The sequence below is a fragment of the Nocardiopsis sp. LOL_012 genome, from assembly GCF_048060475.1.
Taxonomy (GTDB): domain Bacteria; phylum Actinomycetota; class Actinomycetes; order Streptosporangiales; family Streptosporangiaceae; genus Nocardiopsis.
Window position 1 is genome coordinate 1 of the sequence record NZ_JBHMIV010000039.1, and the last position, 53,062, is coordinate 53,062.

Sequence of the window (53,062 nt, forward strand, 5' to 3'; positions counted from 1 at the left end):
CATCACCTACGACCCCGACACCGGCCAAGTCCTCCCCATCGACCCCACCACCGGAGAACCCCTCACCCCGGAGGAGTGGGCGCAGTTCGAGGACCTCGGCGAGGGGGTGGACGTCCCAGGCCTGCCCACCGACTTCGACCTGGGCGGCGGGGTGGACGTCCCGGGCCTGCCCACCGACTTCGCTACCGGCGGTGGGACGGAACCCCCCCTCAACCCCGTCACCGGGGAGCCCTACGTGGTCGACCCCGTCACCGGCCTGCCCTACCCGGTCGACCCCGTCACCGGCGAGCCCCTCACCGACGGGTTCACGGCCACCGCAGGCAGCGACCAGATCTCACAGCCGGGGGGATCCGACCCCTTCGGCCTCAACTACGGCGGCACGAACGTGCTCGGCACCGACGGATCGGTGCAGGGCGAGGGCCAGACGCCTGGGAGCACCGGAGGCCTTGGAACGGCGGGCGCCAACTCCGCCTTCGGCGGCGCCCCCGGTATGGGGATGATGCCGCCCATGATGCCCCCCATGGGCGGCATGGGCGGCCAGGGCGGCCAGGACCGGGAGCGCCAGCGCTCCACCTGGCTCTCCGAGGACGAACGTGTCTGGGGAACGGCCGCCGAGCAGCGAACAGTACTGGGACGGCCCTCCCCCGGAGGGCCCAAGAAGGGAGCGACACATGGACCCCTGGAACATGGAGTCGACGGAACACGAACTGGCACGACTTCACAAGACGCTGGCGGAGGTCGATCGCGCAAACGCAAACCTGGAATCGGCAACAGAGGAGGTCGTGGCAAAGAACAGGCTGGTGGGGGCGAAGGTCAACGGGAGGGGTGAACTCGTCGAGCTGAAGTTCCACAACCAGAACTACCGCGACATGGCCCCGGCCGAACTGGCCGACGCCATCGTGGACGTGATCAACCGGGCCCGAGACAAGATGTCCGACCGGGTCGCCGAACTGTACAAGCCCCTCATGCCCGAAGGGCTGGACGCGCACGAGGCGATGAAGGGCAACTTCGATACCCGGGCCATGTTCGAACGCATGGGCCTCCCCCTGCCCCCGCAGTAGCACCCAGCCCCACCACGAGTGAAGGGACATCCGCCAGTGAGTAGCGAACACCTCTCCGCCCTGCCCGAGGGCGTGGGCCGCGACAGCGTCGAGATCTACGAGGCCGCCCAGTTCGCCGCCGGACTCCATAAGGATTACAGGCAGGCCCGACAGGCCTGGGAGGGCCCGAACACGCCCTGGGGCGACGTGAACCTCGAAGGCGACAGCTTCGCCAAGGACTACGACAAGGTCTTCCCCGAACTGGAGAAGGCGTTCGACACATATCTGTCCTACCTGGTCGAGGCCACCGCGCAGACCGCGGACCAACTCCTGGGGACGGCGTGGAACCTGGACGCCGCCGAGGACGAGAACGTGAAGGTCGCCGACAGCGGTTCCCCGGACCTCAACGGCGGAGCGGACGGTTCGGGCGGCCGCCGGTGACCCCCGACCTTCCCGTGTCCCGTGCACCGCGTCCCCGAAAGGAGCCGTGATGAGCCCCGATCCCCGGTCCCCGGAGGGGCCGCCGCACCGGCAGGCCTCAGCCGCCGAGTTCGCGTCCGCCCTCTCCGGCGCACCGGCCCCTGGAGAGACCGCCCCGCCGTCCGCCGTGCCGGGCGCCGCGGAGGCGGTCCCAGGCGCGGATGCCCTCCCCGAGACGCCCCCCGGGGAGGGCCGGTCGGCCCCTCCCCGCACCGACCTGGGCTCCGTCGTCACTCCGGTGGGGGAGGCCGCCCCGGCCGAACCCGCGCTGGACCGGCCGGGCAAGCCGCTGCTGGCCGGGGCCGCCATCGGCGGACTGCTACTGGTCGTCGCCCCGTTCGCCTTCACCGCGGGGACGCAGGAGCTGTCCCTGCAGTCGGTGCCCCTGTCGCAAGGGGGCCTCATGGGTGGGGGCACGGCCCAGGGCTCGGCCCCGGACGGGACCGCGGACGCCCCCGCCGAGGTCGCCGCGGACGGCCGGGCACCGGAGGAGGCGGGTGAGGGCGCCGGAACCGCCGACGGGCAAACCGGAGGCGACACCTCGTCGGGGGGCGCCGCGGGCGAGGGCGAAGGGGGCTCCGGCACGGAGGCCGCCGAACTTCCGGGTGCCGACGATCCCGGCTACGTCCCCGAGCCCCTGCCCCGGGACACCGACTTCGTCGGGCCCGAGCTTCCGGAGGGCTTCGGCGCCGCGGGTGAGGACGGCGGGGGCGCCGCCGTCGAGGAGCCGCAGGAAGGGGACGCCGACACACCGGCCGCAGACCCCGAGCCCGAGGGCGCGGGTGGGGACGCCGACCCCGACGGTGACCCGGTGCCCGCCGCTGCGGAGGACGGCGCGGAGGAACCGGCCGCGGAGGAGGGCCCAGTCCAGGAGACCGACGGGGAGGGGGCGGACCCGGCCGCCGCCGAGGGAGGCGGCACCGCCGGGCCGCAGGAGGATGGCACCGACACCGAGGGGGCCGCCGAGGACACGGCCTCCGGTGAGGAGCCCGCAGCCGCCTCGGCTCCAGAGGAGGACACGGCCGGATCGGACACGGCCGACCAGGACGCGGAGCAGGAACCGGCCGACGCCGCGCCCCAGCAGGAGGGGTCGGCGGCCGACGCGTCCCAGGCCGCGCCCGGCGCCGACGGGGGCGGCGGGTCCATCCTGGAGGACGCCGTGGAGTCGAACGGAGAGGCCGCCACCGCTACCGCCGCGGCTCCGGAGCCGTTCTCCGCCATCACCGGCCCCGGCTGCCTGCCCGCCGAAGGGGCCGCCTACGGCCGGTCGGGCCGCTGGGACAGCGCCGAGGGCACCGCGAGCTGGGCCACCCGCCCCGGCGGGTACGCGCTGGAGGGCTGCGACGGCTCCTATGAGGCGATCCCGGTGTCGGGAAGCACTGACCAGCACGACCAGTGGCAGTACGCGTACTGGTCCTTCTCCCCCGGTCGCCCGGACGCGACCTGTGAGATCTACGTGCACGTCCCCGAGGACGAGAGCCCGCTGTGGCTCGCCGAGTCCGAGGCGTTCTACGAGATCTACTCCGGCCCGCTGCCCGAGGGCGACCCGATCGCCTACTTCGGTTTGACGCAATCGGAACTGCGCGGCATGTGGGTGCAGGTCACCGGGTTCACCTCACCGACGGAGGAGTTCACCGTCCAGCTCACCAACACCGGCGCGGACGCCTTCGCCGACCAGGAGCACACGCGGTCGCACGTGGCCGCCTCCGTGGTGCGCACCACCTGCTCCTGACACGCGCCAGCACGGGGCGGGGCCGTTTCGCGGCCCCGCCCGACGCCCCCCGCCGGTCCGTCCCTGCGGACCGGCAGTCGAGAACGGAAAGTCACCGATGGCCAGGCAACTGCTCACCGTCGCCCCCGGGGAACCGGACGCCCACAGGACGATCGCCGACGCGGTGGAGGAGGCCTCCAGCGGCGCGCTCATCACCATCGCCCCCGGCCGATACACCGAGAGCCTCATCCTGCTCAAGGTGGTCACGCTGGTGGCGCGCGACGGACGGGGCAGTGTGGAGATCCTCTCCGGCTCCAAGAGCGTGGTGGCCTCCGCCGCCGAGGCGGTCAAGCTCTCCGGCATCATCCTGCGCGGCCGCGACAAGGACGCACCGGTCGTGGACATCCCGGCCGGCCAGGTGGAGATGGCCGACTGCGAGGTGGACGGTGCCGCGTGGACAGCCGTGTCAGTACGGGGCACCGGCGCGCTGGCCATGCGCGAGAGCCGGGTGACCTGCACGGAGGGTGCGGGGGTGGTCGTCACCTCCGAGGGAACGAGCGTCATCGAGGACTGCGTGATCGAGGAGGTCGGCACCAGCGCGCTCGTCATCGGCGAGCAGGGCCACCCCACGGTCCGCTCGTGCACCCTGCGCGGCGCGGGCGGCAACGGCGTCTTCGCGAGCGGGCAGGCCGCCGGAGTCATCGAGGACTGCGACGTCTCCGACACCAAGAAGCCCGCGATCGCCCTGGAGGGTGACGCGGCCACGAGCCTGCGCGGTACCCGCGTGCACCACACCGACGGCGACGGCCTGACGGTCTCCAGCCGGGCCCGTCCGGTGGTCGAGGACTGCGTGTTCGAGGACGTGGGGGGCCGCGGTGTGGCCGTGCACAGCGGATCCGACCCGCAGATGTACCGCGTCACCGTGGCCCGCCCGGAGGGGACCGGGATCGACCTGTACGGCAAGGCTCGGGGCCAGTTCACCGAGTGCGATGTGGTCGACGCCAAGAGCGCCTCGGTGCTCGGTGGGGACGGGGCGGCCACCGCGTTCATCGGCCTCACCGTACGCGGCGGCACCGGGGTACGGCTGAGCGGCGGGAGCACGGCCGAGTTCGACCGGGGTCTGTTCACCGGGAGCGCGGGGCCGGGCGTGGTCGTGGAGGACTGCGCGCCCTTCCTGCGCGGTGTGGCCGTCACCGACACCAGGGGGCAGGGGGTGGAGTTCGTCGGCGAGGGCCACGGGCGCCTGGAGGACGTGACTCTGGAGCGGACCGGCAAGGCCGCCGTGTCCGTGACCGGCACCTCGCGTCCGACGCTCAGCGGGCTGCAGATCCGGGAGAGCCGGGACGCCGGCGTCACCGTGGGTCCGGGGGCCAAAGCCGAACTGCGCGACTGCGACATCTCGGCGTGCGCCGGCGACGGGGTGTCCGTCCAGAACGGCGGTGAGGCATCAGTGCTGCGCGCCCGGATCTACGACGGGCGGCGCAACGGTGTGCTGGTGGCCGCCGGAGCGACCGCCTCGCTGCGCCGGTGCGAGGTCTTCGGCAACCGCGGGGACGGTGTCCTGGTCCACTCCCGGGAGGACGTGCTGCTGGAGGACTGCTCAGTACGCGACAACGCGCGTTCGGGGCTGCGCCAGACCGTGCAAAGCGAGCGGGTGCGCGCCGAGGAGCTGCTGAGCCACGGCAACGGCGCCCCGGACGCCTACGGGGACGAGGCGGGCACCCCGCTTCCCGAGTCGGTGAACGGCCCCGCCGAGGACGCCGGCGACGGCGGGGCCTCCGACTCGACGGGGCCGATGGCGGACCTGGAGGCGCTGGTCGGGCTCGGCAACGTCAAGCACGAGGTCAAGACGCTCGTCAAGCGCAACCAGATGGCCAAGCGGCGGGCCGAGATGGGTCTGCCCACTCCGCCCATGAGCCGCCACCTGGTGTTCGGCGGCGCCCCCGGTACCGGCAAGACCACGGTGGCGCGGCTGTACGGGCAGATCCTCGCCGAACTGGACGTGCTGCGCTACGGACACGTGGTGGAGGTGGCGCGCGCCGACCTGGTGTCGCAGTACGTGGGCGGGACGGCCATCAAGACCACCGAGGTGTTCGAGCAGGCCAAGGGCGGCGTGCTGTTCGTCGACGAGGCCTACACGCTCTCCACCGGCAAGGGCGGCGGCGGAGGCCCCGACTTCGGCAAGGAGGCCATCGACACGCTGGTCAAGCTCATGGAGGACCACCGCGACGAGGTCGTCGTCATCGTGGCCGGCTACACCGCCGACATGGCGGATTTCCTGTCCGCCAACCCCGGTCTGGCCTCACGGTTCAGCAAGACCATCGAGTTCGAGAACTACACCGTGGACGAACTCGTGGAGATCGTCCGCCGCCTGTGCGACTCCAACAGCTACACGATGGACGAGGCCACCGTGGAGGTGCTGCGCTCCCACTTCGACCAGGTGCCCAAGGGCCCGGCGTTCGGCAACGGCCGCGAGGCGCGCAAGATCTTCGAGTCGATGATCGACCGGCAGGCCTTCCGGCTGGGTGGCGACGGCCTCGACGACCCCGCCGCGATGGCCCGCCTGATGCCTGCCGACCTGGGTCCGGAGATCGAGAGGGCGGCCGAGCCCTCCTCCCCCGCCGACGACGTCGCCGAGCTCCGGGAGGAGCTGAACGCGATGATCGGTCTGCGCGAGGTCAAGGAGACGGTGAACGACCTGGCCAACCTGCTGGTGATGTCGGAGCGGCGCCGGGCCATGGGCCTTCCGGTGGCGCCGATGAGCCACCACCTGGTGTTCGCCGGCCCCCCCGGTACCGGTAAGACGACGGTGGCGCGGCTGTACGGGCGGCTCCTGCACGCGCTGGGCGTCCTTCCCGGCGGCCAGGTCGTGGAGGCGGCCCGCGGCGACCTCGTGGGCCGCTACGTGGGGCACACGGCCCAGTTGACCATGGAGGTGTTCGAGCGGGCCAGGGGCGGTGTGCTGTTCGTCGACGAGGCCTACGCTCTGGCGCCCAAGAACTCCAGCGGGTCGGACTTCGGCCAGGAGGCGATCGACACGCTGGTCAAGCTCATGGAGGACCACCGCGACGAGGTCGTCGTCATCGTCGCCGGCTACACCCGGGAGATGCAGCGCTTCCTGGACTCCAACCCGGGCCTGGCCTCGCGGTTCAACCACCGGGTGGAGTTCCCCGACTACTCCGATGCCGAGCTGGTCACGATCGTGGAGCGCATGGCGGACGGCTCGGGCTACACGTGCGGACCCGACACCTCGGCGGCGCTCGCCGCACACTTCGCCTCGGTGCCGCGCGACGCCAACTTCGGCAACGCCCGCTACGCGCGCCAGGTGCTGGAGCGGATGATCACCCGGCAGGCGGGGCGGCTCGTGGACTTCGGGGCGGCGGAGATGGAGGACTTCACGACGCTGCTGCCCGAGGACCTGGAACCCGTGCGCTAGAAGCGGCCGGGGCGGGCCTGTGGACAACCCGGCCCGGCCGCCTCGGCGGGCGCATACTCGAAGCATGCTCTCTCCGCGCTCACACGCCCTGCCGCCGAGGTTCGCCCCAGGGAGAACCCGGGGTCCGAGGTTCGCCTTGAGGCGAACCTCGGACCCCGGCCGGTCGCCATGGTGGGACCGGCGCTCGCGTTCGTGCCCGCCGACCCGGCCTTGCGCGCCGCGCGGGGGCGTGCGCTTCCTACCGGGCCTTCCCCAGTACGCGCCTTGCGGCGGTGTGCCCCCTCGCCCGCCGGAGAAGGAACCGGGAACGTCCTCGGGCCGGCGTCACCGACGACGACGGGCCCGGCCGCACACGTGGCCGGGCCCGCGCTCTCAGCGCTCGGGGAGCGGTCAGGCCTTGCGGCGCCGACCCAGCACGAACGCGGCCGCACCGGCGCCCACCAGCACCACCGCGACGACCACCAGCGCCGCCAGGTTGGAGCCGGTGACGGGCAGGCCGCCCTCATCGGGCTCGGTGGGTTCGGGAGAGGCCGGGTCGGAGGGGCTCTCCGACGGGCTCTGCGGGTCGCTGGGCTCCTCCGAGGGGTTCTCGGACGGCTCCTCCGACGGGTCCTCGCTGGGGGCGTCGGACGGCCCGTCGGTGGGCTCGTCGCCACCGCCGCAGACGGGCAGCTCACCGGCGAAGTCGCCGTTGTGCAGCTCGCCGTTGTTGGTGATGCCCGCCGTCAGGGAGCCGTGCCCGAAGGAGGCCGCCACGACGGCGCCCTGGATGTTGCTGGCCGACAGCCAGTTCACCTCGGCGCCAGGGGCGAACACCGTGCCTTCGAGGGTGCGGCTGTCGGAGGTGAAGGTGACCAGCTCGGCGTCGCCGAAGTTGAAGAGGATGTACCGGGCGTCCTCCAGCCCGATCCCCGCCATGTTGGGGGTGGACCACTCGAACTCCCCGTCCACGCCGGAGGTGTCGACGTTGACCAGCAGCGGGGAGTCGGCGGAGGGCTTGTCGTCGAAGGTGATGACCTCAAGGTCCGCCAGGTCCTCGGCATCGACGTTCCAGACGTTGGCGCCCGCCTCCAGCGGCAGGGTCACGTTGGCGCCCGAGCCGAAGGGCGGCGAGGCCGGCTCGCCGTCGCCGGTGCCCAGCGGCACGACGGTGTTCTCGCACGAGGACAGGGCCTCGGCGCGGTCCCGGTAGGCGGGGAAGAGCGCGGCCACGTCGAAGGCCTCGGACGTGACCGACTCCTCGCTCTGCCTGGTGGTCAGGGTGATCCGGGGGTTGGACTCACGGGCGCCGGGGGCGGAGACCACGGTGTTCACCTGAGCGTCGTTGCTGTCGGTGGTGCTGATCTCGGTGCCGGCGGTCTCGCCCACCTTCACGTAACCGTTCTGGAGCACCTTGAGTTCGCCCTCGCTGCCACCGAGGTCCACCGACCCGTTGACCACGAGCGCGGAGGGCCGGTCGTCGCCGTCGGCCGTGTAGGTGCCAGTGGTGTGGGCCGCGATGTTGTAGGGGCCGAAGGTGAGGTCGCCGCCGACGGCGATCGGGCCCTCGGACTCGTTTCCGGCCAGCTCGGCGTCGCCCTCGACGACCACCAGGAAGCCGCGGTTGCCCTCCAGCGGGTTGGCCGTCTCGGAGGTGTCCGCGGCGGCGGTGCCGGGCGCGGCCAGGGCGAAGGCCAGCAGCGCGGCCGTACCCGCGCTCGCTCCCTTAAGAGCGGGTGAGGGGTGGCGTGGGGATCTCGGCATCGGGTGGTTCCTCTTCCGGGTGTGCGGTGTTGTGGGGAACGCGGCGGCGCACGTCAGGCGTGCTCAGAGCCTTGCGCCGCGGGCGTCGGGGGGTGTCCGCCGCCGCGGTCTCGTCCGCCCTGCCGCGGTTCGGCTGGGCCGGGCACGCGGGGGCGGGGCCGGTGGGGAGCACCGGCTCCCTGATGGGACGCGCTCCGCCCCCGTCCGGTTCACAGGGACGGGGCACAGCGCGCGGGCGGTCAGCACCGGGCGATCTCCCACCAGGGACCCCAGCGGTGGGAGTCCTCGGGGGACTGGCCCTGGTTCCACCACACGGACTCGTAGGCCCTGCCCTCGTGGACCACCCGCGCTCCGTGGGGGTAGGTGGTGTGCGGAGACCAGGGTTGCGCGTCGCAGGGGTCGGGCCGCGGCTCGGGCTCCTCGGACTCCTCCTCGTCCGGCCTGCCGCCGCCGTTGCCGTTGCCCGGGCCGTCGTCGTCCTGGTCCCCGGGGCCGGGCTCCGTCTCCTGGTCGCTCTCCCCGCCGTCCTCGTCCCCGGTTCCGGGCGAGACCGCCAGGACCACGCTGGACCCGGCCTCCACGACGGAGCCCGCGGTCGGGGTCTGGACGGCGACCTCCCCTTCGGGGCGCTCGGACCCCTCCTCCGTGACCACCTCCACGGTGAACCCCAGACCGGAGAGGGTCGCGCGGGCGTCCTCCTCGGTCAGGCCCACCACGTCGGGGAGGCTGATGCCCTGACTGACGGTGACGGTGGCGGTGTCGTCGTAGGGCACCGTCAGACCGGCCTCGGGGTCGGTCGCCAGGACCGTGCCGGCGGGCTCGCCGCCGGAGGGCCGCTGGACGACCTCGACATCGGCGAACCCGAGTTCCGCCAGCTCCGCCAGGGCGGCCTCCTCGTCCTGGCCGATCAGGTCGGGCATCTCCACGGTGGCGGGTCCGGCGGAGACCGAGAGCGTCACCTGGTCGCCCTCCTCCAGGGCCGCCCCCACACCGGGGTCGGAGGCCGCGACCAGGCCCGCTTCGACCGCGTCGTCGCGGACCTCGGCGTAGAGGACCTCCAGGTCCACCGGCAGGCCGTTCAGCAGCGCGGTGGCCTCGCCGGGGGGCAGGCCGACCAGTTCGGGCATCTCCGCCCCGCCGGAGGCGGCCACCGCCGCCACTTCGGTGTCGGACCGGGGGATGAGCACCCAGACCAGGAGGGCGGCCATGACGAGGACCGCCGCACCGGCGGCCGACCAGAGCAGGATCGGGCGCCGCCGGTCACGCACCGGAGCAGGCACAGCGGCCCGGATGGGTACGGTGATCGGGCTCGTGTCGGCGGCGTGCCGTGCGGGGGCCGAGGGCAGGCGGTCGCGCATCCGCGTGACCAGCCCGCGGTAGTGCGCGGCGTCGACCGGGCGGTGTTCGGGGTCGTCGATGGTCGCCTTGGCCACGAGCAGGGCGTACTCCCCGCCGGCCTCGGCGAGTTCCTTCTTCCCCTCCTCGACCCCCAGTCCGGTGATCATGACGCACAGCAGCTCCCCCACCGCCCGCACGTCCTCTCGGGGATCGGCGGTGGCCTGGGCCGCGACGGGCAGCAGGCGCACCACGCCGTCGTCGGAGAGGTAGACCGTCTCGGGGCCGACCGCGCCGTGGGCCAGGCCCCGCTCGTGGAACTCCTCCAGCGCCGACAGCAGGGCGTCGACCAGGTCGAGGGCGTCCCTGCGGGAGACCCGCTCCTGGAAGCGCTCGCCGACGATGTGGGAGAGCGGGTGGCCCTCCACGGGGCCGGTGACCGTCAGCGTGCGGTCGTCGTCGGCCCAGTGGTCGACGACCTCCACCACCATGGGGTGGCGCAGGCCCCGCAGCGCGGACACGCGCGCGGCGAGGGCGTCCCGGTCATGCCGGTCCGCCTCGTCGGCCTCGACACGGACCCGCGTGCCCGTGTCGAAGTCGTAGGCCTCGTACAGCACGGTTCCCTCGTCCAGCCGCACGCCCTCGTCGCAACGGTAACGGCCTTCGAGCACGAAGGGAGGGGGTGAGAGGGGAGTGGGGGTCTCCATGCCCGAATTGTAAGGTTCGATCAGGACCGCGCGCACCACCACCGGCAGGGGACCTGACCGGCGTCCTCGCGGCGTACCGTCTCGCCGGCCCTCCGGAGCACCCGGTCCGGCCGTGGTCCTGCGCCACCGTGGTCCGCTCCGTCCCGACCCCGCCCTCAGCGTGTGGCGTCCGTGTCCGGGCCCGGCCGTAGCCGGTACCGGGTTCCGCGGCGTGGCGGTTCCGGCGCCGGTGCGTCGGCCGACACGCGCGGGGCCCGACACGCGTAACCGCCTCCCCGAGGGGCAGGTAGTCGGAGAACGCGAGGGGGGACCGATGCGGCCCGTGATCGGGATATCCGCCTACACCGAGCGGGCGCGGTGGGGCGATTGGGACCTGCCCGCCGTCCTGCTGCCGCAGGCCTACACCGACCGGGTGGCCGAAGCCGGCGGCCTGCCGGTGCTCCTTCCCCCCGTGGCGGGTGCGGCCGGGGCGGTGGAGCGACTCGACGGCCTCCTCCTGGCCGGCGGCGGCGACATCGACCCCGGCCGCTACGGCGCCCCGACCGACCCGCGCACCGCCGGCGTGCGCGGCGCGCGTGACACCGCCGAGATCGAACTGCTGGAGGCGGCGCTGGAGCGCGGGCTGCCGGTGCTGGGCGTGTGCAGGGGGATGCAACTGCTCAACGTGGTGCGCGGCGGCACGCTCAACCAGCACCTGCCCGACCTGGTGGGCCACCACGGGCACCGCGAGGAGCCAGGGGTGTTCGGTACGCACGCGGTGACCGTGGCCGAGTTCTCCCGGACCGCCGACCTCCTGGGCGGGACCGCTGTGGAGGTGGCGACCTACCACCACCAGTCCCTGGCCGAGCCGGGCGAGGAAGTGCGGGCCACGGCCTGGGCCGACGACGGGACGGTGGAGGCGATCGAGTACACCGACCGGTTCAACGTGCTCGGCGTGCAGTGGCACCCGGAGATGGGCGAGGACCTCTCGCTGTTCCGCTGGCTGGTCCGCCGCGCCCGCGACGCCGCCGCGCGGAGGTGAAACGCAGGCGCGTGCGACCTGTGTGAAGGGAAGGTGGGCGCCTTCGGGCACCCCCACCTTCCACCACATATGGCTCAGATCACTTTGAATGCTCTGACCTTCGCATTCAATTCCCTTCCACAAGAAATCCCTGCTCACCACCGCAAAAACCATGAACCCCCGAAGCAATCCCTTTGATGAATGGCCCTTCGGTGAGGGCCCCGGCACCACACCGGCTCACCCGGCCGTGTCACGCCCCGGAACACCCGTCATCCCAGGTGGGGCTCGCCCTTCCCCAGGGCGTGCTCCACGCGCAGCCGCTGCGTGCGGTGCATCGGCAGGTCCGCCACCTCCTCCGGGGCGAACCAGGCCACCTCGTAGGACTCCTCGCTCACCGCCAGCGCGCCCCCGACCACCCGCGCCCGGAAGCACACGTTGAACTGGCGGCGCACCTCGCCGTCGCCGTAGGCGGCGACGTACCGGGGGTCGGTGTAGGTGCCCACCAGCCCCGTCACCTCCACCTCGTACCCCGTCTCCTCCCGCGTCTCGCGCACCGCCGCCTCGGGCAGGCTCTCGTCCATCTCCATCGCCCCGCCGGGCATCGCCCACAGCCCGTTGTCCGCCCGCCGCTGCAACAGCAGCCGACCCTGATCGTCGAGAACGGCCGCGCTCGCCCCGACCCCCCAGGTGTTGGGGACCGGGGCGGACGGGTCGTCGTAGTACTCGGTCCGGGACATCGCACCTCCCCGGGTTCGTCGGACTCCCACGCACCGATCAGGGTACGCCGGGCCCCGCCGCTCACGCGTTCCGTTCCATCGCCGGGACCCGCTCGGCGGACGGCTCCGAGGGGGTCAGGGCCGACCCGCTCCCGCGGGTGCGCGCCCACACCACGGCGGTGGCCGCGATGAGGAGCACGCAGGGCACGAGCATGATCGGTGATCCGGTACCCACCGACCGGTCGAACCCGGCAGCCAGGTCGGAGTGCGTGACGATGACCAGGAGGAACGCGAGGGTGTTGTTGACGGCGTGGATGACGATGGCCGTCTCCAGTCCGCCGGTGCGCCAGGTGATGAGGGCCAGGGTGGCGCCGAAGGTGAAGTAGTAGACGTTGAGCCACGGGTCGAGCGCGAAGTGGACCACCATGAACAGCAGACTCGACACGGCCACGCCGAGGACGAGCGCGGTGCGCGGCCCCCTTCCCCAGCTCGCGGCGACCCGGAAGGCGAGCCCGCGCAGACCGTACTCCTCACCGGCGGACTGGAGCGGCACCAGCAGGACGGTGATGGCGAACATCCAGAACAGGTCGGCGAGCGGCCACTCCGACTCCTCCACCGGGGAGAGGAAGGTGAAGGCGGTCAGGTACACCGTCCAGAGGGGGAGGATGACCATGAAGGACCGCACGAGCACCTCGGGCCGCAGGAGCGAACGAACCGAGTGCAGCGAGGCACCCCTCACCCCGTAGAGCCAGCGCTGGACGAGCATGCTCCAGGGGATGAGCAGGGCGAGCGAGGCCATGCTGGCCGCCTGGAGCGCGGGGGTGAACCCGGTTCCGCCCAGCATCATGCTGTCCTGCCTGCCGAGCAGCAGGTCGATGAGGAGAGCGACGACGCTGAGCCCGATGCTGAAGAGGAGCATCCCGCCCAGCAGGAGCGCGAGCGCGGCGATGCCCCGCCAGATCCGGCGCTCCTCCCCGGCCAGGACGCGGTGGTAGGGCACGCCCGCCGGGATCGGGAGCGGTCCGCGTCTGGGCGGCGGCGGGTACGGGGGCGGCGGCCAGGACGCGGCGGCGGGGGCCGGCTGGCCGGTCGGCGGCGGCTCGGAGGGAAAGCCGTGTTCGTCGTGGTTCATGCCCTCACGCTAATCAAGGCGGCGGTATCGCAGAAGTGCCGGTTCACACCGGTTCGCCCCGCGATCCTCACTGCTTGGAGATGACAGACGTCATGGCCGCGCCACGGTCGGGTACGGACGGGAGGAGACGACGGACCTCGGTGCTCCCGAAGCCGGTCAGGGACACACCACCGGCCGTCCGCCGCCTCCGGTGCCGTCCTGGCGTCCCTCGAAGGCCCGGGGCATCGGGGATCGGGCCTGTGGACAACCCGCTCGGGTCGCCCCGGCGGCCCCATAATCGGAGCATGCTCTCCGCTCACGCCCACGCCCTGCTGTCCGCCCTCGTGAACGACCTGCCCGGCAGCCGCCACATCCTCACCGTGCACACCCGCTACGCGATGTCCACCGCGGTCGAAGCGCACAAGGACCGCATCGACGTGGAACACCCCCGGGTGGTGGAACGGCTGTGCGACGCCCTCACCGAGGGCACACTCGCCGCCGTGGTCCTGCGCAGCTTCACCGACGAGGTCTCACGCGTCCTGGACAACGGGGCGGAGGTCCCCGTCAAGCTCGTCCGCGGCTGGAGCGCGGCCGAACACCGGCTGGAACCGCTCAGCGAGGCCGAGATGTTCGACGCCCACTGCACGGACGCCGCCTCGGGTGAGCCCATCCCGCCGGAACGGGGCGTGGTGTACACGGACGCCCCCGAAGTGGACCTCACCGCTTTCCGCGACACTTGAGGTCCGGAACCGGAGCGCGATCGTGGTGCCGCCACCGGCCCCGCGCCCCGGAGAAGCTCCCCTCGGACCCCCGTGGCCGCACTGGACAAGGAGGCCGGCGGTATCCGACCTCCCGTCCCTCACCGGCCATGACAACCGGGTGCGCTCGGTGTGCTTCGGCCCCGGCGGCACCGCCCCCGCCACCGTCTGCGGCGACAGGACCGCACGCCTGTGGGCCGTCCCGACGCGGGTGGGGTTGGAGGGCGGATCGTCCCGACGGGACCGCACGCCTGTGGACCGTCCGCTGACGAAGGAACCCGCCGAACGGCCCGACCCACCGGGACACCGTGCCCTGCCTCCGCCGCCGTACGGGAGCATGGGGCCATCCGGACCCCACCGGTGCGTTCCCGTCCCGAGAGAGCCAGCCATGACCACCGCACCCACCGTCCACCTGAACACCAGCGGCACCACCGCCACGCTGCGCATCGACCACCCACGGCGCAAGAACGCCATGACCGCACACATGTGGGGCCTGCTGCCCCGGCTGCTGGAGGGCCTGGCGAAGGACCCGGACGTGCGCGTGGTGGTCCTGACCGGGGAAGGGACGGACTTCTGCGCGGGCGCCGACATCACCGAGCTCACGGCCGATGCCGCCGACACCGAAGCCGCCGGGCAGCGGGTGCTCGACGACCGGCTGGCCGAGGCCGCCGGGGAGGCGCTGACGGCCTTCCCCAAGCCCACCATCGCCATGGTCGACGGCCTGTGCGTGGGCGGCGGCTGCCTGCTCGCCACCGCCTGCGACCTGCGTGTGGGCACCCCGCGCACCCGCATCGGCATCCCGGCCGCCAAGCTCGGCGTGGTCTACCCCGCCTCGTCGCTGCGGCGGGTCGTGGCCCTGGCCGGGCCGTCCACCGCGAAACGCCTGCTGTTCACGGCCGAACTGCTCGGCTCCGATGAGGCACTGCGCGTCGGCCTGCTCGACGAGGTGGTGCCGGAGGCCGACCTCGCCCACCGCGTCACGGCGCTCGCCGACACCGTAGGCTCGCGGTCCCAGGTGAGCGTGCACGCGGCCAAGAGCCTGGTCGACGCGATCGGCGCGGGCGCGCTCACCCCCGATCTGGTCCGGCACTGGGACGGGGAGGCGGCCCGCCGCGGGGACCTGCGCGAAGGGATCGCGGCCTTCCGCGAGCGGCGTCCGGCACGGTTCGCCGCCCCGCCGTCCTGACCCCCGGGGTATCGGTGCTATCACCTGCCTGGTGGGCGGGTGTCAGTCCGCTTCGAGGGGCTTTGTACTGTATTTGGACAACGAATAATATTCGGTGGCTCTTCAGGGGGCCTTCCGTGCCATGTGAGAGGAACGGACTTGCGCCGCACAGTCTTCGACAAAGACCACGAGGCCTACCGCGACACACTGCGGTCCTTCATCGAATCCGAGGTCACGCCGTACTACCAGGACTGGTTCGAGGAGGGCCTGGTCCCGCGCGAGCTGTACTCCAAGCTCGGTGAGCTGGGCGTGTTCGGGATCAACGTCCCCGAGGAGTACGGCGGCGCCGGCCTGGAGACGCACAAGTTCGAGGCGATCCAGTACGAGGAGACCACCCGCGCCGGGGTGAGCTTCGGCGGCTCGGGCGTCCACGTGCTGCTCGCCCTGCCCTACATCAAGATGCTGGCCACCGAGGAGCAGAAGCAGCGCTACCTGCCCAAGTTCGTGACCGGCGAGGAGATGTGGGCGCTGGCCATGACCGAGCCGGGCACCGGCTCCGACCTGGCCGGGATGAAGACCACCGCCAAGCGCGACGGCGACCACTACATCCTCAACGGCGCGAAGACCTTCATCACCGGCGGCTTCCACGCCGACCGCGTGATCGTCTGCGCCCGCACCAGCCCGCCCAAGGAGGACGACCGCCGCTTCGGTATCTCCCTGTTCGCGGTCGACGCCTCGTCGGAGGGCTACTCGGTGGGCCGCAAGCTGGACAAGCTCGGCCTGCGCACCTCCGACACCGCCGAGCTGGCCTTCAGCGACATCCGCGTCCCGGCCGAGGACCTGCTCGGCGAGGAGAACAAGGGCTTCTCCTACCTGGGCCAGAACCTGCCCTCGGAGCGCTGGGGCATCGCCTACGGCTCCTACGCGCAGGCCAAGGCCGCGATCGGCTTCACCAAGGAGTACGTGCAGGAGCGGACCGTCTTCGGCAAGACGGTGGCCTCGTTCCAGAACACGAAGTTCGAGCTGGCCGCCTGCCAGTCCGAGGTGGACGCTGCCGAGGCGGTCGTCGACCGCGCCCTGGAGGCGCTCGACGCCGGCGAGCTGACCCCCGCCGAGGCCGCGTCGGCCAAGCTCTTCTGCACCGAGGTCGCCCACCGGGTGATCGACCGCTGCCTCCAGTTGCACGGCGGCTACGGGTACATGAACGAGTACCCGATCGCGCGCCTGTACGCCGACAACCGCGTGAACCGGATCTACGGCGGCACGTCCGAGGTCATGAAGATGATCGTCGCCAAGTCGGTCCTGTCCTCGTAGGCGCTTCGGGGCCGGACGGCCACCCGGTCCGCTTCGCCGCCGAGGGTCCCGTGGCCCCGAGGCATACCGACCAGTCGGTGCGTGACGGGTGCGGCACGGAGCGCATCAGGCCGGAAGGGGGCGGGTCCCGCGGGACCCGCCCCCTCGGTGCGTGCCGGGAACGGCGGCGCAGCGGCGGTTCTTCGAGGTTCGCCCCAGGGCGAGATTGCGCGCCGAGCTTCGCCCCAGGACGAACCTCGATGCCGGTCAGGCGGCAGCAGCGCTGGATTCGTGGCTGTGGGCCGCAGAAGGGAGGTGCGCGCCCCTCTCAGCCAGGAGCGGGAGGTCCTCCGCCCTGGAACGCGCCTTCGTGCTTCTACCGCCGCAGCCGGACGCCCCCTCGCCACCTTCCTTATGTCGGACCACATCCGTCTCCCGCGCTGGCGGGGCCACTGCCTGGCGCGGCTCGGACACGGTGAGGCGATCGAGGATCTCACCCGGGCACTCGACGACATCGCACCGTTGGGACTCGGGCGCGCCGAGGCCGGACTGCGCACCGACACCGCGGCCGAGGGCAGGGTGACGGTGTGGTGCGCGAACCTGTTCCCCGAAGGCGTGGTGATGTCGGCCTTGGAGAAGGAGTAAGCCATGCAGCCGCAGACCCCGCACTGGTTCAAGTCCAGCTACAGCGGGACATCCTCTGACTGCGTCGAGGTGGCCGAAGGGCCGGTCACCGGGGTCCGGGACACCAGGCACCGCGAGCTGGGCGCGCTCTTCTTCGGTGCAGGTGAATGGCGGTCCTTCATCGACACCGCCAAGGACGCCTGACCGCTCCTCCCCCGGCCCATGAACACGTGATCTTGCTACCAGCGCAGCTCAGGTAGGCGACGCCTGCACTGGTAGCAAGATCACGCACATTCGGGCTCCACGATCGGGTCCATGGCGGACGCGATCGGCAACGTTTTCTTCCTGACCGGGGACGGCGGTGCTGGAGCTGGACCCCGAGGAGGCGGACCTGCCGCGGTTGCAGGAGCTGGGGTACGAGGTGTTCACGTCGGTGGGCTCGGTGGAGCGGACCGAGCAGGACCTGTCGGGGTCTACACCGCTGTGTCCTTCGCCGAGGACGAGTCGGCCGAACCGTCGGCCCAGCCGGGCCCCGAGACCACCGACTTCGGCAGGGCGATGCTGTCGCTGTACGAGCGGGCCAAGTCCGAGGCGGGCTACACGGCCTCCTCGTTCCTGGGGATGCTCTCCGACCTGGGTCCGATGGAGACCGCACGCAAGCTGCTCGACGCCCCGGCGGTCTCCGACGGGTTCGCGAACCTGTGGGAGCGGGGGCGGATGGACCTGACGGTGGAGGCGCTGGTGCTGCGGTCGGAGTACGCGCCGCTGTTCTCCGCCGAGCAGATGGAGCGGGCGCACGCGCGCCTGGCCCAGTTCGGGTACCGCTTCCTGGACGACTGAGCGGTCCGTCCGGCCGCCTCCCGGGCGGCGGCCGGACGGGCGGTGTCACAGGGCCGGGACCGTCGCCGCCTCGGCCAGTTCGGAGCACAGGCCCTCCACGGACGGCGCCCCGGCCAGCTCCCGTACCCGGGCCACGACGCGGTCGGGTTCGGCCACGCGCCGGAGCGCGTTGAGGCGGAACTTGGTCTCCAGCTCCTCGGCGGAGAGGGGGTTGCCGGGGCCGCCCCGGTTGGCCGTGACGCGGGCCTGCCGCGTGGTCCCGTCGTGCAGGACGGCGGTGAGGACGGCGGGGAACTGGCGGGGGAAGATCCGGTCGCACTCGGCGTCGGGCACGCACCGGACCCGGGCGGCCAGGGCCAGGCGGCCGGGGTCGGCGGCGGCCCGGTCGGTGAAGTCCTCGTGGAAGAGCCCCAGTCCGCCGCCGCCGGAGAGCGCGGCGGCGACGGTGTAGGGGCCGCTGAAGGCGGCATGGTAGCCGGAGCGGGGGTTGGCCTTCTCCGCGGCGGGCTCGCCGATGGTGCGCAGTACCGCCGTGGGCACGCCCAGTTCGAGTCCGGCGACCTGGTCGGCGCGCAGGCCCTGCGCGCGCAGCCGCAGGGCGGCGTCCACCCCGGCGTGCGTGAAGTGGTTGCAGGGGTAGGGCTTGAAGAAGATGCCGGGCAGCTCCCACTGCTCGGTGAACCCGTCGGTGACACGGTGGGCGCGGCCGGCGTCGCCGCAGAACGCCTCCAGGAACCCGAAGCGTCCCTCCACGACGGTGGGCGGCCCGGTCAGGCCGTGCCGGGCCAGGTCGGCGGCGGACACCCCGGCGTGCGCGGCCCAGCCGCAATGCACCCGTTTGATGGTGCCGCCGGTGCGGTTGGCCTCGATGAGGCCCGAGCCCATGCTGGCCGCGATCCCGGCGGCGTGGGCGACGCCCACCGCGTCCAGCCCCTGGAGGAGGGCGGAGGCCACGGCCGCCCCCACGGCTCCGCAGATGGCGGTGGCGTGCAGGCCGCGTTCGAAGAAGACCGAGTTGCCCAGGTCCTCGTCGTATCCGGCCATGCCCAGGCGGACGGCGAGTTCGATGCCCAGGCCGGCGGCGTCCAGCAGCCCGGCGCCGGAGCGCCCGTGGGCCTGCGCGCTGGCCAGCGCGGCGGGGATGATGGGGGCGGAGGGGTGCAGGACCGAGGGCAGGTGGGTGTCGTCGAAGTCCAGGGCGTGGGCGAGGGTGCCGTTGACCAGGGCGGCGGCGGGGGCGGGGTAGCGCGCGCCGGTGGCCAGGGACGTGGCCGCCGGGGGGCCTCCCCACTCGGTGGCCACCGCCTCGGCGATGCGGGCGGGCTCCTGGTCGGCGGCGGCCAGGCTGTTGCCGAGCAGGTCCAGCACCCGGCGGGAGACGTCGGTGCGCAGATGGGCGGGCAGCCCGGCGGTGTAGGCGGCGTGGGCGCGCTGGGCCGCGGTGACGATGACGGGGCTCATGCGCTCACCACCGCCAGGGGACGCACGGGCGAGCCGGTGCCGCCGACGATCTTCAGGGGGCTCAGCACGAACACGAACTCGCCGGCCCCCTCGCGGGCCAGGTCCTCCAGCCTCATGTGCTCGATGATGTGGATGCCGTGCTCCACCAGAAGGAGCCGGTGCACGGGCAGGACGCTGTGGCCCTTTCCGGCCGGGATTTGCTCGAAGGCGGTGGTGTCGGCTCCGGCGGCGGCGATGCCGCGCTCGGCCAGCCAGCGCCCGGCCTCCTCGGTGGGGCCGGGGACGCCGTCCTCCTGGCCGAGGTAGGCGGGGGCGTCATGGAAGCGGGTGGCCCAGCCGGTGCGGACGAGGGCGACGTCGCCGGGGCCGGGCTCGGCTCCACCGTGGGCGGCGGCCCTGTCCAGGTCTGCGGCGCTCACCCCGTAGCCGGGGTCCAGGCACTCGACGCCGTGGGCGGCGGCCACGTCGAGCAGGACGCCGCGGCGGACGAGCGGTTCCATGCGGTCGATGCCGTGGTGGGCGAACCTGCCGTTGACGGTGGCCTCGGCGGCGTCGATGCCGCCGTGCAGGCAGCCCTCGTGCGACACGTGGGAGAGGGCGTCGACGTGGGTGCCCACGTGCCCCCCGGTGATGATGAGTTCGTTGGCGGCCGAGCCGCCGTCGGGGCGCACCATGTCGCCGTGGCGGCGGATGAGGGTCATCCGGAACCCGGGGTGGTTGGGTGAGGAGGGCATGCCGGTGAACAGCGGCTGGGCGAGGTCGATGGTGCGGACTCCGCCGCGGACCGCCGCAAGGAGCGGGTCTGTCATGGGGTCTTCTCCTCGGTGTCGGAGGGGGTGTCGGGTGCGAAGGCGAGGACGGCCCGGGCCGCGTGGACCACGGCCGGGTCGACGAAGCGCCCGTCGCGGGTGAGGAAGGCGCTGGAGCCGTGGGACCGGGCGTCCTCCAGGGCGGCCAGGAGTTCGGCGGCCTCGCGGTGTTCGCGGGGGCCGGGCGTGTAGGCGGCATGGACCGCGGGCACCTGCCGGGGGTGGATGACCGAGCGGCCGAAGAAGCCCATGGCGCGGCCCCGTTCGCTGGAGGCGCGCAGCCCGCTTTCGTCGGCGATGTCGGTGTGGACGCTCTGGACGGGGCTGGGCAGGCCCGCGGCGCGCGCGGCGTTGACCACGCGTGAGCGCGCCCAGTCCAGTGCGGTGTCGGCGGTGGCGCGCAGGCTGGCGCGCAGGTCGGCCTCGCCCAGGGAGATTCCGGCGACGGCCGGGTGGGCGGTGGCGACGGCGAAGGCGTTCTCCACGCCCAGGGCGCTCTCCAGCAGGACGTACAGCGGGAGGGGCCGACCGGCGGCGAGCGCGTCGGCGGCGCGGCGCACCTGGTCGGCGGTCTCCGCCTTGGGCAGGCGCAGGCCCGCCAGCGGCGCGCGGGCCAGGGCCTCCAGGTCACGCGCCCCCCAGGGGCCGTCGAGGTCGTTGACGCGCACGTGGAAGGGGCGCGGGGCGTGTTCGGCCAGGTCGAGGACGGTGGTGCGGGCGCGCTCCTTGGCGTGGGCGGGGACCGCGTCCTCCAGGTCGACGACGACGGCCTCGGCCGGTCCGGCGAGCGCCTTGGCGACCCGGTCGGGGCGGGTGGCGGGCACGTAGAGCCAACTGCGCGGCGGGCGGTCCGCGGGTGCGCGGTTCACCTGTGCTCCTTGGTGAGGCGGGCGATGTGTTCGGGGTCGACGCCGAAGCGGCTGAGCACGTCGGCGGTGTCGGCGCCCCGGTCGGGGCCGGTGGTGCGAATGGCGCCGGGGGTCTCGGAGAGGCGGAAGAGGACGTTCTGCATGCGGATCGGCCCCAGTTCGGGGTCCTCGACGGTGGTGATGGTGTCCAGGGCCTGGAACTGGGGGTCCTGGAGGACGTCGCGGACGTCGTAGACGGGGGCGACGGCGGCCTGGGCCTCCTCGAAGACGGCGACCACCTCGTCGCGGTCGCGCAGGGCGATCCATCCGCCGACCGCCTCGTCGAGTTCGTCGGCGTGCCGGGCGCGTTCGGCACCGGAGGCGAACCAGGGCTCGTCGATGAGTTCGGGGCGCCCGACCAGGCGCATCACCCGTTCGGCGATGCTCTGCGCGCTGGTGGAGACGGCCACCCACTTTCCGTCGGCGGTGCGGTAGGTGTTGCGGGGGGCGTTGTTGGAGGAGCGGTTGCCCAGGCGTTCCTGGACGGTGCCGAGCTGGTCGTAGACGGTGGGCTGGGGGCCCAGGACGGTGAGGATGGGTTCGGTGATGGCCAGGTCGATCACCTGGCCGCGCCCGGTGCGGGTGCGGGCGTGCACGGCGGTCATGACGGCGTAGGCGGTGGTGAGCGCGGCGATGCCGTCGGCGAGGCCGAAGGGGGGCAGGACGGGCGGGCCGTCGGGCTCCCCGGTGATGGCGGCGAAGCCGCTCATGGCCTCGGCGAGGGTGCCAAAGCCCGGCCGGTGGGCGTACGGGCCGAACTGCCCGAATCCGGTGACGCGGGCGAGGATGAGGCGCGGGTTGATCCGCGAGAGCACGTCGTAGCCCAGGCCCCAGCGTTCCAGGGTGCCGGGGCGGAAGTTCTCGATGACGACGTCGGCCCCGGCGACCATCTGCTTGAAGGCCTCGCGGCCGTCCTCGGAGCCGAGGTAGAGGCCGACCGACTTCTTGTTGCGGCCGAGCATCTTCCACCACAGGCCGGTGCCGTTCTTGGCCGCGCCGTGGGTGCGCACCGGGTCGCCCCGGTCGGGGTGCTCGACCTTGATCACGTCGGCGCCGAAGTCGCCGAGCATGGTGGCCGCCATGGGCCCGGCGAACAGGGTGGCGATGTCCAGCACGACGAGGTCGTTGAGCGCTCCGGGGGCGGCGGGGGGCGGTCCGGCGTGGCCGGTGTCGGGGCCGTTCACCATGGCGGTCCTCATTCGTTGATCAGCGGTGCCGAAGCGGGGGTGGCGGGCGGTGGGCGGCATGATGGCACATCCCACAGCTCGTTCCATCTAAAGGAACATAGTTCCACTGAAGAGGCTGAATCGCAATGACACGACACGGAAAAATCACCCAAAACAGGTGATAAACCGGCGCAACACAAGACTCTTGACACCCCATCCCCCGGATGGCACTGTCAACGAAAGTACTGTGTTCCTTTGAATGGAACACTGATCCGATCAAGCACCGGAAGGTGAGGCATGCGAGAACCCATCGGCGGACCGGCCGCCGCGTCGGCACAGGTCCCGCACCGGCACCCGGGCGGGCGGCCGTGAGCCGGGACGAACCGCCGCGGGAGGACGCCGTCGACCTGGTCGTGGCCGGGGCCGGAGGGGGGCTGGCGGGCGCGCTGCGCGCCGCCGAGGCCGGACTGGACGTCCTGGTGGTCGAGTCCAGCGAGACGTTCCGCCGCGGCAACAACACCTCCATGTCCACCGCGATGATCCCCGGCGCCGGGAGCCGCTGGCAGCGGCAGGCCGGGGTGGCGGACTCCCCCGAGCTCTTCCTCGCCGACGTCATGGCCAAGACGCGCGGCGAGGCCGACCCGGTGGTGGCACGCGCCCTGACCTCCTTCAGCGCAGAACTCGTCACCTGGCTCGCCGACGGCCTCGGCCTGCCCCTGGAGCTGGCCACCGATATCTCCTACCCCGGCCACGCGGTGACGCGCTGCCACACCGTCCCCTCCAGGACCGGGGCGGAGCTGCTAGACCACCTGGTGTCCCGGGCGCGGCGCCACCCGCGGATCGACTTCCTCGCCCCGGCCCGCCTGGTGGACGCGCGCACCAACGGGGAGCGGGTGCGCGCCGCCGTCGTCCGCTACCCCGACGGGAGCGAGGAGGAGATCCCCGCCCGCGCCCTGCTGCTGGCCTGCAACGGCTACGGCGCCGACGGCGACGCCGTACGCGAGCTGATGCCCGAGATCGCCGGCGCCGTCTACCACGGCGGCGAGCACTCCCGGGGCGACGCCCTGGACATCGGCGGGAGGCTGGGCGCGGCCACCGGCTACCTGGACGCCTACCAGGGGCACGCGGCCCTGGCCTGCGGCGCGAACACCCTGGTCGGGTGGGCGACGGTCATGCACGGAGGCGTGCTGGTCGACACCGGCGGACGGCGCTTCGGCGACGAGACCGTGGGCTACTCGGAGTACGCCGCCCTCCTCGCCGCGCGGCCCGGTGCCACCGGCTGGATCGTCTTCGACGAGCGGGTGCACGAGCTGTGCCTGGCCTTCGGCGACTACCGCGACACCGTGGAGCAGGGCGTGGTGGTCTCGGCCGCAGACGCCGACGGGCTCGCCGACGCCTGCGGCCTGGCCGCCGACGAGCTCGCGCGCACCCTGGAGCTGGCCGAGCGCAGCGCGGCCGGTGCCGCCCCCGACGCGTTCGGGCGCTCCTCCTGGGAGGCGCCGCTGCGCGCCCCCTACCGCGCGGTGCGCGTGCGGCCCGCCCTCTTCCACACCCAGGGCGGGCTGTCGGTGGACGGCCACGCGCGGGTGCTGCGCGAGGACGGCTCCCCGGTCGAGGGGCTGTACGCCTCCGGCGGCGCGGCCGTCGGCATCTCCGGCCACGGCGCGGGCGGCTACCTGGCGGGCAACGGACTGCTGCCCGCCCTGGGCCTGGCCGTCCTCGCCGCCGACCACTGCCGGGGCGGCGCCCCGGCACCCCAGAGTTCCTGAGAGGTGACCAGCATGTCCGAGTTCGAGTTCGACTCGATCATCAAGAACGTCCGGGTAGTACGCCCCGACACCGACACGGTGGAGGAGGGCGACATCGCCGTCGCCGGGGGCCGGGTGGCGCGGGTCGCCCCGGGCATCGACGCCTCGCTCGCCCCCGAGACCGTCGAGGGGCGGGGCCGGCTCGCCTTCCCCGGCGCGGTCGACGCCCACCAGCACTGGGGCATCTACAACCCCCTGGACGTGGACGCCCGCACCGAGAGCCGCGCCGCCGCCCAGGGCGGGGTGACCACGGGGCTGACCTACATCCGCACCGGCCAGTACTACCTGAACAGGGGCGGCGACTACGCCGACTTCTTCCCCGAGGTGCTCGCCCTCGCCCGGGGGCGCGCCCACATCGACTACGCGTTCCACGTCGCGCCCATGCAGAGCAGCCACCTGGAGGAGCTCGACGCCCTGGTCGACGACTTCGGCGTGACCTCCTTCAAGATCTTCATGTTCTACGGCGGCCACGGCCTGCACGGGCGCTCGGACGACCAGTCGTCGTTCCTGATGACCCCGCCCGGAGAGCGCTACGACATCGCCCACTTCGAGTTCGTCATGCGCGCCCTGCAAGGGGTGCGCGAGCGCCACCCCGGGATCGCCGACCGGCTGTCGCTGTCACTGCACTGCGAGACGGCCGAGATCATGTCCGCCTACACCCGGATGGTGCAGGAGGAGGGCGAACTGAGCGGCCTGGCCGCCTACAGCGCCTCCCGACCGCCGCACTCGGAGGGGCTGGCGGTCACGATCGCCTCCTACCTGGCGCACGCCACCGGCCTGCCCACGATCAACCTGCTGCACCTGTCCTCGGCCCGGGCCATGGAGGCGGCGATGACCATGGCCGGGGCCTTCCCCCACATCGACTTCCGGCGCGAGGTGACCCTGGGCCACCTGCTGACCGACATCGACACCGGGCACCCGGTGGGCGGCAAGGTCAACCCGCCGCTGCGCCCGCGCGCCGACGTCGAGGCATTGTGGGAGCACCTGCTGGCCGGGCACGTCGACTGGGTGGTCAGCGACCACGCCTGCTGCAAGGAGGAGATGAAGTTCGGTGCCGACCGCGACGACGTCTTCCTGTCCAAGTCCGGTTTCGGCGGGGCCGAGTACCTGCTGCCCGGCCTGTTCTCCGAGGGCCGCCGCCGCGGCCTGCCCGAGGCGGCGGTGGCGCGGCTGGTGTCGTGGAACCCGGCGCGGCGCTACGGCCTGCGCGACAAGGGCACCATCGCGCCCGGCTACGACGCCGACATCGCTCTGCTGGACCCGGACGCGCCCTGGACGGTGCGGGCGGAGGACTCCGAGTCCACCCAGGAGTACTCCCCCTTCGAGGGCGTCGAGATCGGCGCGTCGGTCACCGACGTGTTCCTGCGCGGCTCGCGGATCGTGGCGGACGGCAAGGTCGTGGGCGACCCGCAGGGGTCCTACGTGAAGCGGTCCTGAGCTCACACGCTTCCGGCCCCGGCCCTCTGGAGAGGGCCGGGGCCGGTGCTCGGCGGGGGTCAGGCCCGGGAGGCGAGCATGGAGCTGACCCGCAGGTAGGCGCGGGAGCTCTCGGGGTCGGCGGCGGTGCGGACCAGCTTCTCGTGGTTCCTGCGGCGCTGGTCGGCCGACTTGTGCTGGAGGTTCTCCCAGTTGCGGTGGGTGGCCGCTCGCACCAGGTCGAGGGCGACGCCGCGGCGCCGGCCAGAGTAGCCCTCCACCCGCTCCGGGTCGCCGTCGAGGGCGGCCAGGACCGAGTGCGCCGCGTCCACGGCGTCATGGATGCCGCTGTTCATCCCCATGCCGCCGAGCGGGTTGTTCAGGTGCGCGGCGTCGCCGGCCAGGAGGAAGGGGCCGTGGCGGAAGTCGTCGGCCACGCGCTGGTGCACGTGGTAGAGCGAGGTGTGGACCACGGTGTACCCGTCGGGGTGGGCGGCCAGCGCCTGCAACCGCTTCTGGACGGTGGCGGGCGCGGTCGCGTCGGCGGCGTCGGCGCCGTCGGGGACCGGGAAGAGCACGCGCCAGTGCCGCGGGGTGCGCAGCATGACCAGCCACTCCTCGGGGTCGGAGACGTAGTTGACCTCGCAGATGCCCGGGACGAGCTCGGACAGGTCGTCGTCGACGGAGACGATGAGGAAGCGCTCGGGGTAGGTCATGCCGGGGAAGTCCGCGCCCAGGCACTTGCGGACGGCGCTGCCCGCGCCGTCGGCCGCGATGACCCAGGGCGCGCGCCACTCGCGCGGCCGCTCCCCTCCGGTGCGCACCACGGCGAGGCCGTCCTCGACGCGGGCCGACTCCACGCGGGCGCCCAGGACGATCTCGACGCCCGGCATGGCGGCCAGCCTGCGGTGGGCGATGTCGACGAGGTTCTGCTGCTCGCTCTGGAGCCGGTAGGGGAAGGCGGTCTCCCCTTCCAGGGCGGAGAGGTCGAACTCGGCCACCAGTCCCTCGTAGCGGTCGCGGTACTGGTAGGAGCGCGAGACGAGGCCCCGGCGGTGCAGCTCCCCGGCGACGCCGAGGTCGTCCAGCATCTGGAGCGTGGGCGGGTGGAAGGTGGAGGCCCGGGACTCGTCGGGGTCGCGGTCCAGGGAGGCGTCGGCCTCCAGGACGACGACCTCGGTCCCGGCCTGGGCCAGGGCCAGCGCGGCGGTCGCGCCCACCGGGCCGAGGCCGACGACCACGACGGGGCCGGCACGGTGGGTGGAGGTGTCGGTACTCACTCGATCCCCTTCTCTGTGTGCTCTCACAATGAAGGAATCGAACTTTCGTATAATGGGAAAGTATCGTGCGCGGGTGCCGGAGTCAACGCAGCCGGTCGAGCCCGGCACTCACCTCGGCGGCACCCTCCCGCACCAGGGAGGAGACGCGTTCGCGCTGCCCCTGCTCCAGGCGGAACAGCGGTCCGGCCACACCGATGGCGGCGACGAGGCGGCCCTGCTCGCTCACCGCGGCGGCCACGCCCCAGATGCCCTGGTCCACCTCCTCGAAGCTCTGCGTCCAGCCCTGCTCGGCGACCAGCGCCAGCTCGCCCTCGGTCGGGGGGCGCAGCCCGGTGCCTGAGGGGAGGGCGGCCTCCTCTGACAGGCGCGCGAGGTAGTCGGCGCGCTCGCGCGCGGGCATCCCCGACAGCAGTACGCGCGCGGCCGAACCGCGGTGCAGCGCCATGGGCTGGCCGGGGTCGAACTGGAGGCGGACCGGGTGCGGGGACTCGGCCCGGTCCACGCACACGGCGGCCGTCCCGGTCCTCTTGACCAGCAGAGCGGTCTCGCCGGTCCGCTCGGCGAGCCGGTCAAGGACCGGGCGCGCGAGGTGCTCCACGCTCCCCCACGCGGCGCGGGCGGCACGGGCCATGCCGATGACCCGGAAGGTCAGCCGATAGCTCCCGGCGGCCTCGGCCTCCTCCACCAGGCCACTGGCGCGCAGGACCGACAGGTACCGGTACACCGAGCTCAGGGGCGCGTCGATCTCCCGGGCCAGCTCGACCGCGGTGAGGGTGTGCCGCCTCTCATCGAAGGCCAGCAGCAGGCCCAGCACCTTGCGCGAACTCTCCGCCCCGCTCCGGCGCTCCGCCGACACCATGGCCACTCCCTTGACGGCGACTTCGCGCGCCGATTAGCATCTATCAAATTACGAAAATCATGCTCTCACAATGTGGTAATCGCTGCAACCCGCCTGGAAGCGGCCCCGCTTCCCGAACGGAGGAACGCACAGTGATCCGACACGTCCTGCTCCTGAAGTGGACGGAGGAGGCCACCGGCGACCAGCGCGAGGCCGCGCTCCGGGGCTTTGACGAACTCGGTGGGAGCGTCCCGCAGATCCGGTCGCTGACCGCGCGGCCCGACACCGGCCTGGCCGGGGGCAACGCCGACCTGCTCGTCACCATGGACTTCGACGACGCCGACGGCTGGCGCGCCTACCAGGCGCACCCGGCCCACCAAGCACTGATCGACACCGTGCTGCGCCCGATCCTGGCCGGGCGCGAGGCGATCCAGGTGGCCCTGCCGTGAGCGCCTCCCCCGGAAACGCCCCGGCGGACCGCGCCCGTGCGGGGTTCTCCGGCCGCCTGGAGCCGCCGCGCCGCCCGGCCCTGCTCGTGGTCGACCTGGTCAACGCCTACCTCGACCCCGAGTCCCCCCTCTACGCCGGGGACGGGGGCATCGTCGACCGGGTCGCCGACCTGGCCGAGGCCGCCCGCTCCGCCGGGCTCCCCGTGGTCTTCACCTACGTCGGCTACCGCCGCGACGGACGCGACGGTGGGCTGTTCCACCGCAGGGTCCCCGCGCTCGCCCTCTTCACCGAGGGCGCCGACCCCCGGCACGGCGCGCCGCCCGAACCGCTGCGGCCCCGCCCCGGCGACATCACCCTCACCAAGCAGTACCCCAGCGCCTTCTTCGGCACGGCGCTGGCCTCCACCCTGCGCACCCTGGGGGCCGACGGCACGGTCGTCACCGGGACCAGCACCAGCGGATGCGTGCGCGCCACCGCCGTGGACGCGCTGTGCCACGGGTTCGCCCCGGTCGTGGTGACCGACGCGGTGGCCGACCGGGACCGGCACGCCCACCGGGCCAACCTGCGGGACCTGGAGACCAAGTACGCCGAGACACTCACCGCCGACCGGGCCCGCGCCTGGCTGGAGGGGCTGCGGTGACCGCCGCCGAGAGCTCGTCCGCCGCACGCCTGCGCGCGCTGCTGCGCGCCGAGCACACCGCCCCCCTGCTGGCCCCCGGCTGCTTCGACGCACTGTCGGCCCGCCTGGTGGAGGAGGCGGGTTTCCCCGTAGCGCACGTGTCCGGCGCCGCGGTCTCGGCCGTGGCACTGGGCCAGCCCGACCTCGGGTTCGTCGGCGCCACCGACATGGTCCAGGCCCTGTCCCGGATCAGTGCCGCCGCCTCCGTCCCGCTCATCGCCGACGCCGACACCGGCTACGGCGGGCCGGTCCAGACCGCGCGCACCGTCCGGCGCTACGAGCTGGCCGGGGCCGCGGCCCTGCACATCGAGGACCAGGTCCTGCCCAAGCGCTGCGGGCACATGGCCGGCAAGGAGATCGTCCCGCTGCCCGAGGCGGTGGCGCGCGTGCGGGCCGCCGTGGAGGCGCGGCGCGAACTCGTGGTCATCGCCCGCACCGACGCGCTGTCGGTCGCCGGAGCCGACGAGGCGGTCCGCCGCGCCGGGGCCTTCGCCGAGTGCGGCGCCGACGCGGTGTTCGTCGAGGGCGGTCTGGACCGCGCGACCGCCGAGCGGGTGCGTGCCGCCGCGCCCGGCCTCCCGCTGGTGCTCAACGCCTCCGAGAGCGCCGCCGCCGACCCCGCCCCGGCCGACGCCCTCGCCGCGCTGGGTGCCCGGGTGGTCCTCTCCCCCGTCGCGCCCCTGCTGGCGGCGGCCCAGGGCATACGCGCCGCACTGGCCGCCCTGCACGCGACGGGTACCGCGGCCCCGGTCCCCCGCATGCCCTGGGCGGAGTTCAACGACCTGCTGGGACTGCCCGGGCACACCTCCGTGGAGGAGCGCCTGGGCGCCCGGCCCGATCGACACGACCAGGAGCCGACATGACCACCGTTCTGGCCCACCGCGCCGCGTTCGGCGTGATCGTCCCCTCGACCAACACCGTCGTCGAGGACGAGTACAACCGCATCCGCCCCGCCGGGGTCTCCTACCACGCCGGCCGCATCCTCATCCGGAACGGCCGCCTGGACGACGACGACGTGTTCGAGAGTTTCCTCCGGGACCTGCGCGGGCAAGTGGAGAGCGCCATCGAGTCCGTGATGACCTGCGAGCCGGACCACCTCATCATGGGCATGTCCGCGGAGACCTTCTGGGGCGGGGCCGAGGGCAACGCCCGCTTCGAGCAGTGGGTCCGCGACGCCTCCGGGACCGGGGTGACCTCCGGGGCCAGGGCCTGCGACGCGGCGCTCAAGGCCGTGGGGGCCCGGCGCATCGGGGTCATCACGCCCTATCAGAGCGTCGCGGACGAGGAGGTCCGCCGGTTCTTCACCGAGATCGGCTACGACGTGGCGGACGTGCGCGGGCTCAAGTGCCCCTCCGCCACGGCCATCGCCGGGGTGGCAGAGCACGAGGTGGAGGCGGCCTTCCGCGCGGTCGACGGGGAAGGGGTGGACGCCCTGGTCCAGGCGGGCACGAACCTGCCGGCGGTCGCGGTCGCCGACCGCCTGGAGCGTGAGCTGGACAAGCCCGTGATCCCCATCAACGCCGCCACGGCGTGGCACGCCCTGCGCACCCGCGGGATCACCGACCCCGTCGACGGCGCCGGACGGCTGCTGCGCGAGTTCTGACCGCGGGAAAGGCCTTCCCGACCCCTTCTCACCGAAAGTGACACCATGGCTCTTCACCGTGTGGCTGCGGCACAGTTCTTCTCCGGTACGGACGCGGCCGCCAACCTCGAACTGTGCGACGACTACGTACGGCGCGCCGCCGAGGCCGGCGCCCGGCTCGTGGTCCTTCCCGAGAACAGCAACCGGCTGCGCGACTACGCCGACCGCCGCGAGTGCTGGGAGTGGTCCGAGACCCTGGACGGCGCCTTCGTCTCCGGTCTGCGCGCGAGCGCCCGCGCCTGGGGGGTGTACATCGCGGCGGGGGTGGACCTGCGCGGTGAGAGCGCCCCCGACGTCCACATCTGCTCGGTCCTCATCGGCCCGGACGGCGACGTCCTGGGCGTGCACCGCAAACACGTGCTGTGGGACTACGAGTACACCCTCTTCGTCCCCGGCGACGAGCCCTACCGGGTCCACGAGACCGAGATCGGCCGGATCGGCCTGCTGCTGTGCGCCGACGGCATCGTACCCGACACCCCGCGCGCCCTGGCGCTGTCGGGCGCGCAGATCCTGTGCAACTCGCTGAACTCCCGGGGACCGGACGAGTACCGGGTGCACGTCCCGCTGCGCGCGATGGAGAACCGCGTCTTCCACGTCGCGGCCAACACCGTCGGCGGGCCCGCGGACGGCTGGCCGTGGATGGGCGGCAGCCAGATCGTCGCGCCGGACGGCACCCGCCTGGCCGACGCCGGGGAACTGGAGCCGGGCCTGGCGGTGGCCGACATCGACCCCGGCGAGGCCGACGACAAGACGATGCCCGGGGTGGGGGACGTGTTCGCCTGGCGGCGCACCGACCTGTACTCGCCCCTGGCCGCGCCGCTGGAGGCGCTGCCGGTCGCGGCGATGTGCGGTCCCGCACCCGAGGACATGGCGCCGAGGCCGCTGAGGGCCGCCGCGCTCCAGGTCAGCCACTTCCCCAACACGGAGTGGACGGTTACCCGCGCACTGGAGCAGATCGCCTACGCGGGGCGCCGCGGCGCCGACCTGGGCGTGCTGCCCGCCCTCTTCTGCTTCCGTCCGGGCGAGGCCGCCGCCGACCCGGCCGCCGCCGCCCGCCTGTCTCGCGGGGTGCTGGAGCGCCTGGGCCGGGCGTGCGCCGACGCCGGGGTGTGGGTGGTCGCCCACCTGGTGGAGGAGGCCGCGGGCGCGTACCACTCCACCGCCTACCTGCTGGACCGCGCCGGTCGGATCGCGCACACCTACCGCAAGACCCACCTGAACGCCGCCGAGCGGGGGTGGGCGGTGCCCGGCGACCGGATCGACGTGGCCCATACGGAGATCGGGGCGGTCGGTCTGATGGTCGGCGACGAGGTGTGGGTGCCCGAGGTGGCACGGCTGCTGACGCTGGCCGGGGCCGAGGTCATCGCCCACCCGGCGGACTGGCGCGCGCCCGAGGAGGCACACGTGGCCGCGACCGAGCGCACGGAGGAGAACCGGGTGCACCTGGTCTCGTGCACGCGCCTGGACAGCCCGGCCGACGTGGGCAGCCAGGTGGTGCGCGCCGACGAGTTCGCCCCCGGCCAGCCGATCGCGCTGATGCGCTACCCCACCGGCCACTGGTCGCGCCCGGGTTTCGAGGAGCAACTGCTGGTCGATCTAGACCTGCGGGAGTCCCACAGCAAGATGATGGGGCACCACCTGGACCCGGTGGCCACCCGGGCCCCGGGCCTGTACGGGTCCCTGCTGCGCTGAGGCGGACCTGCTCCGGGAGCCGTTGGCGGCTCCCGGAGCACGGGCGCACACGGCGCCGGAGGAATAGGGAAACGGTTCGGCGCCGGACCCGCCGAAATTCCACGTCCGGGTATCCTCGGCCGCGAGTGGGAATGACGGACGGTCACGGAAACGGCGGTTTTCGGGAGCAGACCCCTGCGAACCGGCCATCGCACGGGTTGACACAGAGCCCCGAATGTTCCGTTTACTGAAACCGTGTTACGGGCTACACTCGGAGTGCCCACGCGCGGTCCCGTACCACCGTTCCTCTGTCAGGAACGGCGGCGCACGCGACACGGACCCGGGAGCCGTGGGAAGGACCCGTCCCACAGCGAGGAGCCCCGCCATGCCCCCCACCTCCGTCCCGCAGGACCGCTCCGCGGCCGCCCGGCGCGAGTCCGGAAGCCAGACCGTGGCCACCGTCGAGCGCGCCGCCGACATCCTGGTCCTGTTCGCCGAGGCGGACTCCCCCACGCTCGGCGTCACGGAGATCGCCGAGCGGCTGGGCACCTCCAAGGCCGCCGTGCACCGCATCCTGGCCTCGCTGCGCTCGCGCGACCTGGTCCACCTGGACGAGGAGAGCCACCGCTACTCGCTGGGGACGACCGCCATGCGGCTGGGGGCCGCCTACCAGGAGCGGCTGGACATCCGCCAGGTCGCCGCAGCGGAGCTGCGCTCCCTCTCCCAGAGGACCGGCGAGACCACCACCCTGTCAGTGCGCACCGGCGACACCCGGGTCTACATCGACCAGGTCACCCCGCAGAGGGAGGTGATCATGACCGTCTCCCTGGGCGTGCGCTACCCGCTGCACGCGGGCAGTTCGTCCAAGGTGCTCCTGGCCTTCCTGCCCGAGGACGAGCGCGAGGCCTACCTGGGGCGCGAGCCGCTCGGCCCGCTCACCGGGGAGACCATGGTCGACACCTACGAGCTGCGCCGCGAGCTGGACCGGATCCGCGAGGCGGGCTACGCGACCTCCTTCGGCGAGCGCCAGGCCGGGGCGGCCTCCACGGCGGCACCCCTGCTGAACCACCGCGGCCTCCCCCTGGCCGCGATCAGCGTCTGCGGCCCCCGCGAGCGCTTCATGGCGGAGGCCGAGGCCTGCTCGCAGGCCCTGGTGGAGACCGCGGGCAGGATCTCCCGGCGCCTGGGGGCGCGCACATGAAAGCGGCGGCTCCCGGGCCGGTGCCCGGGAGCCGCCGCCGGGGGGCGTCAGCCGCGTACCGCCGCCTCCACGCGCGTGTCCTGGTCCAGGACCGCGCCGAAGACGCGCCGGACGAACGCGGCGCGCTCGCTCTGGAGCCGCTCCAGCAGCTCGCCGCCGGGGCGCAGCCGCTCGATCTCCTCCGGGTCCACCGTGCCCCGCTCGGCCAGCAGGTGCTCCAGGACCATGTTCCGGTCGCGCAGGATCCACACCTCCGAGGCGAGCTCGGTCACCATCCGGGCGATGTCGTCCAACCGCTTGGAGTCCAGGTAGTGGTCGGTCTTGCTCATGGCTGTCCTCTTTCGTGCCCGGGCGCCGGCGGGCACCCGTGTGCGGGGGTCGTCGGCGGGGGGTCAGGCCCGCCGCGGCTTGTGCGCCCGGTTGACCCAGGGGTAGTTGCCCGGGCCCACGCCGTAGGCCTGGACGTCGGTGAAGCCGATCTCCTTGAGCAGCCCCGGCATGTCGAGCTGGAGGGCCGAGCGCCAGTAGGGCTCGCCCCGGTTCTCGGTCTCCCAGTCCATGACGACGGCCCGGAAGGCCTCCTGGTGCTCGTAGGGCGCCACGTCGCCGATGACGATGTCGCCGCCGGGCTCCAGGACGCGGAACATCTCGCGCAGGATCGCCTCGGTGGCCTTGGGCGGCGTCTCGTGGAACAGGATGTAGGCGGCCACCAGGTCCACGGAGGCGTCGGGCAGCCCGGTGTCCTCGGCCGCGGCCTGGATCAGCTCCCAGTCCAGGCCCTCCTCGGCGGCGGTGGCGTGCGCGTAGCGCAGCATCTGGGTGGACAGCTCCACCCCGGCGACCCGGGCCCCGGGGAAGACCCTGCTCAGGGAGAGGGCGAAGCGGCCGGTGCCGATCCCGGGCTCCAGGACCCTGCGGTAGTCGCGCCGGGGGGCCTCCATGGCGACCAGGGTGCGCTGGTCGTTGAGGTTCTCGCCGGTGCGCACGGCGCCCACGCCGCCGGGCTTGAGGACGTAGTGGTAGCCGAAGTCCTGGGTGATGACGCCCATCAGGTCGTGGCCGTCCCACCCGCCGGGGGTGAGGTGGAAGCCGTTCTCCCAGTAGGCGGGGGGCTTGAGGCCGGGGTCCAGGGTCAGGCTTCCGGGGGCCTCGGGGACCTCCAGCCACTCCTCGATGGCCGGGCGCACCTCCTCGGCGGCCGGGATCGCCCGCACGTAGATCTCCTCGGCGACGTAGCGGGTGAGAAGGCGGTCGAAGCGCCAGGCGCTGCTGTCGGCGAGGGCCCCGTGGACGGAGTCGCGGCGCTCCCTGAGCTTGTCCGGGGGCTCGGGGACGGCCGCGGCGTAGTCGGCGGCGGCGCGCTTTTGCAGGACACCTCCCGCGTACCCCTGGAGCGATCCCAGGAACTCCATGCCCGCACGGCCCCGGTGGCGGATGGGTACGTCCATCAGCCGTCCTCTCCTGTTCCACAGTCTGGAACATCATTCCGATCAACTGGTGATTACACCTTAGCCTCCGCCTGATGAGTGTCAATGGTCTTTTTTGGCCCTTGACGCCTGACGTCCGCTATGTCCATTATTAGCGGAACGGCTTTCCAACTAAGGAAACGGATGTTCCCTTCGTTAAGCCGTGAAACACCCGCGTTAACCCAAGAGAACATTCGTCACCTTCAGTGACAGCGGCTCCGCCGAGAGACCAGTCGCACCTCCCAGGCCCCGTACCCCGGACCCGCACCGGGACCGAGCGGCCCCGCACCGTCCCACCCGCCCCGCACCGCCCATCCCCCAGGGACGCAGAAGGAGAGACCATGATCGGACATCCGACCAGAACGAACACCCCGGGGCCGTCCCGGCGCCGACCCGCCCGAAGGGGCACCGCCCTCCCCGCCGCCGCGTGCGTCACGGTGTCCGCCCTGCTGCTGACCGCGTGCGGAGCCCCCGGTTCCTCCTCCGGCGGCGGGGAGGAGGGGGCCTCCCCCATCACCATGGGCACCACCGTCAGCGAGGACGCCATCAACCCGCTGAACAAGCAGTACGCGACCTTCCAGTTCAACGCCTTCGACGCCCTGGTCCGACAGATGCGCGGCGACGAGGAGCCCCAGCCGCGCCTGGCCACCGAGTGGGAGCAGGCGAGCGACACCCTGTGGCGCTTCACCCTGCGCGAGGACGCCACCTTCCACGACGGCACCCCGGTCACCGCCGAGGACGTCGTCTTCAGCTTCAACACGATCATCGAGGAGCAGTTCGCCAACGCCTCCTACCTGACCACGGTCACCGAGGTACGCGAGGGCGAGGACGGGACCGTCGAGATCGAGACCGCCGAGCCGGACCCGCTCCTGCTCTCCCACGTCGGCCAGATCTTCATCGTGCCCAAGGCCCACTGGGAGGAGGTCGGCGGCGCCGAGGGGTTCAGCGCCGACCCCGTGGGGTCGGGACCCTACGAGATCACCTCCTTCGACCCCTCCACCGGCGTCGAGTACCGGGCCTACGACGGCTTCTGGGGCGAGGCGCCCGCCACCGAGAACGTCCACGTCCGCTACATCACCGACACGGGCGCGCTCTCCTCGGCCCTGGAGTCCGGCGAGATCGACATCGCGCACGAGCTGGCCCCCGACGCCCTGGAGATCCTGGACGGGCGCGACGACATCACCGTGCACAACGAGTTCAGCGGCCTGCAGAACATGTTCCAGATCAACGCCGCGCAGGAGCCCTTCGACGACCTGAGGATCCGCCAGGCCGCCGTCGCCGCCATCGACGCGCCCGCCATGATCGACGCGCTGTCCTACGGCGCGGGCATCCTGGAGGACGGCCAGGTGGCCGCCGAGGGCGTCTTCGGCTACTCCCCCGACATCGAGCGCCCCCCATTCGACCCCGACCGGGCCCGCGAGCTCCTGGAGGAGGCGGACGCGGTCGGCACCCCGATCACCGTCTCCGGCCAGGCACGCGACACCTCCGTCCTGGAGTCCCTCGGCAGCCAGCTCGACGCCGTCGGCTTCGAGACCACCATCGAGGCCAACGAGATCGGCGTGTGGGTGGAGCAGTTCCGCAACGGCACCGACGCCGACATCTTCTACCGCGGCTCCTCCTACAGCGGGATCTTCGACGCCGGCCGGCCCTACTCCTTCATCTCCAGCGGCGAGCGCCCCTTCGTCGAGGACGAGGAGTGGGACGCGCTCTACGAGGCCCAGCGCTCGGAGATGGACCGCGACCAGCGCGAGCAGTACCTCGTCGAGGCCTCCCAGTACGTCCTCGACCAGGCCTACGTCCTCTACACCTACGGCCGCCCCTCGGTCTCGGCCAGCGCCTCCGACATCTCCGGCGTCGAGTTCGACGACGGCCTGGTCGTGCTGCTGGACGGAGCCGTCCGCAACGGCTGACCGGAAACGGCCCGGGGCGCGCGGAGGGAGCCGGCGGCGCGCCCCGGGCCCTCCCGCACCCCGGCACCACCCTGAGGAGTGACATGAGCACCGCACAGTCCGCCGCCCCCGACGGGATGCGCGCCGACGTCGAGCTCGCGCAGCGCGGCCGGTCCGAGATGCAGTTCCTCCAGGCCATGCGCAAGGGCTTGCGGCCCCTGCAGTCGCGCTTGCGCGAGCGGCTGGAGGAAGGGGACCCGCTGCCCGCGGACGGCACCGACATCGCCGGGCTGCGCGCCGCGGCCGACAGGGAACTGGGCCGGGGCACCGGCCTGGGGCTCCTCGGCGCGGCCCTGCGGTGGAACCGCTCCGTGCTCACCCCCCGCGCGGTCGACGCCTTCGAGGAGCGCGCCGACGACCTGTCGGCCAAGGCCGCCCCGCCCGCGGCCGGGGCGATCGCCGACCGCGGCGACGCGGCGGTCCCCCGCTACTGGCGCTACGAGTTCCACGGCACGACCGGGGGGTGGGACGGCCACGAGCACATGGGCTTCATCCACCACGAACTGGTGTACCGCTACCTGCTGGTCCCCTCCTTCCCCGGCGACATCTTCGGCCAGCGCGCCGCCGTGGCCCGCCTCGCGCCGCGCGAGGCCTACACCGACGTCTGCGACCTGGGATGCGGCACCGGGCAGTACACCATGGAGCTCGCCCAGACCTACCCCGGAGCCCGCGTGACCGGGGTGGACCTGTCGCTGTCGGAGCTGCGCTACGCCCAGCGCCGCGCCGCCGAGGCCGGCCTGGACTGGGACCTGGTCCGGGCCCCGGCCGAGGACACCGGGCTGGAGGGGGAGAGCTTCGACCTGGTGACCTCCTTCATCCTCCTCCACGAGATCCCCCCGCACGCCATCCGCGGGGTCTTCGAGGAGGCGCTGCGCCTGCTGCGCCCCGGTGGCGACCTGGTCTTCTCCGACGTGGCCCCCTACCGCCTGCGCAGCCCCTACCAGGCGTGGTTCGACGACTGGGACGCCGAGAACGGGCACGAGCCCTGGTGGCGCACCGCCGCCACCCTCGACCTCGCCGAAACGGCCCGCGAGGCCGGGTTCACCGACGTACGCCAGGAGGCCCTGGGCCGGGAGTCCTACCCCTGGGTCACCCTGGCCCGCAAACCCGAACGGGGGCGGCAGTGAGCACCGACACGGACATCCTCCGGCTGGACCGGGTGGGCGTGCGGCTGCGCACGGCGGAGGGCGAGGCGCGGATCCTGCGCGACGTCTCCTTCTCCGTCGGGCGCGGCGAGATCGTCGCGCTGGCGGGCGAGTCAGGTTCGGGCAAGTCCACGACGCTGATGACCGTCCTGCGGCTGCTGGCCCCCGGAGCCCGGGTCGACGGGTCGATCCTCGTCGACGGGCGGGACATCGCCCCCCTGCGGGGGCGGCGGCTGCGCGAGTTCCGCGCTCGCACCGCCCGCATGGTGTTCCAGGACCCGTGGCGGGCCCTGCACCCCATGCACACCATCGGCCGCCAGCTCACCGAGTCGGCCCGCGCCGCGGCCCCGTCGCTGTCCAGGCGCGCCGCGCTCGACCTGTCGGGGGACATGCTCTCCCGAGTCGGCATCCCCGACCCGGCGGCGCGGCTGCGCTCGTACCCCCACGAGGTCTCCGGCGGGCAGCTCCAGCGTGTCGTGATCGCCATGGCCCTGGTGGCCTCCCCGTCGCTGCTGCTGTGCGACGAGCCCACCACCGCGCTCGACGTCACCACCCAGGCGCAGATCCTCGAACTCCTCCAGGAGCTCAACCGCGACCTGGGGGTCTCCATCGTCCTGGCCACCCACGACCTCGACGTCATCGCCGACGTCGCCGAGCGGCTGGTCGTCATGTACGCGGGCGCGGTCTCCGAGGAGGGCCCCACCGCCCAGGTGATGGCCCGCCCGGAGCACCCCTACACGTGGTCCCTGATGCAGGCCGCTCCGGGACGGTACCCGGGTGAGCGGCTGCGCGCCATCGAGGGGAGGCCGCCCTCACCGCTGGCCGCCGTCGCCGGATGCCCGTTCGCCCCGCGCTGCGAGCACCGGGCCGACCCGTGCGCGAGCGCGCCGCTCACACCCGTGCCGCTGGAGGGCCGACCGGACCGGCGCTCGGCGTGCGTGCGCGTGACCGCGGAACCGGCACACCCCGGGGAGAGGACACCGGCATGACCGACGACCGAAGGGCGCCGGGGGACGACGGTTTCGTCCTGCGTGCCCGCGAACTGACCAAGCACTTCCCCCTGGGGGGCCTGGGCCGCTCCCGCAGGGTGCTGCGGGCCGTCGACGGCCTCTCCCTGGATCTCAGGCGGGGCGAGACCCTGGGGCTGGTGGGCGAGTCCGGGAGCGGCAAGACCACCGTGGGCCGCACGCTCATCCGCCTCTACCGGCCCACGTCCGGGACGATCGAGTTCGAGGGCCGCGACATCACCCGCCGTTCCGGGGCCGGGCTGCGCAACGACGTGCGGCGGCGGATGGCCATGGTGTTCCAGAACCCCTCGACCTCGCTCAACCCCTATCTGAGGGTGGGTTCGACCCTGGCCGAACCGCTGGTGGTCCACGGCATGGGCGACGCCGCGCAGCGCGCCGCCAGGGTCGCCGAGACCCTGGAGACGGTCGGCCTCGACGCCTCCATGGCCCAGCGCTACCCGCAGGAGCTCTCCGGCGGGCAGCGCCAGCGCATCGGGATCGCCCGCGCGATGATCACCGAGCCGTCGCTGATCATCGCCGACGAGCCGACGGCGTCCCTGGACGTGTCCGTCCAGGCCCAGATCGTCAACCTCCTGGGCGACCTCCAGCGGGACCTGGGGATGGCCTACCTGTTCATCACCCACGACCTCGCGCTGGTGCGCCACATCAGCCACCGGGTGGCGGTGATGTACCTGGGCAGGCTCATGGAGCTCTCGCCCCCGGAGTCGCTGTTCACCGACCCCCTCCACCCCTACTCCGCCGTGCTCGCGTCGATGCACCTGGAGAGCGGGAAGCGCATCATCCCCGGCGGGGAGATCCCCTCCCCCGTGGCACCGCCGTCGGGGTGCGTATTCCGCACCCGCTGCCCGATCGCGCGCGAGCGCTGCGCCGCGGAGGCCCCGCGGCCCCGCGAGGCCGCCCCCGGGCGGACCGTCGCCTGCCACTTTCCCGGCGAGCTGGGGATCGACCGGTCCTCGGCGGGCGCGCGCCCCAGACCCGCCCTCCCGTCCTTCGCCGACACCCGCCCGCCCGCGGGGCCGCAGCGGCCGGTGGCCGCCGCGACGGCACCACGTACCAGCGAGGAGAAGTAGCCATGCCAGGTTTCGCCAAGGACGACGCCGTGTACCTGACCGACCCTCGGCACATGGACGCGCTCTTCTCCCTCACCATGGAACTGGCCTCGGAGCTGTGGGTGGTGCGCGACCGGCTCGCCGTCATCGAGCACCTGCTGGAGGAGCGGGGCACGCTCACCCGAGAGGACGTCGAGCGGACACAGCCCGAGGGCGCGTTCGCCGAGCGGCTCGCCGCCGAGCGCGAACGGTTCCTGACCCGGATGTTCGCCTCCGCCACGCGAAACGACGAGGGATAGCGCCATGGTGTCCTACCTCGCCCGGCGCCTCGCGCTCATCGCCTTCGTGGCGGTGGGCGTCTCCACCCTGCTGTTCGTCCTGGTGCGGCTCTCCGGCGACCCCGCGGCGCTGCTGGTGCCCGCCGACGCCAGCCCGGAGGTCGTGGCGGCCACCCAAGCCCGGCTGGGCCTGGACGAGCCCCTGGCCGTGCAGTACCTGAACACGGTCGCCGCCAACTTCACGCTCGACTTCGGGCAGTCCTTCATGTTCGGGCTGCCCTCCGCCCAGATGGTCTTCGAGCGGCTGGGGCCGAGCCTGTGGATCGTACTGCCGCCGCTGTTCATCGCCCTGGTGGGCGCGCTCGCCATCGGCGTCTACGCGGCTCTGCGGCCCACCCGGCCCTCGGGCCGTGCCCTGATGGTCGTGACGTTCCTCTTCGACGGCGTCCCCTACTTCTGGCTGGCGATCCTGCTCGTGCTGGTCTTCGCCATCAATCTGCAATGGCTGCCCGCGACCGGCAACGCCGACTTCTCCGCGCTGGTCATCCCCTGGACCGTCCTGAGCATCTACGGGCTGGCGACCCTGAGCCGCCTGGTCCGCGGGCAACTGCTGGACGCGTTCACCGAGGGACACGTCACCACGGCCCGGTCCAAGGGCGTCAGCCCGGCGCGCGTGCTGTTGCTGCACGCCCTGCCCAGTGCGCTGCCGCCCGTCCTGGCCTGGCTGGGCATCCAGTTCTCACTGATGTTCAGCGCCCTGCTCATCCTCGAACCCCTGCTCAACTACAACGGGCTGGGCGCGCTGCTGGTCGAGAGCGTCTCCAACCGGGACTTCCCGCTGATCCAGGCCAGCGTGTTCAGCCTCGCGGTGCTGATCACGGTGATGAACATCCTCATGGACGGCATCGTCAGAACGGTCGATCCGCGGCTCCGGACGAAGGCGGCACAATGAACGGCACCCCGACCACAAGCGAGAGCATGGCACCCGCGCCGGCCACCGCGGACCGCAGTATCTCCCGCGGCAGGGAGATCGCGGGCCGAGTCTGGTCCGCGCCCATGGGCAGGCTCTCCGCCTTGATGATCGCCGCCCTGGTCCTGGTCGCGTGCTTCGCGGAGCTGATCGCCACCCACGACCCGACCCTCCAGGTGCTCCAGCGGACCAACGAGCCCCCGTCCTGGCTGGGGGGCGAGGGCGGCCACCTGCTCGGAACCGACTCGCTGGGCCGCGACGTGTTCAGCCGCATCATCGTCGGCCTGCGACTCAGCCTCCTCATCGGGTTCCTCACCGCCAGCGCGACCGCCGTGATCGGCCTGGCCCTGGGGCTGCTGGCCGGCTACTACGAGCGCTTCGTCGGCGGGTTCCTCATGCGGATGGCCGACATCCAGTTCGCGGTGCCCTTCGCGGCCGTGGGCATCGCCCTGGCGGCGTTCGCCGGCCCCAGCATCGTCCTGCTGATGGCGGTGCTGGCGTTCTGGGGGTGGACCAACTACGCCCGGACCATCGTGTCCCTGGTACAGCGCACCAAGCGGCTGGACTTCGTCACCGCGGCCCACACCACGGGCGCCTCCCCCGCCAGGGTGCTGGTACGCCACATCACCCCCAACGTCCTGGGCCCCGTCATCATTCTGTGGTCCACGAGCGTGGGCACGCTGATCCTGGTCGAGAGCTCCCTGAGCCTGCTGGGCCTGGGGGTGCAGCCGCCCGGGTTCTCACTCGGCAGCATGCTCGCCGACGCGCAGAAGACCCTGCGCCTGGCCTGGTGGGCCGCGGTCTTCCCCGGCGTGGGGATCACCCTGGTCGTCATCGCCTTCAACCTGCTGGGCGATGCCCTGCGCGACGCGTTCAACCCCTCGCTCGGCTCCCTGGCCGACAACGACCCCGACCTGACGTGAGGGCCGCGGGTGCGCCGCCGTGCGTGCGGCGGCGCACCCCTGCTGTCCGATCAGTGCACGGGTCAGTGCACGGGAACGGGGGGCTGCTGTAAGTGGTCGGCGGTCGTGGCGGGGCCGGAGGTGTTCCGGGGCGAGCTTCCGGCGCGGGGCTGCCCGGCAGTGGGGGGCCGTCCCGGCCTCGGGGCGTCCCTGAGACCCGCGAGGCGTTGTTCGGCGAAGCGGCGGCGCCACTTGCGGACGGTGGCCATGCTCACGCCCAGCTCAAGGGCGACCTGGCGCTGGGAGACGGGCGTACCGCAGGAGGTCGCCCGGTCGCAGGCCAGCACGATACGGGCTCTCAGGACGATGTCCTGGGGGAGTTTCCACTTCCTGGTCCAGGTGTGGAGGGTGTCGCGTTCTTCGTCGGTCAGGTCGATCGGCTCGAGTTTCGGGCCGGGACGTCCCATCAACCATCTCCTTCGTACGTCTGCGGAACGGGGATCTCGGGGAAACGGGACCTCGGGCGGCGTGGCCACTGGTGCGGCGGGTCAGTCGCGTGACGGGGCGGCGGGGACCCGGTCCTGCTCGTCGGATGCCTGCTCACCGGCGCCCATGGCGGGCAGGTAGCGCAGCGCGGCGACGATCAGCAGGGCCATGAGGACCGACAGTGCGGCGTTGAGGCCGCCGACGACGGTGACGGCGTCGGTGAAGGCGGCGCGGGCGGCCTCGACGACGGACGCGGCAGCCGGCGCGGGGAGCTCCTCCGCCGCCACGGACGCGGCCGCGATCGAGTCCTGGGCGGAGGCGGCAGCGGCCGTGTCCAGTCCGCCGGGGACGGCCACCGAGGAGCGGTAGACGAACGCGCCGACGCTGCCCAGGACCGCCACGCCCAGCGCGGTGCCGAGTTCGGTGCTGGTCTCCGACAGGGCCGAGGCGGATCCGGCGCGTTCGGCGGGCGCGGCGGCCAGGACGAGGTCGGTGCCCAGGGCGATGAGGGGGCCGCCCCCGCCGAGGATGAGGGTGAAGGCCACCACGGTGGTGGTGGCGCTGTCGGAGCCGTCGACGAAGGCGAGGACGGTGTGGCCGGCGGCGGAGACCAGGAGGCCGGCGGCGACCACGTAGGCGGGCCGGACCGACGCGGCCAGCGCCGGGGAGGACATCGAGGTGACGATCAGCAGGAGCGCTCCGGGCAGCAGCCACAGTCCGGCCGACAGCGGGCTCTGGCCGACGACCAGTTGCAGGTACTGGGTGACGAAGAGGTAGGTGCCGCCGGCGACGACCATGGTCAGCATCATGGCCACCAGCAGGACGCTGAAGGCCCGGTTGCGGAACAGGCCGAGGTCGAGCAGGGGGTCGGACAGCCGCCGCTGGCGCAGGACGAAGAGTACGCCGACGACCAGACCGGCCGTGAGCGCGGCCAGGGCCGTCACGGAGACGCCGTCGCGGGCCAGTTCCTTGAGTCCGTAGACGATCGGCAGGAGGGTGCCGAGGGAGAGCACGACGCTGAACAGGTCCAGGGATCCGGCGTCAGGGTCCTTGAACTCGGGGAGCAGCAGCGGTGCGGCGACCAGCAGCACGGCCATGACCGGCACGGCCATGAGGAAGACCGAGCCCCACCAGAAGCTCTGGAGCAGGGCGCCGCCGACGATGGGACCGAGGGCGATGCCCACGGAGAAGACCGTGGCCCACACGGCGATGGCCGTACCGCGTTCGCGCGGGTCGGCGAACATGCCGCTGATGAGGGCGAGAGTGGAGGGCATGAGGGTGGCGCCGGCCAGTCCCAGGAGGGCACGGGCGGCGATGAGTGCTTCGGGGGAGGAGGCGAAGGCGGCCAGGACCGAGGCGGCACCGAACAGCGCGCTGCCGATGATGAGGAGTCTGCGGCGACCGATGCGGTCTCCGAGCGTGCCCATGGTGACGAGGAAGCCGGCGATCATGAAGGCGTAGATGTCGATGATCCACAGCAGTTGATTGCCGTCGGCGCCCAGGTCCGAGCTGATGTGGGGCGCGGCGAGGTTCAGCACGCTGATGTCGATCGAGGCCAGGAGTGTGGGCAGGGCCAGGACGGCGAGTCCGACCCATTGCCTGGCTCCGGCTTTCGCCGGGGCCGCGGGAGTGTCTGTCATCTGTTTTCGCGCCTTTCTTATCCCAGGGGGAAGGAATTTCCCTCGGGTTCTTCCGCTACTGCCTGTGCGACGCACACCTGTGCGCTTTGTTACGCAGAACTAGAGGCTCACTGTTCACGTGTGCCCCTTCTTCATCCTGTTATTCATAGTGGATTTCTCGCTGCATCGTGTGACGACCGTGATCGGAAGGGAAGTATCATGACGAAAGAGGTGAAAGTTAATACTGCCTTCCGCGTCACCCTTCTCTCCCCGCGTCCCGTTCATCACGTTTGGAAGCCGGCAGTTCAGGCACGCGGCAGCGCAGCGGAGGTCTCCGGCAGCGCCGCCAGCACATGGCCGACCACCGCGGCGGCGGCCTCCGGCCGGAAGAGGTAGAAGTGGCCGCCCTCCAGCAGCTCCCACCGGAACCCCCCGCTGGTCTCCAGCTCCCACAGGGCCATGCGCTCGGTGACCACCACCGGGTCGTCCACGGCGCCCACGGCGAGAATCGGCACGGCCGTCTCGGAGGCGGGGCGCGTATGGAGCTCCATGGCCTCCAGATCGGCCCGCACGGCGGCCAGAAGGGGGCCGAGGAGCCCCCCGCCGGAGCCCAGGCGCGCGGGCATCCCCCCGATCCGCACGAGGTGCTCCAGGAGCTCGTCGTCGGATCGCCGGTGGGCGAAGGGCTCCGTGGAGGGGAAACAGGGCGGCTGGCGGGCCGAGACCACGAGCAGACGCGGCGGGCGCCCGGCTGCCTCCAGCCTGCGGACGAGTTCGTATCCGAGCACGCTGCCGAAGCTGTGGCCCACGACCACCGTCGGCAGGTCGTCGAGTCCGGACAGCTCCGCCGCGATCCCGTCCGCCATGGGCTCCACCCGGCGCAGCGGCTCCTCGGCGATCCTGGCGCCGTGCCCGGGTGCCTGCGCGACGAGCAGTTCCACGTCGTCCGGCACCAGGGGACGCCACGGGGCGAACGCGGAGGGCCAGCCCCCCGCGTGCGGAAGCGCCACCAGGCGCCTCCGGACACGGTCGGCTCGGCCCAGGGATGTCAGCCAGTTCGGCATGGTCTCCTCACGGGATCAGGGGGTGGTGACCGCACAGGAAGTCGATCACACGCTTCTGGTGGGGCTGGAGGCGCTGCCCGGGCAGGTGGTCTAGCGAGTGGCGGAAGGGGTCCTCCGGCGGAGGGGCCCCCGCCACGGCGCTCGCCGTGCCCAGGACGAGCATGGGCTGGTACCAGGGCGAGTAGCCGCCCTCGTGCACGAGCACGCACCGCCCACCGCACAGCTCGGCCGCCAGGTCGCACACCCGACGGGTCAGGGAGTGCAGGGTGAGGCTGGTGCACAGCATGCGCCCCATGGGGTCGTGGCCGCTGGCGTCGACGCCAGCGGCCACCAGGATCAGTTCGGGGCCGAACGTACGTGCGGCGGGTGCCACCAACCGGTCGAACGCGCTCAGGTACGCCTCGTGGCCCGACCCCGGGGGCAGGGGGACGTTCAGGGTGGTACCGGCCCCCGCCCCCGCACCGGTCTCGGTGACGCCGCCCGACCCCGGCGGGAAGAGCCCGTCCTGGTGGATGGAGGCGTAGAGCACGTCGGGGTCCTCGTAGAACGCCTTCTGGATGCCGTTGCCGTGATGGACGTCCCAGTCGACCACCATCACCCGGCGCAGGCCCAGGCCCTGCGCCACCCGGGCACCGACGGCGACGTTGTTGAACAGGCACAGGGCCATGGCCCGCTCCGGCTCAGCGTGGTGGCCGGGCGGGCGTACCAGGCAGTAAGCCCGTTCACGGCCGCCCTCGGCCACCTCGCGCACCGCCGAGACGCACGCCCCGGCCGCCAGGCGCGCGGCCCGCGCACTGTGGTGGTTGACGTGGGCGTAGACCCCGGCGTCGCCGCCGCCCCTCGCGGAGGCCTCCTCCACCCGGGCGATGTGCCGGGGCGTGTGCACCAGCTCCAGCTCCTCGTCCGAGGCGGGGGCGGGGGTCCGGCAGTCGAAGACGTCGAGGACCCCCGAGGCCCGAACCAGGCCCTCCGCACGCCGCAGGTCCGGGTCCACGGCGTGCTGGCGCAGCGGTTCGACCCACGGGCCGACCGGCACGTAGCCCGACCCCTGCCCGGGGTCGTGCCAATGGCAGAACTCGTGGCTGTACCACGCCGGAGCGGGCACTTCAGGCGGTTCCCCTCATGACGACGGTCAGGCCGCCGGCCCGGGAGACGCGGTCGCGGTGGTACTCCCGCTCGGCGTCGGGGACGCGCTTGGTGTCCAGGATCGTTTCCAGCCAGCCGAGGACCCGCTCGGTCTCGTCGGTGGTCAGGCCGCGTCCCGTGGTCTCCTCCTCCAGTGCTCGGATGCGGCGGGCGGGTTCGACGACGCCCTGGTCGTAGGCGTCGCCGTCGGGGCCGTTGTTGCGGGTGCAGGCGATGGCGGTGAGGACCGCGCCGAAGAACTCGGAGCCGGTGGTCTGGGTCATGTCCGTTCCCTTCCGGTGGGGTGTGGGGTGGTCGCCGAACGCGGGGGTGGTCAGCCGATCAGCCCGAGGCGGCGCCCGGCCTTCTCCAGGATCGAGGCGGCCTCCTCCAGGTCGTCGGCGGAGTGGCTGAGGTTGACGATCGTGCGCAGCCGCGGCAGCGCGCGAGGCACGGCCGGGTAGACGATGGGCTGCACGAACAGCCCGTCCTGCTGGCACAGCCGGGCCAGTTCCTGGGCCTGTTCGGCCGAGGAACACAGGATCGGGACGACGGGGGTAGCGCTGTTGAGCGTGTCGAAGCCCAGGGAGTGCAGCCGGTCGCGGTACCCGTCGGTGAGCCGGCGCAGCCGCCCGACCATGTCGGGGGCGGCCCCGATCACCTCGAAGGCGGCCTTGGCGGCGGCCATCTGCGCCGGGGTGGCGGCGGCGGAGAACATCCAGCCGCGGGCGTTGTTCTTGAGCGCGAACACCAGGTCGCGGGAGCCGGCGACGTAGCCGCCGGCGCTGGGCACGGTCTTGGACAGGGTCCCCATCTTGATGTCGACGCGTGCCGGGTCCAGGCCGAAGTGCTCGACGATGCCGTGCCCGGTGTCACCGAGGACGCCGATGCTGTGCGCCTCGTCCACCATCACCGGGGCACCGTACCTCTCGCACAGGTCGAGGATGCCCGGCAGGTCGGCGATGTCGCCGTCCATGCTGAAGACCGCGTCGGTGACGACGATGCGCCCTGTCCCCTCGGTACGGCGCAGAGCCCGCTCCAGGTCACCGAGGTCGTTGTGGGCGTAGGTGACCACGTCGGCTCCGGTCATGCGGTAGCCGTCGAGGATGCTGGCGTGGTTGTACACGTCGCCGATGACCGCGTCGCCGGGGCCCAGGAGCGCCGCCAGGGTGGCCTGGTTGGCCATGTAGCCGCTGGAGTAGACGATGGCGTCCTCGGTGCCGAGGAACCCGGCGATGGTCGCCTCCAGTTCGCGGTGCAGGTCGAGGGTGCCCGCCAGGAGGCGCACGCCGTGCGCGGCCGTCCCGCAGCGGTCCAGCGCCAGGTGGGCCTGGGCGTCGATGTAGTCGTGGCCGATCAGCCCGAGGTAGCTGTAGGAGGCCAGGTTGATGAACCACCGGCCGTCGAAGCGGATGCGCGGGCCCTCGGCCGCCTCGATGACGGGTTCGTAGAAGTAGCCGTCGCGGGCGACGATGGCGCGGTCCTCGGCGGAGAGCGCGTCGATGCGCCGGTCGAGGAAGGTGCCGCCGGGGCGGTCGGACAGGCGGCCGGGCAGTGTGCGCCCCGGGGTCCGGGCTGGGGCCGTGAGGGCCCGGGAGGCCGCCGGAGCCGGCTCGGTGGTCGCGGGCCGCCGGGAGAGGGGCGGCCGGGACGCGGGAGCGTCGAACGCGGGGGCGGGGGCGGCCGGTGCGGCGGAAACGGGTTCGTGCCGGTACTGGTCCCAGGGCGGCGTGAAGCTCCCCGGCTGCGGTGCGGGGGCCTGTTGCGGGGCCGGGGCGGAGACGCGCTCCGGCGGCGCGGGCCGGGGGGCCGCGCCCGCCTGCTCCAGGTGGGCGAGCAGGTCGCGCAGGTCGGGCCGGTCGAAGAGGACGGCCGTGTCGATGTCGATGCCCCGCGCGGCCAGCGCGGAGCCGACCTCCACCGCCGTGATGGAGTCCAGACCCAGCTCCAGCAGGTTGTCGTCGGGGGTGAGCCGCTCCAGACGCAGGGTGTCGGTCAGGATGTCGCGCAGTGGTGTCCACAGGTCGTCGGTGGTGGGCATCTCTTCCTCCTGGGCCGGGGGCGGCTGGGTCAAGACGTAGTCGTCGGGGGGCAGGGAGAGCACGGTGTCGAGCAGGGCCAGCCCGGCCTCGGCGGGCAGAGCGGGGATGCCGCGCAGGGACGCTCCGTCGGCCACGCCCTCGCCCATGCCCACCTCCCACAGCCCCCAGGAGAGGCCGTACCAGGGAAATCCCTGGCGGCGCTGGGACGCCGCGAACGCCTCCATGTAGGCGTTCGCGGCCGCGTAGGCGCTCTGCCCGAGGTTGCCGTGCACGGCCGCCACGGAGGAGAACACGGCCACGAAGTCCGGGGCGGTTCCGTGCAGGGCGTCGGTGAGCGCGTGCACCCCGCCGACCTTGGGGTGCAGGACCTCCGCGGCCTGCGCCGGGTCCAGGGAACGGACGAGGCCGTCGCGGAGTACGCCCGCGCAGTGGAGGACGCCGTGGAAGGGGCCCAGGCCGCTGAGCACACCGGGGTCGCACACGTCGCCGGTGCGCAGGACCACCTCGCAGCGCTCCGCGAGGCGACGCAGGCGCTCAGCGCGCTCACCGGAACGGGGTTCGGTACGCCCCACCAGGGTGAGGTGGGCACAGCCCAGGTCCGCGAGGTGTTCGGCCACGTGCAGGCCGATTCCGCCCATACCGCCCGTCACCAGGAACCTCCGTCCGCGGACGGTGCGGGGGCTCCGTGCGGTGGCGGGGGCCGGGGCGGCGCCGGGGGCGTGCCACTGTCCCCCGCGCAGCCACAGTTCGGGCCGGTCGAAGCGGACCTCCTCGGGGGACAGGGGGGTTCCGCCCAGGTCGACCAGGTGCAGCCGGGCACGGGGCAGCTCCTTGCGCAGGCTGCGCACGAAGCCCCACAACGCGGCCTGGGCGGGGTCGGGGGGCGCGTCGGGGGTGCCGTGGGCGCCGTCGGTGACCACGGTGAGGGCGGGCGGGGGGCGGCGCCGGGCCAGGGGCGCGGCGAGCCCGAGGAAGTTCTGGACGAGGCGGCGGGCGGCGTCGGGGCCGACCGCGTCGCCCGGTGCGACGTAGACCAGTTCCTCGGCCGTCCGCACCGCCTCGGGCGGCTCCTCGCCCTCCCGCGCGCTCCCTCGCAGGACCAGCGGTTCCGGGCCCGCGGGTTCGGGGGCGGGCCGGACGGGGCTCCAGACCATGCGGTCGATTCCGGTGGACGGCGCGGGGCCGTCGGCCGGGGCCGCGGTACCCCTCGGGGAGGCGGCCCCGTGCGCAGGCGTGGCCGCCGGGCCGGGCGGTTCGGCGGCGGAGCGCAGGGTGACGCCCTCGGCGGCCAGCAGCAGTTCCCCCTGCTGTGAGTGGATGCGGATCCTGCCGCGGACCATGCCCGCTCCTCCGCCGGTGCGTTCGACCAGGGCCCACACGCTCCCGGTGACGCGGCGGCGGACCGTGAGGGAGTGCACCGACCAGGGCAGGCACAGTCCACCGCGGCCCTCGTCGAGCCACCCCAGGCACTGGAGCGCGGCGTCCAGCAGTGGGGGCGGGAGGAGGTGGGGGCTCACCGCCCGCTCCTCGGTGCGCAGCAGGGCTAGGGCCCGGTCCGGGCCCCGGCGCAGGGACCGCACGGCCCGGAACGTGGGGCCGTAGTCGATACCGCTGGAGTCCTGCCAGCGGAGGAAGCCGTCAGGGTCGACGGTGTCGGGGCAGCTCGCGGTGAGCGCCGCGATGTCCTCGTAGTCGGGCGGGCCGAGGGGCCGACGCACCGCCCCGGCCCGGGTGTGGTCGGTCCACCGGTCGGTGCCGGGCGGCCGGGAGCGTACGGTGCACTCCCCTTCCGGGTCCAGGGCGGTCTCCACCTCGACCCCGGTGTCGGGCACGTGGAGGGGGGCGAGCAGGCCGACGCGCTCCAGGGTCCAGGAGTGGCCGGGTTCGAGGGCGTCCAGGGCGGTGAGCAGGGAGTCCAATTGGGCGGCGGCGGGCAGGACCGCCCGGCCGCCGACGAGGTGGTCGGCGGCCATGGGCTCGTCCCGCGGCACGAGGTTGCGGAAGACGTTCATCCGAGGAACTCGAATCTGTCGGTGGCCAGGGTGAGTCCGTTGACCTGGATGTCGACGGGGTGCTCACCGGGGTAGTACGTGCGGGTCTGGACCTGTTTGATGGTGTGCGTCTTTTCCAGGTGGCGGGTCTGACCGGGGGCGAGTTCGACCTCGGTGAGCTTGAAGACCTTGGGGATGAGCCGACCGTTCCTGCGCACGTGGTGCACGGCGTAGTCGACGGTGACGCGGTGGCTGCGGCTGTCGGTGTTCTCCAGGGAGAAGCGGAGCGTGAGGGTGTCGCCGAGGCGGACGGCGGCCGGGCGGACGGTCAGGCCGTGCACACGCATGTGTTCGCCCCCGGTGGCGCCGAGCAGGGCCAGGGCCTCCTGGTCGCCGCTCTTGACCAGGGTGCGCAGCGCGTGCCTGACGATCCACGCGGTCTCGGGCGTGGGGCTCTCCCTGGTCCAGCGCGCCGCGGTCTCCAGCACGAGGGCGGGGTGGTCCTTGGACAGGTCGTTGAGGTTGTTGGCGACGGACTTGCGCACGTAGTCGGAGGGGTCGCTGCGCAGGTGCTCCAGGATCTCCAGGACGGGGGACGGATCGTCGACGAAGAAGGGCAGCCGGCCCGACCAGGGCAGGCGGGTGCGGATCCCCTCGCTGGCCAGCCGCCGCACGTTGTGGCTGGGGCTGTGGGCCCACCGGGCGATGCGCTCCATCGCGGCCTCGCGGTGGGCGGTGATCAGGGGGCGGATCGCGTACTCGCCGGTGTGGCAGCGGGTCACCTCCTCCAGGAAGTCCAGGGACTCCTCGGGGTGGTCGAGCCCGTACTCCTCCACGTACCGGGCGACGGGCATGAGGAACCAGCTCACGGTGAACATCCCCTGTCCCTCGGGGAGCTCGTCGACCAGCGTGCTGCGCAGGACTTCGAGGGCCTTGGGGTAGTCCTGGGGCAGGCGTGAGCGCAGGCCCTCGGTGAGGACCAGAACGCGGTCCTTGAGCTCCAGGCCGGGGACGCGCCGGTCGACCTCGGCCGCGTAACCCGCGGTGTCGAACCGGGGCATGACCGTTTCGATACTGGTACCGAGAATTGTGGCCGTTTCTCCGGTGAAGTGCTTTTTCAAGCCGTATTCACTTGACATTCTGGGCTCCCTCACGAAGGTCGAGGACGCCGAGCAGCGGATGGCTCGGGAAGGCCACGGAAGGGGCTTCCGAGGGGGCCGAACCGCGGCTGCCGACGTTCTCACTGGGCACGGAATCGGCCGCCCTCTCCGGGATCCAGAAGCTCCTCCGGTGCAGAGGGCGGCCCGGAACGTGCGTCAGGCTATCGCCCTTTCCCCGGTGCAGTCCGGCCCATTCCAACTCCCTTCCCGAGTCCCGGTGGTACTGCGCGACCCGCTCCAGCAGGCCCCGCTGCTCGGGGCTGTTCCTGCGCAGGGACGGATACCAGTGGTTGCCCTGCCCGCCGACGGTCGAACGCACATGGGGGATCAGGTGCGGCTGCGGTCCCACCTCCCAGAAGAAGCGCGCGCCGAACCCGTGCACCGCGGCCGCGGCCGCGCCGAAGCGCACCGGTCGGCGCACCTGCGACGCCCACGTCCCGGGGTCGGCCACCGACTCGGCCGTGTGCCAGCCGCCCGCGGCGGCGTCGGCCAGGGCGACGGCGGGCGCGCGCCGCTCCACCTCCGCCACCGCCTCGGCCAGCGGGCCCACAGCGCCCTCCATGTGCGCCGAGTGGAAGGCGTGCGACACCTCCAGCAGACGTGCCCCGGGCGCACCGATCCGCTCGGCCAGGGCGACGACCGCGGCCCTGGGGCCCGTCACCGTCATGTGCACCGGGGAGTTGTGGGAGGCCGTCTCCACCCCGGGGTACTCCGCCAGGAGCCGCTCGGTCTCCTCCACAGGACCGCTCACCGCGGCCATAGCGCCGGTGTCGGGCTGCTCCTGCATCAGCCGGGCCCGCAGCGCCGTCAGCCGCAGCAGGTCGGGCAGGGAGAACACCCCACACGCCCAGGCCGCCGCCAGCTCCCCCAGACTGTGGCCCACGGCCGCGTCCGGGCCGATCCCCCACGACCTCAGCAGCGATACCAGCGCCACCTGGGTGGACACGATCGCCACCTGGGCGTGCTCGGTCCGCTCCAGCAGCGGACCCCGGTCCCCGAACAGCAGTTGCCTGAGGGGGACGCCCGTGTGGGGCCCCAGCAGTTCCTCGCACTCGTCGATCGCCTCCCGGTAGACCGGCTCGCACTCGTACAGCTCCCGGCCCATCCCGGCGTGCTGGGATCCCTGGCCGGTGAACACGAAGGCCGTCGGCGCACCGCCGCCGCGCACCGCCGTCACCGGTGCCTCGCCCGCGGCCACGGCGCGCAGGTCGCGTTCGGCGCTCCCGGGTTCGGTCACCACGAGTGCGCGGTGACGGTGGAGGGGGCGGGCGGTGTTGGCCGTGCAGGCGAAGTCGCCCAGCGGCGTAGCGCCGACCGCGTCGGCGTAGTCGGCGGCGAGCGTGCGCACGTCCTCCTCGGTGGCGGCGGAGACCCTGATCAAGTGCGCCCGCTGGGGCGGACGGTCGTCGGCGGCCGGTGGTGCGGGGGGCTCCTCCACCACCACGTGGGCGTTGACCCCGCCCATCCCGAACGCGCTCACCCCCGCACGCAACGGCACAC

The 53,062-nt window shown here is 72.9% G+C and carries 45 protein-coding genes and 2 pseudogenes; 27 read left to right on the top strand and 20 right to left on the bottom strand.

Features of this window, described 5'->3' with window-relative positions; genetic code table 11:
• From ACFHWE_RS20305 to ACFHWE_RS20325, 5 genes and pseudogenes are all read left to right on the top strand, one after another.
• Nucleotides 1–829: pseudogene (locus tag ACFHWE_RS20305) on the top strand (hypothetical protein); the annotation flags it as partial.
• On the top strand, nt 759–1,061 hold the full coding sequence (locus tag ACFHWE_RS20310) for a YbaB/EbfC family nucleoid-associated protein (protein WP_416603353.1): 303 nt from the start codon (nt 759–761) through the stop codon (nt 1,059–1,061). The pseudogene ACFHWE_RS20305 and the gene ACFHWE_RS20310, both read left to right, overlap by 71 nt.
• A gap of 36 nt (nt 1,062–1,097) precedes the next feature.
• A complete protein-coding gene (locus ACFHWE_RS20315; protein WP_416603298.1) occupies nt 1,098–1,481 on the top strand; it encodes a hypothetical protein in 384 nt (127 codons plus the stop codon).
• Nucleotides 1,482–1,530: 49 nt separating this feature from the next.
• Nucleotides 1,531–3,252: a hypothetical protein gene (locus ACFHWE_RS20320; protein ID WP_416603300.1), complete on the top strand. Its 1,722-nt coding sequence runs from the start codon at nt 1,531–1,533 to the stop codon at nt 3,250–3,252.
• Nucleotides 3,253–3,349: 97 nt separating this feature from the next.
• The gene (locus ACFHWE_RS20325) at nt 3,350–6,667 is read left to right on the top strand and encodes a right-handed parallel beta-helix repeat-containing protein (RefSeq protein WP_416603301.1); all 3,318 of its coding nucleotides are present in this window, start codon (nt 3,350–3,352) and stop codon (nt 6,665–6,667) included.
• Nucleotides 6,668–7,057: 390 nt separating this feature from the next.
• Here the strand turns inward: ACFHWE_RS20325 and ACFHWE_RS20330 are convergent, their stop codons facing one another.
• Nucleotides 7,058–8,410, bottom strand: a complete 1,353-nt coding sequence (locus ACFHWE_RS20330) for a collagen-binding domain-containing protein (protein ID WP_416603303.1) — start codon at nt 8,408–8,410, stop codon at nt 7,058–7,060.
• Between the two features lie 239 nt (nt 8,411–8,649).
• Nucleotides 8,650–10,452 (bottom strand): PASTA domain-containing protein, encoded by a 1,803-nt coding sequence (locus ACFHWE_RS20335; RefSeq protein WP_416603304.1) that lies wholly within the window; start codon nt 10,450–10,452, stop codon nt 8,650–8,652.
• A gap of 313 nt (nt 10,453–10,765) precedes the next feature.
• On the opposite strand from ACFHWE_RS20335, the gene ACFHWE_RS20340 reads away from it, so the two are divergent.
• Nucleotides 10,766–11,473, top strand: coding sequence for a gamma-glutamyl-gamma-aminobutyrate hydrolase family protein (locus tag ACFHWE_RS20340; protein WP_416603305.1), 708 nt, complete (start codon nt 10,766–10,768; stop codon nt 11,471–11,473).
• Between the two features lie 248 nt (nt 11,474–11,721).
• Here ACFHWE_RS20340 and ACFHWE_RS20345 read toward each other — a convergent pair whose 3' ends face one another.
• Together ACFHWE_RS20345 and ACFHWE_RS20350 are read right to left on the bottom strand one after the other, a co-directional pair.
• The gene (locus tag ACFHWE_RS20345) at nt 11,722–12,189 is read right to left on the bottom strand and encodes an NUDIX hydrolase (protein ID WP_416603306.1); all 468 of its coding nucleotides are present in this window, start codon (nt 12,187–12,189) and stop codon (nt 11,722–11,724) included.
• Between the two features lie 61 nt (nt 12,190–12,250).
• Nucleotides 12,251–13,300 carry a CPBP family intramembrane glutamic endopeptidase gene (locus ACFHWE_RS20350; protein ID WP_416603307.1) on the bottom strand — a complete coding sequence of 350 codons (1,050 nt, stop codon included), beginning with the start codon at nt 13,298–13,300 and terminating at the stop codon, nt 12,251–12,253.
• Between the two features lie 284 nt (nt 13,301–13,584).
• Between ACFHWE_RS20350 and ACFHWE_RS20355 the strand changes: the two genes are divergently transcribed.
• From ACFHWE_RS20355 to ACFHWE_RS20380, 6 genes and pseudogenes are all read left to right on the top strand, one after another.
• The gene (locus ACFHWE_RS20355; RefSeq protein WP_416603308.1) at nt 13,585–14,019 is read left to right on the top strand and encodes a hypothetical protein; all 435 of its coding nucleotides are present in this window, start codon (nt 13,585–13,587) and stop codon (nt 14,017–14,019) included.
• Between the two features lie 406 nt (nt 14,020–14,425).
• The gene (locus tag ACFHWE_RS20360) at nt 14,426–15,223 is read left to right on the top strand and encodes an enoyl-CoA hydratase/isomerase family protein (RefSeq protein ID WP_416603309.1); all 798 of its coding nucleotides are present in this window, start codon (nt 14,426–14,428) and stop codon (nt 15,221–15,223) included.
• A gap of 138 nt (nt 15,224–15,361) precedes the next feature.
• Nucleotides 15,362–16,516 carry an acyl-CoA dehydrogenase family protein gene (locus ACFHWE_RS20365; protein ID WP_416603310.1) on the top strand — a complete coding sequence of 385 codons (1,155 nt, stop codon included), beginning with the start codon at nt 15,362–15,364 and terminating at the stop codon, nt 16,514–16,516.
• 393 nt (nt 16,517–16,909) lie between these two features.
• Nucleotides 16,910–17,140: a hypothetical protein gene (locus ACFHWE_RS20370; RefSeq protein ID WP_416603311.1), complete on the top strand. Its 231-nt coding sequence runs from the start codon at nt 16,910–16,912 to the stop codon at nt 17,138–17,140.
• A 3-nt stretch (nt 17,141–17,143) separates the two neighbouring features.
• Nucleotides 17,144–17,323, top strand: a complete 180-nt coding sequence (locus ACFHWE_RS20375) for a DUF397 domain-containing protein (protein ID WP_416603313.1) — start codon at nt 17,144–17,146, stop codon at nt 17,321–17,323.
• Nucleotides 17,324–17,480: 157 nt separating this feature from the next.
• Nucleotides 17,481–17,959 (top strand): annotated as a pseudogene (locus ACFHWE_RS20380) (hypothetical protein); the annotation flags it as partial.
• A 45-nt stretch (nt 17,960–18,004) separates the two neighbouring features.
• Here the strand turns inward: ACFHWE_RS20380 and ACFHWE_RS20385 are convergent.
• Genes ACFHWE_RS20385 through ACFHWE_RS20400 form a run of 4 tightly spaced genes read right to left on the bottom strand, consistent with a single transcriptional unit; the run spans nt 18,005 to nt 22,324 of the window.
• Nucleotides 18,005–19,420, bottom strand: coding sequence for an MmgE/PrpD family protein (locus ACFHWE_RS20385; protein WP_416603314.1), 1,416 nt, complete (start codon nt 19,418–19,420; stop codon nt 18,005–18,007).
• Nucleotides 19,417–20,229: a cyclase family protein gene (locus ACFHWE_RS20390; protein ID WP_416603315.1), complete on the bottom strand. Its 813-nt coding sequence runs from the start codon at nt 20,227–20,229 to the stop codon at nt 19,417–19,419. The genes ACFHWE_RS20385 and ACFHWE_RS20390 overlap by 4 nt, the downstream gene beginning before the upstream one ends.
• Nucleotides 20,226–21,098 carry an HpcH/HpaI aldolase/citrate lyase family protein gene (locus ACFHWE_RS20395; RefSeq protein WP_416603316.1) on the bottom strand — a complete coding sequence of 291 codons (873 nt, stop codon included), beginning with the start codon at nt 21,096–21,098 and terminating at the stop codon, nt 20,226–20,228. Before ACFHWE_RS20395 ends, ACFHWE_RS20390 begins: the two co-directional genes overlap by 4 nt.
• Nucleotides 21,095–22,324, bottom strand: coding sequence for a CaiB/BaiF CoA transferase family protein (locus ACFHWE_RS20400; RefSeq protein ID WP_416603317.1), 1,230 nt, complete (start codon nt 22,322–22,324; stop codon nt 21,095–21,097). Before ACFHWE_RS20400 ends, ACFHWE_RS20395 begins: the two co-directional genes overlap by 4 nt.
• A 347-nt stretch (nt 22,325–22,671) precedes the next feature.
• On the opposite strand from ACFHWE_RS20400, the gene ACFHWE_RS20405 reads away from it, so the two are divergent.
• On the top strand, nt 22,672–24,072 hold the full coding sequence (locus tag ACFHWE_RS20405) for an FAD-binding protein (RefSeq protein WP_416603318.1): 1,401 nt from the start codon (nt 22,672–22,674) through the stop codon (nt 24,070–24,072).
• A gap of 12 nt (nt 24,073–24,084) precedes the next feature.
• Nucleotides 24,085–25,548 (top strand): dihydroorotase, encoded by a 1,464-nt coding sequence (locus ACFHWE_RS20410; protein WP_416603320.1) that lies wholly within the window; start codon nt 24,085–24,087, stop codon nt 25,546–25,548.
• Between the two features lie 59 nt (nt 25,549–25,607).
• On the opposite strand, the gene ACFHWE_RS20415 is transcribed toward ACFHWE_RS20410, so the two are convergent.
• Nucleotides 25,608–26,807, bottom strand: a complete 1,200-nt coding sequence (locus tag ACFHWE_RS20415) for an FAD-dependent oxidoreductase (protein WP_416603322.1) — start codon at nt 26,805–26,807, stop codon at nt 25,608–25,610.
• 82 nt (nt 26,808–26,889) lie between these two features.
• Nucleotides 26,890–27,666, bottom strand: a complete 777-nt coding sequence (locus tag ACFHWE_RS20420) for an IclR family transcriptional regulator (protein ID WP_416603324.1) — start codon at nt 27,664–27,666, stop codon at nt 26,890–26,892.
• Nucleotides 27,667–27,797: 131 nt separating this feature from the next.
• On the opposite strand from ACFHWE_RS20420, the gene ACFHWE_RS20425 reads away from it, so the two are divergent.
• The 6 genes from ACFHWE_RS20425 (at nt 27,798) to ACFHWE_RS20450 (ending at nt 33,288) form a co-directional block, all read left to right on the top strand.
• Nucleotides 27,798–28,094, top strand: a complete 297-nt coding sequence (locus tag ACFHWE_RS20425; protein WP_416603326.1) for a Dabb family protein — start codon at nt 27,798–27,800, stop codon at nt 28,092–28,094.
• The gene (locus ACFHWE_RS20430) at nt 28,091–28,735 is read left to right on the top strand and encodes an isochorismatase family protein (protein WP_416603327.1); all 645 of its coding nucleotides are present in this window, start codon (nt 28,091–28,093) and stop codon (nt 28,733–28,735) included. Before ACFHWE_RS20425 ends, ACFHWE_RS20430 begins: the two co-directional genes overlap by 4 nt.
• Nucleotides 28,732–29,637: an isocitrate lyase/PEP mutase family protein gene (locus ACFHWE_RS20435; RefSeq protein ID WP_416603328.1), complete on the top strand. Its 906-nt coding sequence runs from the start codon at nt 28,732–28,734 to the stop codon at nt 29,635–29,637. Before ACFHWE_RS20430 ends, ACFHWE_RS20435 begins: the two co-directional genes overlap by 4 nt.
• Nucleotides 29,634–30,377 (top strand): arylmalonate decarboxylase, encoded by a 744-nt coding sequence (locus ACFHWE_RS20440; RefSeq protein WP_416603329.1) that lies wholly within the window; start codon nt 29,634–29,636, stop codon nt 30,375–30,377. Before ACFHWE_RS20435 ends, ACFHWE_RS20440 begins: the two co-directional genes overlap by 4 nt.
• Before the next feature lie 45 nt (nt 30,378–30,422).
• The gene (locus ACFHWE_RS20445; RefSeq protein ID WP_416603330.1) at nt 30,423–32,108 is read left to right on the top strand and encodes a nitrilase-related carbon-nitrogen hydrolase; all 1,686 of its coding nucleotides are present in this window, start codon (nt 30,423–30,425) and stop codon (nt 32,106–32,108) included.
• Nucleotides 32,109–32,472: 364 nt separating this feature from the next.
• Nucleotides 32,473–33,288, top strand: coding sequence for an IclR family transcriptional regulator (locus tag ACFHWE_RS20450; RefSeq protein WP_416603331.1), 816 nt, complete (start codon nt 32,473–32,475; stop codon nt 33,286–33,288).
• A gap of 47 nt (nt 33,289–33,335) precedes the next feature.
• Here the strand turns inward: ACFHWE_RS20450 and ACFHWE_RS20455 are convergent, their stop codons facing one another.
• The gene (locus ACFHWE_RS20455; protein ID WP_416603332.1) at nt 33,336–33,617 is read right to left on the bottom strand and encodes a hypothetical protein; all 282 of its coding nucleotides are present in this window, start codon (nt 33,615–33,617) and stop codon (nt 33,336–33,338) included.
• 63 nt (nt 33,618–33,680) lie between these two features.
• Nucleotides 33,681–34,736, bottom strand: coding sequence for a class I SAM-dependent methyltransferase (locus tag ACFHWE_RS20460; protein WP_416603333.1), 1,056 nt, complete (start codon nt 34,734–34,736; stop codon nt 33,681–33,683).
• A 359-nt stretch (nt 34,737–35,095) separates the two neighbouring features.
• Here ACFHWE_RS20460 and ACFHWE_RS20465 point away from each other — a divergent pair, with 359 nt between their 5' ends.
• From ACFHWE_RS20465 to ACFHWE_RS20495, 7 genes are all read left to right on the top strand, one after another.
• Entirely contained in the window at nt 35,096–36,664 is a 1,569-nt protein-coding gene (locus tag ACFHWE_RS20465) for an ABC transporter substrate-binding protein (protein ID WP_416603334.1), read from the top strand.
• A gap of 83 nt (nt 36,665–36,747) precedes the next feature.
• A complete protein-coding gene (locus ACFHWE_RS20470) occupies nt 36,748–37,830 on the top strand; it encodes a class I SAM-dependent methyltransferase (protein ID WP_416603335.1) in 1,083 nt (360 codons plus the stop codon).
• Nucleotides 37,827–38,837, top strand: a complete 1,011-nt coding sequence (locus ACFHWE_RS20475) for an ABC transporter ATP-binding protein (protein WP_416603336.1) — start codon at nt 37,827–37,829, stop codon at nt 38,835–38,837. The genes ACFHWE_RS20470 and ACFHWE_RS20475 overlap by 4 nt, the downstream gene beginning before the upstream one ends.
• A complete protein-coding gene (locus ACFHWE_RS20480; RefSeq protein ID WP_416603337.1) occupies nt 38,834–39,946 on the top strand; it encodes an ABC transporter ATP-binding protein in 1,113 nt (370 codons plus the stop codon). Before ACFHWE_RS20475 ends, ACFHWE_RS20480 begins: the two co-directional genes overlap by 4 nt.
• A gap of 2 nt (nt 39,947–39,948) precedes the next feature.
• Nucleotides 39,949–40,224 carry a hypothetical protein gene (locus ACFHWE_RS20485; RefSeq protein ID WP_416603339.1) on the top strand — a complete coding sequence of 92 codons (276 nt, stop codon included), beginning with the start codon at nt 39,949–39,951 and terminating at the stop codon, nt 40,222–40,224.
• 4 nt (nt 40,225–40,228) lie between these two features.
• The gene (locus ACFHWE_RS20490; protein ID WP_416603340.1) at nt 40,229–41,155 is read left to right on the top strand and encodes an ABC transporter permease; all 927 of its coding nucleotides are present in this window, start codon (nt 40,229–40,231) and stop codon (nt 41,153–41,155) included.
• A 26-nt stretch (nt 41,156–41,181) separates the two neighbouring features.
• Nucleotides 41,182–42,096, top strand: a complete 915-nt coding sequence (locus tag ACFHWE_RS20495; protein ID WP_416603341.1) for an ABC transporter permease — start codon at nt 41,182–41,184, stop codon at nt 42,094–42,096.
• A gap of 62 nt (nt 42,097–42,158) precedes the next feature.
• Here ACFHWE_RS20495 and ACFHWE_RS20500 read toward each other — a convergent pair whose 3' ends face one another.
• The 8 genes from ACFHWE_RS20500 to ACFHWE_RS20535 all read right to left on the bottom strand — a co-directional run.
• Entirely contained in the window at nt 42,159–42,542 is a 384-nt protein-coding gene (locus ACFHWE_RS20500; protein ID WP_416603342.1) for a helix-turn-helix domain-containing protein, read from the bottom strand.
• A gap of 81 nt (nt 42,543–42,623) precedes the next feature.
• A complete protein-coding gene (locus ACFHWE_RS20505; protein ID WP_416603343.1) occupies nt 42,624–44,201 on the bottom strand; it encodes an MFS transporter in 1,578 nt (525 codons plus the stop codon).
• 284 nt (nt 44,202–44,485) lie between these two features.
• Nucleotides 44,486–45,244, bottom strand: a complete 759-nt coding sequence (locus ACFHWE_RS20510) for a thioesterase II family protein (RefSeq protein ID WP_416603344.1) — start codon at nt 45,242–45,244, stop codon at nt 44,486–44,488.
• Nucleotides 45,245–45,251: 7 nt separating this feature from the next.
• Nucleotides 45,252–46,349 (bottom strand): class II histone deacetylase, encoded by a 1,098-nt coding sequence (locus tag ACFHWE_RS20515; protein WP_416603346.1) that lies wholly within the window; start codon nt 46,347–46,349, stop codon nt 45,252–45,254.
• Between the two features lies 1 nt (nt 46,350).
• The gene (locus tag ACFHWE_RS20520) at nt 46,351–46,653 is read right to left on the bottom strand and encodes a hypothetical protein (protein ID WP_416603347.1); all 303 of its coding nucleotides are present in this window, start codon (nt 46,651–46,653) and stop codon (nt 46,351–46,353) included.
• A 50-nt stretch (nt 46,654–46,703) separates the two neighbouring features.
• Nucleotides 46,704–50,423: an aminotransferase class I/II-fold pyridoxal phosphate-dependent enzyme gene (locus ACFHWE_RS20525; RefSeq protein WP_416603349.1), complete on the bottom strand. Its 3,720-nt coding sequence runs from the start codon at nt 50,421–50,423 to the stop codon at nt 46,704–46,706.
• Entirely contained in the window at nt 50,420–51,541 is a 1,122-nt protein-coding gene (locus tag ACFHWE_RS20530) for a DNA alkylation repair protein (protein WP_416603350.1), read from the bottom strand. Before ACFHWE_RS20530 ends, ACFHWE_RS20525 begins: the two co-directional genes overlap by 4 nt.
• On the bottom strand, nt 51,531–53,062 hold a 1,532-nt coding region (locus ACFHWE_RS20535), incomplete at its 5' end, for an acyltransferase domain-containing protein (protein WP_416603351.1). The genes ACFHWE_RS20530 and ACFHWE_RS20535, both read right to left, overlap by 11 nt.

What these genes read in the sequence shown, in the direction of transcription:
- ACFHWE_RS20320 (WP_416603300.1), top strand. Translation starts at nt 1,531, where the DNA reads ATGAGCCCCGATCCCCGGTCCCCGGAGGGGCCGCCGCACCGGCAGGCC.
- ACFHWE_RS20325 (WP_416603301.1), top strand. Translation starts at nt 3,350, where the DNA reads ATGGCCAGGCAACTGCTCACCGTCGCCCCCGGGGAACCGGACGCCCAC.
- ACFHWE_RS20330 (WP_416603303.1), bottom strand. Translation starts at nt 8,410, where the DNA reads ATGCCGAGATCCCCACGCCACCCCTCACCCGCTCTTAAGGGAGCGAGC.
- ACFHWE_RS20335 (WP_416603304.1), bottom strand. Translation starts at nt 10,452, where the DNA reads ATGGAGACCCCCACTCCCCTCTCACCCCCTCCCTTCGTGCTCGAAGGC.
- ACFHWE_RS20340 (WP_416603305.1), top strand. Translation starts at nt 10,766, where the DNA reads ATGCGGCCCGTGATCGGGATATCCGCCTACACCGAGCGGGCGCGGTGG.
- ACFHWE_RS20345 (WP_416603306.1), bottom strand. Translation starts at nt 12,189, where the DNA reads ATGTCCCGGACCGAGTACTACGACGACCCGTCCGCCCCGGTCCCCAAC.
- ACFHWE_RS20350 (WP_416603307.1), bottom strand. Translation starts at nt 13,300, where the DNA reads ATGAACCACGACGAACACGGCTTTCCCTCCGAGCCGCCGCCGACCGGC.
- ACFHWE_RS20355 (WP_416603308.1), top strand. Translation starts at nt 13,585, where the DNA reads ATGCTCTCCGCTCACGCCCACGCCCTGCTGTCCGCCCTCGTGAACGAC.
- ACFHWE_RS20360 (WP_416603309.1), top strand. Translation starts at nt 14,426, where the DNA reads ATGACCACCGCACCCACCGTCCACCTGAACACCAGCGGCACCACCGCC.
- ACFHWE_RS20370 (WP_416603311.1), top strand. Translation starts at nt 16,910, where the DNA reads ATGTCGGACCACATCCGTCTCCCGCGCTGGCGGGGCCACTGCCTGGCG.
- ACFHWE_RS20375 (WP_416603313.1), top strand. Translation starts at nt 17,144, where the DNA reads ATGCAGCCGCAGACCCCGCACTGGTTCAAGTCCAGCTACAGCGGGACA.
- ACFHWE_RS20385 (WP_416603314.1), bottom strand. Translation starts at nt 19,420, where the DNA reads ATGAGCCCCGTCATCGTCACCGCGGCCCAGCGCGCCCACGCCGCCTAC.
- ACFHWE_RS20390 (WP_416603315.1), bottom strand. Translation starts at nt 20,229, where the DNA reads ATGACAGACCCGCTCCTTGCGGCGGTCCGCGGCGGAGTCCGCACCATC.
- ACFHWE_RS20400 (WP_416603317.1), bottom strand. Translation starts at nt 22,324, where the DNA reads ATGGTGAACGGCCCCGACACCGGCCACGCCGGACCGCCCCCCGCCGCC.
- ACFHWE_RS20410 (WP_416603320.1), top strand. Translation starts at nt 24,085, where the DNA reads ATGTCCGAGTTCGAGTTCGACTCGATCATCAAGAACGTCCGGGTAGTA.
- ACFHWE_RS20420 (WP_416603324.1), bottom strand. Translation starts at nt 27,666, where the DNA reads ATGGTGTCGGCGGAGCGCCGGAGCGGGGCGGAGAGTTCGCGCAAGGTG.
- ACFHWE_RS20440 (WP_416603329.1), top strand. Translation starts at nt 29,634, where the DNA reads ATGACCACCGTTCTGGCCCACCGCGCCGCGTTCGGCGTGATCGTCCCC.
- ACFHWE_RS20445 (WP_416603330.1), top strand. Translation starts at nt 30,423, where the DNA reads ATGGCTCTTCACCGTGTGGCTGCGGCACAGTTCTTCTCCGGTACGGAC.
- ACFHWE_RS20450 (WP_416603331.1), top strand. Translation starts at nt 32,473, where the DNA reads ATGCCCCCCACCTCCGTCCCGCAGGACCGCTCCGCGGCCGCCCGGCGC.
- ACFHWE_RS20455 (WP_416603332.1), bottom strand. Translation starts at nt 33,617, where the DNA reads ATGAGCAAGACCGACCACTACCTGGACTCCAAGCGGTTGGACGACATC.
- ACFHWE_RS20460 (WP_416603333.1), bottom strand. Translation starts at nt 34,736, where the DNA reads ATGGACGTACCCATCCGCCACCGGGGCCGTGCGGGCATGGAGTTCCTG.
- ACFHWE_RS20465 (WP_416603334.1), top strand. Translation starts at nt 35,096, where the DNA reads ATGATCGGACATCCGACCAGAACGAACACCCCGGGGCCGTCCCGGCGC.
- ACFHWE_RS20470 (WP_416603335.1), top strand. Translation starts at nt 36,748, where the DNA reads ATGAGCACCGCACAGTCCGCCGCCCCCGACGGGATGCGCGCCGACGTC.
- ACFHWE_RS20480 (WP_416603337.1), top strand. Translation starts at nt 38,834, where the DNA reads ATGACCGACGACCGAAGGGCGCCGGGGGACGACGGTTTCGTCCTGCGT.
- ACFHWE_RS20485 (WP_416603339.1), top strand. Translation starts at nt 39,949, where the DNA reads ATGCCAGGTTTCGCCAAGGACGACGCCGTGTACCTGACCGACCCTCGG.
- ACFHWE_RS20490 (WP_416603340.1), top strand. Translation starts at nt 40,229, where the DNA reads ATGGTGTCCTACCTCGCCCGGCGCCTCGCGCTCATCGCCTTCGTGGCG.
- ACFHWE_RS20495 (WP_416603341.1), top strand. Translation starts at nt 41,182, where the DNA reads ATGGCACCCGCGCCGGCCACCGCGGACCGCAGTATCTCCCGCGGCAGG.
- ACFHWE_RS20500 (WP_416603342.1), bottom strand. Translation starts at nt 42,542, where the DNA reads ATGGGACGTCCCGGCCCGAAACTCGAGCCGATCGACCTGACCGACGAA.
- ACFHWE_RS20505 (WP_416603343.1), bottom strand. Translation starts at nt 44,201, where the DNA reads ATGACAGACACTCCCGCGGCCCCGGCGAAAGCCGGAGCCAGGCAATGG.
- ACFHWE_RS20510 (WP_416603344.1), bottom strand. Translation starts at nt 45,244, where the DNA reads ATGCCGAACTGGCTGACATCCCTGGGCCGAGCCGACCGTGTCCGGAGG.
- ACFHWE_RS20520 (WP_416603347.1), bottom strand. Translation starts at nt 46,653, where the DNA reads ATGACCCAGACCACCGGCTCCGAGTTCTTCGGCGCGGTCCTCACCGCC.
- ACFHWE_RS20525 (WP_416603349.1), bottom strand. Translation starts at nt 50,423, where the DNA reads ATGAACGTCTTCCGCAACCTCGTGCCGCGGGACGAGCCCATGGCCGCC.
- ACFHWE_RS20530 (WP_416603350.1), bottom strand. Translation starts at nt 51,541, where the DNA reads ATGTCAAGTGAATACGGCTTGAAAAAGCACTTCACCGGAGAAACGGCC.